This is a genomic window from Treponema primitia ZAS-2, from assembly GCF_000214375.1.
Classification (GTDB): domain Bacteria; phylum Spirochaetota; class Spirochaetia; order Treponematales; family Breznakiellaceae; genus Termitinema; species Termitinema primitia.
On sequence record NC_015578.1, the window covers coordinates 2,075,532 to 2,133,202 of the forward strand.

General features: G+C 53.7%; 58 protein-coding genes (2 of these 58 cut by a window edge). 46 read left to right on the top strand and 12 right to left on the bottom strand.

Going from position 1 to position 57,671, the window contains the following annotated elements; genetic code table 11:
- The 22 genes from TREPR_RS09195 to TREPR_RS09300 form a co-directional block, all read left to right on the top strand.
- Positions 1–172, top strand: partial view of a phenylacetate--CoA ligase family protein gene (locus tag TREPR_RS09195; protein ID WP_015708030.1) — the final stretch only. The gene continues 1,175 nt to the left of window position 1, outside the view; the window shows 172 of its 1,347 coding nt (coding positions 1,176–1,347); the start codon falls outside the window, past its left edge; the stop codon is at positions 170–172.
- 333 nt (positions 173–505) lie between these two features.
- Positions 506–1,513, top strand: a complete 1,008-nt coding sequence (locus TREPR_RS09200; protein ID WP_015708031.1) for an ABC transporter substrate-binding protein — start codon at positions 506–508, stop codon at positions 1,511–1,513.
- A 51-nt stretch (positions 1,514–1,564) separates the two neighbouring features.
- On the top strand, positions 1,565–2,776 hold the full coding sequence (locus TREPR_RS09205) for a radical SAM protein (protein WP_015708032.1): 1,212 nt from the start codon (positions 1,565–1,567) through the stop codon (positions 2,774–2,776).
- Positions 2,733–3,827 (top strand): ABC transporter substrate-binding protein, encoded by a 1,095-nt coding sequence (locus TREPR_RS09210; RefSeq protein ID WP_245534829.1) that lies wholly within the window; start codon positions 2,733–2,735, stop codon positions 3,825–3,827. Before TREPR_RS09205 ends, TREPR_RS09210 begins: the two co-directional genes overlap by 44 nt.
- Before the next feature lie 30 nt (positions 3,828–3,857).
- The gene (locus tag TREPR_RS09215; RefSeq protein ID WP_015708034.1) at positions 3,858–5,069 is read left to right on the top strand and encodes a radical SAM protein; all 1,212 of its coding nucleotides are present in this window, start codon (positions 3,858–3,860) and stop codon (positions 5,067–5,069) included.
- A gap of 82 nt (positions 5,070–5,151) precedes the next feature.
- Positions 5,152–6,360, top strand: coding sequence for a radical SAM protein (locus TREPR_RS09220; RefSeq protein WP_041611108.1), 1,209 nt, complete (start codon positions 5,152–5,154; stop codon positions 6,358–6,360).
- Positions 6,357–7,193 carry an ABC transporter ATP-binding protein gene (locus tag TREPR_RS09225; RefSeq protein WP_015708036.1) on the top strand — a complete coding sequence of 279 codons (837 nt, stop codon included), beginning with the start codon at positions 6,357–6,359 and terminating at the stop codon, positions 7,191–7,193. The genes TREPR_RS09220 and TREPR_RS09225 overlap by 4 nt, the downstream gene beginning before the upstream one ends.
- A gap of 15 nt (positions 7,194–7,208) precedes the next feature.
- The gene (locus tag TREPR_RS09230; protein ID WP_015708037.1) at positions 7,209–7,976 is read left to right on the top strand and encodes an ABC transporter permease; all 768 of its coding nucleotides are present in this window, start codon (positions 7,209–7,211) and stop codon (positions 7,974–7,976) included.
- Between the two features lie 37 nt (positions 7,977–8,013).
- Positions 8,014–9,045, top strand: coding sequence for an ABC transporter substrate-binding protein (locus tag TREPR_RS09235; RefSeq protein WP_015708038.1), 1,032 nt, complete (start codon positions 8,014–8,016; stop codon positions 9,043–9,045).
- 76 nt (positions 9,046–9,121) lie between these two features.
- Positions 9,122–10,090 carry an ABC transporter substrate-binding protein gene (locus TREPR_RS09240; RefSeq protein WP_041611109.1) on the top strand — a complete coding sequence of 323 codons (969 nt, stop codon included), beginning with the start codon at positions 9,122–9,124 and terminating at the stop codon, positions 10,088–10,090.
- Between the two features lie 13 nt (positions 10,091–10,103).
- Entirely contained in the window at positions 10,104–11,600 is a 1,497-nt protein-coding gene (locus TREPR_RS09245; RefSeq protein ID WP_015708040.1) for an aryl-sulfate sulfotransferase, read from the top strand.
- Between the two features lie 11 nt (positions 11,601–11,611).
- Positions 11,612–13,009: an aryl-sulfate sulfotransferase gene (locus TREPR_RS09250; protein ID WP_015708041.1), complete on the top strand. Its 1,398-nt coding sequence runs from the start codon at positions 11,612–11,614 to the stop codon at positions 13,007–13,009.
- A 102-nt stretch (positions 13,010–13,111) separates the two neighbouring features.
- The gene (locus TREPR_RS09255; RefSeq protein ID WP_015708043.1) at positions 13,112–14,677 is read left to right on the top strand and encodes an ABC transporter substrate-binding protein; all 1,566 of its coding nucleotides are present in this window, start codon (positions 13,112–13,114) and stop codon (positions 14,675–14,677) included.
- Positions 14,678–14,698: 21 nt separating this feature from the next.
- Positions 14,699–15,652 (top strand): ABC transporter permease, encoded by a 954-nt coding sequence (locus TREPR_RS09260; RefSeq protein ID WP_015708044.1) that lies wholly within the window; start codon positions 14,699–14,701, stop codon positions 15,650–15,652.
- Between the two features lie 18 nt (positions 15,653–15,670).
- On the top strand, positions 15,671–16,516 hold the full coding sequence (locus TREPR_RS09265) for an ABC transporter permease (RefSeq protein WP_041611581.1): 846 nt from the start codon (positions 15,671–15,673) through the stop codon (positions 16,514–16,516).
- A complete protein-coding gene (locus TREPR_RS09270; protein WP_015708046.1) occupies positions 16,513–17,493 on the top strand; it encodes an ABC transporter ATP-binding protein in 981 nt (326 codons plus the stop codon). Before TREPR_RS09265 ends, TREPR_RS09270 begins: the two co-directional genes overlap by 4 nt.
- On the top strand, positions 17,490–18,461 hold the full coding sequence (locus tag TREPR_RS09275) for an ABC transporter ATP-binding protein (RefSeq protein ID WP_015708047.1): 972 nt from the start codon (positions 17,490–17,492) through the stop codon (positions 18,459–18,461). Before TREPR_RS09270 ends, TREPR_RS09275 begins: the two co-directional genes overlap by 4 nt.
- 95 nt (positions 18,462–18,556) lie before the next feature.
- Entirely contained in the window at positions 18,557–19,858 is a 1,302-nt protein-coding gene (locus tag TREPR_RS09280) for a phenylacetate--CoA ligase family protein (protein ID WP_015708048.1), read from the top strand.
- Positions 19,859–19,867: 9 nt separating this feature from the next.
- On the top strand, positions 19,868–20,284 hold the full coding sequence (locus tag TREPR_RS09285) for an ACT domain-containing protein (protein ID WP_015708049.1): 417 nt from the start codon (positions 19,868–19,870) through the stop codon (positions 20,282–20,284).
- 76 nt (positions 20,285–20,360) lie between these two features.
- Positions 20,361–21,842, top strand: coding sequence for a glycogen synthase (locus TREPR_RS09290; RefSeq protein WP_015708050.1), 1,482 nt, complete (start codon positions 20,361–20,363; stop codon positions 21,840–21,842).
- Positions 21,843–21,897: 55 nt separating this feature from the next.
- Positions 21,898–22,317: a nucleotidyltransferase substrate binding protein gene (locus TREPR_RS09295; protein ID WP_015708051.1), complete on the top strand. Its 420-nt coding sequence runs from the start codon at positions 21,898–21,900 to the stop codon at positions 22,315–22,317.
- An 11-nt stretch (positions 22,318–22,328) separates the two neighbouring features.
- On the top strand, positions 22,329–22,610 hold the full coding sequence (locus tag TREPR_RS09300) for a nucleotidyltransferase family protein (protein WP_245534712.1): 282 nt from the start codon (positions 22,329–22,331) through the stop codon (positions 22,608–22,610).
- Positions 22,611–22,631: 21 nt separating this feature from the next.
- Here TREPR_RS09300 and TREPR_RS09305 read toward each other — a convergent pair whose 3' ends face one another.
- From TREPR_RS09305 to TREPR_RS17870, 10 genes are all read right to left on the bottom strand, one after another.
- The gene (locus TREPR_RS09305) at positions 22,632–23,609 is read right to left on the bottom strand and encodes a hypothetical protein (protein WP_015708053.1); all 978 of its coding nucleotides are present in this window, start codon (positions 23,607–23,609) and stop codon (positions 22,632–22,634) included.
- A 310-nt stretch (positions 23,610–23,919) separates the two neighbouring features.
- Positions 23,920–24,246, bottom strand: coding sequence for a hypothetical protein (locus tag TREPR_RS09310; protein WP_015708054.1), 327 nt, complete (start codon positions 24,244–24,246; stop codon positions 23,920–23,922).
- 81 nt (positions 24,247–24,327) lie between these two features.
- Positions 24,328–24,543: a hypothetical protein gene (locus TREPR_RS09315; protein WP_015708055.1), complete on the bottom strand. Its 216-nt coding sequence runs from the start codon at positions 24,541–24,543 to the stop codon at positions 24,328–24,330.
- A 57-nt stretch (positions 24,544–24,600) separates the two neighbouring features.
- The gene (locus TREPR_RS18425; protein ID WP_148257275.1) at positions 24,601–24,897 is read right to left on the bottom strand and encodes a hypothetical protein; all 297 of its coding nucleotides are present in this window, start codon (positions 24,895–24,897) and stop codon (positions 24,601–24,603) included.
- Positions 24,898–25,328: 431 nt separating this feature from the next.
- Complete coding sequence (locus tag TREPR_RS09320; protein ID WP_169313414.1) at positions 25,329–26,060, bottom strand: hypothetical protein; 732 nt, start codon at positions 26,058–26,060, stop codon at positions 25,329–25,331.
- A 254-nt stretch (positions 26,061–26,314) separates the two neighbouring features.
- Positions 26,315–27,172 carry a hypothetical protein gene (locus TREPR_RS09325; protein ID WP_041611111.1) on the bottom strand — a complete coding sequence of 286 codons (858 nt, stop codon included), beginning with the start codon at positions 27,170–27,172 and terminating at the stop codon, positions 26,315–26,317.
- 89 nt (positions 27,173–27,261) lie between these two features.
- Positions 27,262–30,216, bottom strand: a complete 2,955-nt coding sequence (locus TREPR_RS09330; RefSeq protein ID WP_015708059.1) for a GLUG motif-containing protein — start codon at positions 30,214–30,216, stop codon at positions 27,262–27,264.
- 178 nt (positions 30,217–30,394) lie between these two features.
- On the bottom strand, positions 30,395–32,968 hold the full coding sequence (locus tag TREPR_RS17865; protein WP_015708060.1) for a GLUG motif-containing protein: 2,574 nt from the start codon (positions 32,966–32,968) through the stop codon (positions 30,395–30,397).
- Positions 32,969–32,977: 9 nt separating this feature from the next.
- Positions 32,978–34,699 (bottom strand): YDG domain-containing protein, encoded by a 1,722-nt coding sequence (locus TREPR_RS09340; RefSeq protein WP_148257276.1) that lies wholly within the window; start codon positions 34,697–34,699, stop codon positions 32,978–32,980.
- 3 nt (positions 34,700–34,702) lie between these two features.
- Positions 34,703–36,082 carry an OmpA family protein gene (locus TREPR_RS17870; protein ID WP_148257277.1) on the bottom strand — a complete coding sequence of 460 codons (1,380 nt, stop codon included), beginning with the start codon at positions 36,080–36,082 and terminating at the stop codon, positions 34,703–34,705.
- A 492-nt stretch (positions 36,083–36,574) separates the two neighbouring features.
- On the opposite strand from TREPR_RS17870, the gene TREPR_RS09350 reads away from it, so the two are divergent.
- The 24 genes from TREPR_RS09350 to TREPR_RS09465 all read left to right on the top strand — a co-directional run bounded on the left by TREPR_RS09350 (position 36,575) and on the right by TREPR_RS09465 (position 55,227).
- Complete coding sequence (locus tag TREPR_RS09350; RefSeq protein ID WP_015708062.1) at positions 36,575–37,090, top strand: REP-associated tyrosine transposase; 516 nt, start codon at positions 36,575–36,577, stop codon at positions 37,088–37,090.
- A 99-nt stretch (positions 37,091–37,189) separates the two neighbouring features.
- Entirely contained in the window at positions 37,190–37,798 is a 609-nt protein-coding gene (locus tag TREPR_RS09355; protein ID WP_015708063.1) for a head-tail connector protein, read from the top strand.
- Positions 37,799–37,829: 31 nt separating this feature from the next.
- Entirely contained in the window at positions 37,830–38,276 is a 447-nt protein-coding gene (locus tag TREPR_RS09360; protein ID WP_015708064.1) for a hypothetical protein, read from the top strand.
- 6 nt (positions 38,277–38,282) lie between these two features.
- Entirely contained in the window at positions 38,283–39,134 is an 852-nt protein-coding gene (locus TREPR_RS09365) for a hypothetical protein (protein ID WP_015708065.1), read from the top strand.
- Between the two features lie 3 nt (positions 39,135–39,137).
- Positions 39,138–40,625 (top strand): hypothetical protein, encoded by a 1,488-nt coding sequence (locus TREPR_RS09370; protein WP_015708066.1) that lies wholly within the window; start codon positions 39,138–39,140, stop codon positions 40,623–40,625.
- A gap of 9 nt (positions 40,626–40,634) precedes the next feature.
- Positions 40,635–40,862, top strand: a complete 228-nt coding sequence (locus tag TREPR_RS09375; RefSeq protein ID WP_015708067.1) for a hypothetical protein — start codon at positions 40,635–40,637, stop codon at positions 40,860–40,862.
- Complete coding sequence (locus tag TREPR_RS09380; RefSeq protein WP_245534713.1) at positions 40,859–41,383, top strand: NlpC/P60 family protein; 525 nt, start codon at positions 40,859–40,861, stop codon at positions 41,381–41,383. The genes TREPR_RS09375 and TREPR_RS09380 overlap by 4 nt, the downstream gene beginning before the upstream one ends.
- Before the next feature lie 273 nt (positions 41,384–41,656).
- A complete protein-coding gene (locus TREPR_RS18965; RefSeq protein ID WP_015708069.1) occupies positions 41,657–41,944 on the top strand; it encodes a hypothetical protein in 288 nt (95 codons plus the stop codon).
- A complete protein-coding gene (locus TREPR_RS09390; RefSeq protein WP_015708070.1) occupies positions 41,901–42,206 on the top strand; it encodes a hypothetical protein in 306 nt (101 codons plus the stop codon). Before TREPR_RS18965 ends, TREPR_RS09390 begins: the two co-directional genes overlap by 44 nt.
- Positions 42,203–42,754: a hypothetical protein gene (locus TREPR_RS09395; protein WP_041611113.1), complete on the top strand. Its 552-nt coding sequence runs from the start codon at positions 42,203–42,205 to the stop codon at positions 42,752–42,754. The genes TREPR_RS09390 and TREPR_RS09395 overlap by 4 nt, the downstream gene beginning before the upstream one ends.
- Positions 42,755–42,861: 107 nt before the next feature.
- The gene (locus tag TREPR_RS09400) at positions 42,862–44,823 is read left to right on the top strand and encodes a hypothetical protein (protein ID WP_015708072.1); all 1,962 of its coding nucleotides are present in this window, start codon (positions 42,862–42,864) and stop codon (positions 44,821–44,823) included.
- Positions 44,824–44,833: 10 nt separating this feature from the next.
- Complete coding sequence (locus TREPR_RS09405; protein WP_015708073.1) at positions 44,834–45,124, top strand: hypothetical protein; 291 nt, start codon at positions 44,834–44,836, stop codon at positions 45,122–45,124.
- Complete coding sequence (locus tag TREPR_RS09410) at positions 45,106–45,480, top strand: hypothetical protein (protein ID WP_245534714.1); 375 nt, start codon at positions 45,106–45,108, stop codon at positions 45,478–45,480. The genes TREPR_RS09405 and TREPR_RS09410 overlap by 19 nt, the downstream gene beginning before the upstream one ends.
- Positions 45,465–46,853: a DNA primase family protein gene (locus TREPR_RS09415; RefSeq protein ID WP_015708075.1), complete on the top strand. Its 1,389-nt coding sequence runs from the start codon at positions 45,465–45,467 to the stop codon at positions 46,851–46,853. Before TREPR_RS09410 ends, TREPR_RS09415 begins: the two co-directional genes overlap by 16 nt.
- A 1,419-nt stretch (positions 46,854–48,272) precedes the next feature.
- The gene (locus TREPR_RS18620; RefSeq protein ID WP_169313415.1) at positions 48,273–48,428 is read left to right on the top strand and encodes a hypothetical protein; all 156 of its coding nucleotides are present in this window, start codon (positions 48,273–48,275) and stop codon (positions 48,426–48,428) included.
- A complete protein-coding gene (locus TREPR_RS09425) occupies positions 48,425–48,835 on the top strand; it encodes a hypothetical protein (protein ID WP_169313416.1) in 411 nt (136 codons plus the stop codon). Before TREPR_RS18620 ends, TREPR_RS09425 begins: the two co-directional genes overlap by 4 nt.
- Before the next feature lie 30 nt (positions 48,836–48,865).
- Positions 48,866–49,126, top strand: a complete 261-nt coding sequence (locus tag TREPR_RS09430) for a hypothetical protein (RefSeq protein ID WP_041611116.1) — start codon at positions 48,866–48,868, stop codon at positions 49,124–49,126.
- A gap of 88 nt (positions 49,127–49,214) precedes the next feature.
- Positions 49,215–49,487, top strand: coding sequence for a helix-turn-helix domain-containing protein (locus TREPR_RS09435; RefSeq protein ID WP_015708080.1), 273 nt, complete (start codon positions 49,215–49,217; stop codon positions 49,485–49,487).
- Positions 49,487–50,029 carry a hypothetical protein gene (locus TREPR_RS09440; protein WP_015708081.1) on the top strand — a complete coding sequence of 181 codons (543 nt, stop codon included), beginning with the start codon at positions 49,487–49,489 and terminating at the stop codon, positions 50,027–50,029. Before TREPR_RS09435 ends, TREPR_RS09440 begins: the two co-directional genes overlap by 1 nt.
- A gap of 14 nt (positions 50,030–50,043) precedes the next feature.
- Complete coding sequence (locus TREPR_RS09445; RefSeq protein ID WP_015708082.1) at positions 50,044–51,264, top strand: phage terminase large subunit; 1,221 nt, start codon at positions 50,044–50,046, stop codon at positions 51,262–51,264.
- 68 nt (positions 51,265–51,332) lie between these two features.
- Positions 51,333–52,490 (top strand): phage portal protein, encoded by a 1,158-nt coding sequence (locus TREPR_RS09450; protein ID WP_245534715.1) that lies wholly within the window; start codon positions 51,333–51,335, stop codon positions 52,488–52,490.
- Positions 52,491–52,493: 3 nt separating this feature from the next.
- On the top strand, positions 52,494–53,195 hold the full coding sequence (locus TREPR_RS17875) for a response regulator transcription factor (RefSeq protein WP_015708084.1): 702 nt from the start codon (positions 52,494–52,496) through the stop codon (positions 53,193–53,195).
- Positions 53,189–53,857, top strand: coding sequence for an HK97 family phage prohead protease (locus TREPR_RS09460; RefSeq protein ID WP_015708085.1), 669 nt, complete (start codon positions 53,189–53,191; stop codon positions 53,855–53,857). Before TREPR_RS17875 ends, TREPR_RS09460 begins: the two co-directional genes overlap by 7 nt.
- Before the next feature lie 68 nt (positions 53,858–53,925).
- Positions 53,926–55,227, top strand: a complete 1,302-nt coding sequence (locus tag TREPR_RS09465; protein WP_015708086.1) for a phage major capsid protein — start codon at positions 53,926–53,928, stop codon at positions 55,225–55,227.
- Between the two features lie 124 nt (positions 55,228–55,351).
- On the opposite strand, the gene TREPR_RS09470 is transcribed toward TREPR_RS09465, so the two are convergent.
- Together TREPR_RS09470 and TREPR_RS09475 are read right to left on the bottom strand one after the other, a co-directional pair.
- Positions 55,352–56,590, bottom strand: a complete 1,239-nt coding sequence (locus tag TREPR_RS09470) for a tyrosine-type recombinase/integrase (protein ID WP_015708087.1) — start codon at positions 56,588–56,590, stop codon at positions 55,352–55,354.
- Positions 56,591–56,844: 254 nt separating this feature from the next.
- On the bottom strand, positions 56,845–57,671 hold the end of the coding sequence (locus TREPR_RS09475; protein WP_015708088.1) for an Ig-like domain repeat protein. It continues 17,041 nt past the right edge of the window; the window shows 827 of its 17,868 coding nt (coding positions 17,042–17,868); its start codon lies off the right edge, out of view; it ends in the stop codon at positions 56,845–56,847.

The following is a 57,671-nucleotide window of genomic DNA, read 5'->3' on the forward strand; positions in this document are numbered from 1 at the left end:
TATCTTCATGGACGATTCTCGGCCCCTGAACTCCCTGCGGGAGCGGATACGCAAGACCCTCCAGGCATCGATCACCATCAACCCCCGGGTGGAACTCCACGAATCAGGCAGCCTCCCAGTGTCCGAAGGCAAGGCCAAGCGGGTCTACGATAAGCGGCCTAAGGATGTTTAAAAGATAAACTACAGGAATGAAGATTTACCACAGGGAGCGCAGAGAAAGAACACTGGTCCAGTCTGATTTTCTGTGCCTTTCTTTCTCTGTGTATCTCTGCGTAATTCCTCTGTGAGCTCTGCGGTAAATATTCCGTATGCTCTCTATGGCAGATCTTCCCATACTTCTCTGTAATTCCAATAGTAACAAGAAACAAACCTTTTACTTTTTTTTATTTTTTTCAGATTTTCTATTGACATATTCTTACTAATCCTATATTTTTAATCAATTCTTATTAAAAATAAGTGTTTTATAGGAATTTACAAATTTTTATATACTATAAAGAAGGACAAAATGAAAAAGAACCAACTGTTTCTGCTCCTGCTGGCCGGTATTTTCGCCGCTACGCTTATCCTGGGAGGATGCGCAAAAAAGGAGGCCCTGGCAGCCGGAGAGCAGACTATTGACAAGATCCGGCTGGGAGTCATGGCTGGGGCCACCCTGGTAGCAGATGTCGGGGTTGCCGATGGAATCTTCAAAAAACACGGCCTGGATGTGGAGATAACCACCTTTGCGGCGGGGATCAACACCATTGACGCCATTACCATAGGTCAGCTTGATATCGGCCTTGCGGCGGATTTCGCCATTCTTAACCGTATCGGAGGTACCCCTAACAGCCCCTTACGGATATTCACCGGGAACGCCAGCATACTCAACAATTCCCAGCTTTTTTCACAGGACCCATCGGTAAAAACCCCGGCGGATCTGGCGGGTAAATCGGTATTGGTTCACCTGGGCACCGTGGGAGAATACTATTGGGCCCAGACTTGGACCGGTGTGGGGGTTCCTGAGTCACGGATCAAATACCTACCCGTGGACAGTCCCCTGGAAGCGGTGGCCGTACTCCAGACAGGAGCCGCCCAGGGCTATTATGCCAACGGAAAAACTGCGGAGGAAGTCAAAAAAATCGAGGGGATCCATGTGGTCGGGGAGTTGCACGACTATGTGCCTTCCACGGTGGGCATTCTTATCGCCAGCGAACAATTCCTGAGGGAACATCAGCGGGCGGTAGAAAAATACCTTAAGGCGCTGGATGAACTCTACGGTATTGTTGCAAAAGATCCCCAGCGGGCGGCGGAAATTTCCTATAAAACCAGTGGAGTCCCTGTGGAAATCGGGCTTCAAACACTTAAAACGCAAACTCTGGCAGTAGATGTCAACCAGGATACTTTTGACGCTTTGAAAGCCATGTACCAATGGCTTGAAGGGAAGGGATTGATCAAGTATCCCTACGATCTTTACAAGACCGTCGATACCACAGCCCTCAAGGCGGCATTCCCCGACAGAGCGGTGTACAAATAGCAAAAATCCGTCCCGGCTATTGTCTGGGGCGGTAAAAAATGGAGGTATTTTATGAGTGACCTGAAAGAAGCGCTGTACGATGAGCTCAAGCTCAAATTGGCCCTGGGGCTTGAGGGGGTTCGCTATGATGAGGGAGCCTTTGACAAGCTGATCCAGCAAAACGCCGCCCTGAAAAAGCGGGAGATTTGTACCTGGGACAAGGACCTGATTACCAAAAGAAGCTATGTCCTTCCTTATGCGGTAGTTCTGCCCCTGGGAATTCAAGCGGCAGTGGTAGCGGACAGACATTCTCCCTATAAAATCTCGGAGAAGGACGGGGTATTCAGTCTCTCCTACTTTGGGGAATGGATAGCAAATCTGGACTTTCCCAAACCTCCGGCTTTCTATTCAAAGCTTACCAGTGATGGCACGCCCATGCGGGAAGTCGCTAACGATTCTTCCGGCGGCAGCCAGGATAAAAGTATTGTAATCGGTTATAGCACCGAGTGTGCCCTCAAGGACAAAGGAAATTTTTGCCTTTTTTGCACCCAGGGGCAATCAAAGGGGCTCGATAAAAACGCGGAGATTCCGCCCTTCCGCAATCCGCTTCAGATCGCCGAAACCGTGGAAGCGGCTTACAGCGAAGGTTTCAGCCACCTGACCATCACCGGAGGTTTTATCCCTGAGCGGCGGGAAGTGGAATACTACCTGGACGTTGCGGAAGCCGTCAAGGACAGATTGGGGGTGGATGACTTTAACGGTACCGCCTGTATTGGCGCCCCCCAGGACATTTACGTTATTGATAAGTACAAAGAAGCAGGGTTCAGTACCATTGCTTTCAATATTGAAGTATGGAATGAACAGTACTTTAATATCGTATGCCCAGGTAAGGTGGAGATGTGCGGTACCTTTGATCATTGGGTCAAAACCATAGAATACGCCATATCCGTATTTGGAAAGGGGAAGGTCCGCAGTAATTTTGTTGTGGGTCTTCAGCCCAAGGATGTTCTCTTTCAGGGATTCGATTATCTTGCCTCCATCGGAGTGGTCACTGTCGCTTCCAGCTGGGTTCCCGTCATCGGTTCCCCCCTGGAAGGGTTCCGTTCTCCCACGGTGGATTGGCACTGGGATGCCCAGCTCCAGCACGTAAGACTTCTGCAAAAGTACGGGCGTACATACGAGGAATTATTTAACGCCTCCCCGTCCAGAACCCTGACCGCAGAGATATACCAAATTGAAAGTGAGGAACTGCCCGCATTCAGGCAGCAGAAAATCGCCATATAGAATTACAGGTACTGTAAAGACTGAACAAAAAAGGAAAGATAAAATGAAACAAAAACGGGTATTATCGTTCTTGGCTGTCAGCTTTTTTGTTATCCCACTTATTCTGGGGGGATGTTCAAAAAAAGAAACTCAGACTGCCGGAGGCCAGACTCTTGATAAAATACGTATCGGGGCTTCAGCCGGAGCTACTCTGGTGACAGATGTCGGGTTAGCCGATGAAATCTTCAAAAAGCACGGTCTGGATGCAGAAATTACCGCCTTTGCTGCAGGGATCAACACCATTGATGCTATTTCCATAGGCCAGCTTGACATCGGTATTGCAGCAGATTTCGCTATCTTTAACCGTATCGGAGGCGCCCAAAACAGCCCCCTACGAATATTTACCGGAAACGGCGACCTATTCAATAATTCTCAGCTTTTTTCGCCGGATCCTTCGGTAAAAACCCCGGCTGATTTAGCAGGTAAATCGGTGATAACCCACTTGGGGACCGTAGTAGAATACTATTATGCGCAGACCTTTGCCGCAGTAGGAGTCCCCGAATCAGAGGTCAAATACTTACCCGTGGAAAGTCCTCTGGAAGCACTAGCAGTACTCCAGGCAGGAAATGCTCAGGGCTATTATGCCAATGGCAGGACTGCAGAATCAGTCAAGAAGATTGAGGGAATCCATGTGGTTGGAGAGCTGAAGAACTATGTGCCTTCCACAGTACTCGTCTTTGTCTCCAGTGAACAGTTCCTCAAGGAACATCAGCGGGTAGTAGAAAAATTTCTTGGGGCTGTAGAGGAAATTTACGATGTTATTGAAAAAGACCGCCAGAGAGCGGCGGAAATTACCTTTAAAGCCAGTGGCGCCCCCGTAGATCTTACCCTTCTAAATCTTCAGCTTCAAACCAGGAGATTAGACGTTAGCCAAAGTACTTTTGATGCTTTAAAAAGTATGTACCAATGGCTCGAAGGAAAAGGACTCATCAAGTATCCATTTGATATTTATAAATTTGTCGATACTACGGCTCTAAAGACGGTTTTCCCCGACAGGGGTAATTATAAATAGTGGCACTGTAAAAAAATATGGAGGTATATTGTGAGTGATTTGAAAGAAGCTTTGTACGACGAGTTAAAACTGAAATTTGCCCTGAGCCTTGAGGGGGTTCGCTATGATGAGGGGACCTTTGACAAGCTAATCGGGCAAAATGCTTATCTCAAAAAAAGGGAAATTTGTACTTGGGATAAGGACCTTGTTACTAAAAAGAGTTATGTACTTCCTTACGCTGTTACCCTGCCATTGGGATTTCAGGTCGGAGTTGTGACAGATAAACATTCTCCCTATAAAATTTCCGAAAAGGATGGGGTATTCAGCCTTTCCTACTTTGAAGAATGGATAGCAAATCTGAACTTCCCCAAGGCTCCGGCCTACTATTCAAAATTCACCAGCGATGGAACCCCCATGCGGGAAGTCGCGGGGGATACTTCCGGGGGAAGTGAAGATAAGGCTATTGCCATAGCCTACAGCACCGAATGTGCCCTCAAAGAAAAGGGGAAATTTTGCCTTTTTTGTACCTTTGGACAATCAAAGGGTCTTGATAAAAATGAGGAAATTCCGCCCTTCCGTAACCCGCTCCAGATTGCGGAAACTGTGGAAGCTGCTTACAGCGAAGGCTTCCGTCACCTGACCGTTACCGGCGGCTTTATCCCTGAGCGGCGAGAAGTGGAATACTATCTGGATGTCGCAGAGGCCATCAAGGACAGGCTGGGAGTTGATGACTTTAACGGTACTGCTTGTATCGGCGCTCCTCAGGACATTCACGTTATTGACAAGTACAAAGAAGCGGGGTTCAGTACCATCGCATTTAATATCGAAGTATGGACCAAACAGTATTTCGATTTGGTGTGCCCGGGAAAAGTGGAAATGTGCGGCGATTTTGATCACTGGATCAAGACTATTGAGTATGCTATTTCCGTGTTTGGCAAGGGCAAGGTTCGCAGTTGTTTTGTGGTTGGCCTCCAACCAAAGGATGTTCTTTTTCAGGGACTTGAGTATTTAGCCTCCATTGGCGTAGTCACTGCAGCTTCCAGCTGGGTGCCCGCCATTGGCTCCCCCCTGGAAGGGTTCCGTTCCCCCACCGTGGACTGGCACTGGGATATCCAGCTCCAGCACACAAAACTTTTGCAGAAATACGGACGTACCTATGAAGAATTATTCAGCGCCAATGCAGCCAGATCCTTAACCGCCGAGATGTATCAAATAGAAAGTGAAGATCTACCCATATTCAGGCAGCAGAAGATTGCTATTTAGTAGTTTGCATTAATATGGTATTGACAAATAATTATTTTTCCTATATGTTTTATAGGATATAATTTTCAAAATGGAGGATATTATGAGTGAATTAAAACAGGCTTTGTATGATGAATTAAAGCTCAAGCTTGCCCTGGGGCTTGAGGGGGTACGTTACGATTCGGGGGTCTTCGACAAGTTGATCCAGCAAAACGCCGCCCTGAAAAAACGGGAAATTTGCGCCATTGACAAGGAACTTATCACCACAAAGAGTTACGCCCTTCCCTATGCCTTTACCCTTCCCCTGGGAAGCCAGGTGGCGGTGGTGGCGGACCGGAATTCACCTTATAAAATTTCTGAAAAAGATGGCGTTTTCAGTCTTTCCTATTTTGGGGAGTGGATTACCAATATCGGCTTCCCTACCCCGCCCGCTTATTATTCAAAACTTACCAAAGATGGAACCAGTATGCGGGAAGTCGGCCTGGATCTTTCCGGTGGCAGCAGGGACAGAGCTATTGCCATCAATTATAGCACCGAATGTGTGCTTAAAGAAAAAGGGAATGTTTGCCTCTTTTGCGTCCGGGGTAAACAAAACGGCCTTGAACAGCACGAGGAGATTCCACCATTCCGAAACCCCCTGCAGATAGCGGAAACTGTGGAAGCGGCATACCAGGAAGGGTTCAGCCATCTTACAATCACCGGGGGATTTATCCCTGAACGGCGGGAAGTGGAATACTATATTGATGTGGCGGAAACCATTAAGGACCGCTTGGGCGTAGATGACTTTAACGGTACTGCTTGTATAGGCGCACCACAGGACATTCATGTTATTGATAAATACAAAGAAGCGGGATTCCGTACCATTGCCTTCAACATTGAAGTTTGGAATCAGCAATACTTTGATATCGTATGCCCGGGAAAAGTGGAAATGTGCGGTAGTTTTGATCATTGGGTAAAGACCATTGAATATGCTATTTCTGTTTTCGGCAAGGGTAAAGTCCGCTGCAATTTTGTAGTAGGTCTGCAGCCTAAAGATGTGCTTTTTGAAGGGCTGGAATACTTTACTTCCATCGGTGTAGTAACCGTGGCATCTCCCTGGATTCCTGGCTTGGGCTCTCCCCTGGAAGGGTTCCGTTCTCCCACGGTGGATTGGCATTGGGATGTCCAAATTCAACATGCCCAACTTTTGCGGAAACACGGCCGTACTTATGAAGAAATTTTCGATGCCTGCCCTGCCAGAACCTTTGTGCATGATGTTTATCAAATTGAAAGTGAGGAACTGCCCGCATTCGGGCAGAGAAAAGCTGTATGAGTGACGAATCTATTATTAAAATCAAGGGATTATCAAAAAGTTACGATATTGTGGAGTCCGGGAAAAAACCGGCCAGGCCGGAAAAAAAGACAGAAGAAAAGGTTGACAGCAAAAAAGTTGAACCGGTTTTTGTACTGGACGATATCAACCTGGATATTAAAGAAGGAGAATTCCATGTCTTTCTGGGGTGGAGCGGATGCGGTAAATCTACCCTACTTAATATCATTGCGGGGTTCGTGGAAAAAACCTCAGGCCAGGTACTGGTGGACAATGAAGAGGTCACTAAACCGGGTTTTGAACGGGGGGTGGTATTTCAAAATGCCGATTCAGCGATCTTCTCCTGGATTCCGGTCTGGAAAAATGTGGAATACGGCCTAAAGATCCGCGGGGTCCCCTCGGAAGAGCGGAAAGAAACCGTCCGCCGCTGCATTTCCCTGGTCGGCCTGGAGGGTCACGAAAAAAAATTCCCCCATGAGCTTTCCGGTGGAATGAAACAACGGGTACAGATTGCCCGGAGCATGGCGAATAATCCAAAAATTCTTTTGATGGATGAACCCTTCGGCGCCCTGGATGCCCAGACCCGCCGGCTCATGCAAAACGAGTTGATAAAAATTTGGCAAAAAACCCGCAAGACCATTCTTTTTGTTACCCATGATATTCAGGAAGCGGTATACCTGGGACAAAAGATCAGCATCCTGTCCCGTTCCCCAAATGCCCGGATAATGAAAACCCTGGATGTAATCATTCCCTATAACCGAAATCTTTCCAGCCCCGATGCGGGCAGTTTGGTTCAGAGCATACAGGGTTTCTTTGACATTGAGTACGTCATCTAAGTAAGGAGAATGGACATGAAAAAAATAATAGATTTTTTAACGATCAAAGGTTTTGTCACCTGGGCTTTATTACTGGCCATTTGGCAGCTTGGGGCCATCCTGAATCCCCCTGAATTCCTGCCTGGCCCAATCCAAACAATTATCGGGGGAGCAGAAATAGTACGCAACGGTATGCTCGCCCAGTATGTGGGAATAAGCTTCATGAGAATCTTTACCGGGTGGTCCCTGGGCATCCTGGCGGCGGTTCCTATCGGCCTTTTAATCGGCCAGTTTGCCACCATCAGGCGGATATTTGAGCCCTTTATCAATTTTTTCCGATTTGTACCGGCCATCGGATTCCTGACCCTCTTTCTGATGTGGTTCGGTGTTGGAGAAGAATCAAAAGTTGCCATCATCATATATGCCACATCATTTCCCATCATCATCAATACTATTGCCGGAGTTATAGGTATCAATAATACTACCATCCAGGTAGCTCTATCTCAGGGAGCTTCCCCTGCACAGATATTTTTTACTGTTACCATTCCTGCGTCGATTCCCTATATATTTACAGGGGTCAGGCTCGGCTTAAGCGGCGCTATTATTTCCATCGTAGCCGCAGAAATGCTGGCAGCTCAAAAAGGTATAGGCTACATGATATACACTTCCAGACTGTATTTCAGGACTGACTGGATATTTGTAGGCATCCTTACCCTGGGCTTGACTGGTTACATTTCAGACCGGCTGCTGCGTCTTTTTGGCAGAACTGTTCTTAAACGCTTCGGTGTCACAGACAGAAAATAGATATAGGGTATATTAGTTTTATTAAAAGGAGTAAAATATGACAGAAAAAGTAAAGGTAACCCGGAGTAACCTTGTATTGACAGGTTTATTGGTCGCAGTACTGGTATTTACAGGATGCGCAAAAAAGAGACCCCAGGCAGCGGATAGTCCAAACGACAGCGCCAATACTATTGACAAAATCAGGCTAGGGATCATGGCTTCCGGTACCCTGGTACCCGATGTGGGGAATTATTACGGCATATTTGCAAAAAACAATCTTGAAGTGGAAACCGTAACCTTTGCGGCGGGAATTAACAGCATTGATGCCATTTCCATCGGCCAGCTTGACGTGGGTTTTGCGGCAGATTTCGCTATCCTTAACCGGATTGGGGGTACCCAAAACAGCCCCCTCAGAATTTTCACCGGATATTCAGTTAACCTGAACACCTACGAACTCTACTCCAAGGACCCGGCCATCAAAACACCGGCTGATCTGGCAGGAAAATCGGTAGTAACCCTATTGGGCACAGTTTATGAATACTATTACGCCAAAACCTGGGCTGCCCTGGGGATTCCAGAGTCCCAGATTAAGTACCTACCCGTGGATAGCGCCCTGGAAGCAGCTGCAATCATCCAGGCAGGTAGCGGTCAGGCTTTTTATGCCAATGGCCGGGCCGCAGAAGCCCTCTTGGCCATAGACGGGGTCCGATCCATAGGAAAACTCTCTGACTATGTAGAATCTACGGTAGCAATTTTTATTGCCAGCGATCGCTATCTCAATGAACATTCCCGGGCAATAGAAAAATTTCTAAAATCCGTAGACGAAATTTATTCAATTGTTCTTAAGGATCAGGAGACTGCCGCAGATATAGTGTATAAAGCCAGTTCGATACCGAGAGAGTTGACGCTGCTCAACTTTAAAACAATTGATTATAAAATCGAATTTGATCAGCAATTCTACGATGCCATGAACAATGTCCTTCAATGGGCTAATGAGAAGGGGGTCATCAAATATCCCTACGATCTGCATAATTATGTCAATGTAGATTCCCTTAAAAAGGTTTTCCCCGGACGGGGAAATTTTAAATAACAGGAGTAAAAAAATTAAAAACAGGATAAAAAAAACCCAGGGAGACTTGGTATTAGCCAGTTTATTAGTCGCAGCTTTGGTCCTTACAGGGTGCACAAAAAAGGAATCCCGGACCACGGATCAAAACGGCGCTGAAACCATCGATAAAATCCGGCTGGGGGTTCCTACGGATTTCTTAACCGAGTATGTTGCTTACATAGGTCTATCGGAGGGTATATTTGCCCGGAATAATCTGGAAGTTGAAATCACATCCTTTTCCGCAGGCATCAATACTATTGATGCCGTAACCATAGGGCAAATTGATATAGGATCCGGCGCCGACTTTGCGGTTCTTAACCGACTTGGGGGTTCCCAAAACAGTCCCCTTAGAATTTTTTCCGGGGTTTGTGAATTGCTTAATAATTCAGAACTTTATACCCGGGACCCTTCTATTAAATCCCCAGAGGATCTTGCAGGAAAATCAATGATAGTCATGCTGGGCACCGTTGGAGAATATTATAATTCAAAAACTTTTGCCTCCGTCGGAGTACCTCTGTCGAGTGTTAAATTCTTACCTATAGAAGGAAACATAGAAGGGGTGGCTTTGATCCAGAATGGGAATGCTCATGCTATGTATGCTAATGGCCGGGCCGCCGAATCTCTTAAGAAAATTGAGGGTATCCATACCATAGCAAACCTGAGCACCTATGTACCATCTACGGTATGTATTACCATTGCCTCAGAACAATTTCTTAAAGAACACCCACAGGCAATAGAAAAATTCATAAAGTCAACTAACGAGGTTTATGAACTTATACGAAGCAATCCTCAAAAAGCAGCAGAGATCGTCAACAAAGGTAATGGAGCGCCGATCGATCAAATTTTGGTTAATTTTGAAATTTATGTAGCTACTGTCGATTTTGATCAAAAATTCTATGATGCAATGGAAAGCCTTTACCAATGGATGGAATCATCCGGGATTATCAAATATCCCTATGATCTGCACAATTATGTCAATACCAATTCCCTTAAAAAGGTGTTCCCCGGACAGGGAAATTTTAAATAACAGGAGTATTATCATGGGACATCCGACAATTTATCCCACTGGTGTTACGGTTTACAGCAAAGATGCGGCCTGGAACGGTTACACTGTTTTTACCGCCCCCCAGGGAGTACTGCTTATCGATCAAAACGGCCGGGAAGTCCGGTTGTGGAAGGGGCTTTTTGGGGAACCCGCACGGATACTGCCCGGTGGCTTTGCCCTGGGCAGTACCGGAAAGAGAAGCGCCCAGGCATCCGCTTCTGACAACCTGGATTTAGTCCAGGTGGACTGGAACGGCAATATTGTCTGGAGCTTTAACCACAATGAATATGTGGAAGATCCCGGCCAGGTTCCCCGCTGGATTGCCCGACAGCATCACGATTACCAGCGGGAGGGTTCTTCGGTTGGCTATTATGCCCCCGGGTCGGAGCCCAGAACCGATGGGGGAAACACCCTGATCCTGGTAAACCGGAATGTTTATAATCCTGCGGTATCCGGTAAAACCCTGCTGGACAACCGCATTATCGAAGTAAACTGGGAAGGGAAGATACTGTGGGAATGGAATGCCGCCGACCACTTTGAGGAATTCGGTTTTAGCGAAGCGGCAAAAAACGCTATCTATCGTCTTCCTTCAGAAAAAACCATAGAGGGCGGCCAGGGGGACTGGATCCACATTAACGCTATCTCTACCCTGGGGCCCAATAAATGGTACGATGGAGGGGACCAGCGCTTCCACCCGGATAATATTATCTTTGACGGACGGAACGTCAATATTCTGGGCATCATCAGCCGGAAGACGGGAAAAATCGTCTGGAAACTGGGCCCTGATTTTGACCATACCCATCTTGGGCAGATCATAGGGCAGCATCATTTTCATTTGATCCCCAAGGGCCTGCCCGGTGAAGGAAACTTCCTGGTTTTTGATAACGGCGGCTGGGCCGGGTACGGCGTACCCAGCGGGGTGGCCCCCTACGGCGCAGCAACAGAACGGCGAGATTATTCCCGGATTCTGGAATTCAACCCCCAGACCCTTGAGGTGGAATGGCAGTATACCCCCGCCGAGGCTGGGTTTATTATCCCCCTGGATGCCTACAAATTGTACAGTCCCTATATCAGTTCCGCTCAGAGGCTTCCCAACGGCAATACCCTGATTACCGAAGGTTCCAACGGCCGGATTTTTGAAATTACCCGGGACTACAAAACTGCGTGGGAATATATCAACCCCTACTCCAGGCTTCAGGGAAGACTGCAAGGAAACCTGGTCTACCGGGCCTACCGTGTTCCCTACGAGTGGGTACCCCAGCTAGACCATCCGGTAGAAACTGATGTGGCTCCTCTCAACATTTCTACCTTCCGGGTTCCCGGCGCAGCCGCCGGACCTGGGGGCAAAGTTACAAAGATTGATGGGATTGACCCCCAGGCAACAAAGGTCCTGGAAGACCCCTACGGGGCAACCATCAGCGGAAGCAGCGACGAAGCTTCCAATTTCTGTGTAGTTAACTCGGGTTCTAAAAACAGGGAAAGTAATTCTTAAGGAGGCTTATCATGGGATTTCCCCGAATATATCCATCGGGAACGACTGTATACAATGCGGAACGCTCATGGAGCGGCTATACCATATTGCCCACTGCCAAAGGCGCCCTGCTCATCGACATGCGGGGTAATGAGGTACAACTTTGGGCGGGCCTGGCAGGCTTTCCCAATAAAATACTTCCCGGGGGCTTTGTATTAGGTTCCTCCGGATCCCGGCATCCCCGGTACGGCTACCAGGATCAGCTGGACCTACTCCAGGTGGACTGGGACGGAAAGGTAGTCTGGAAATATGACCAGAATGAAACGGTGGAAGACCCGGGCTTGAAGTCAAAACAGGTTGCCCGGCAGCACCACGATTTTCAGCGGGAAGGTTCCACCACGGGTTACTATGCACCGGGCTTTACCCCAAAAACCGATAGCGGCAATACCCTGCTCCTGGTTCATAAAAACGTGGAGAATAAAGATATTTCCGATAAACCCCTGCTGGATGATCGGTTTATCGAAGTAGACTGGTCAGGAAAGCTGCTCTGGGAATGGCTGCCCAATGAACATTTTGACGAATTGGGTTTTGACGAGACCGCTCGGAACCTCCTGTACCGGGACCCGGATATTGTAACCAGCGGCCGGGGTGACTGGCTCCATATCAATTCCCTTTCTACCCTGGGGCCCAACAAGTGGTACGATGCGGGGGATCAACGGTTCCATCCGGACAACCTGATCTGGGACTCCCGGAATGCCAATATCCTGGCCATTACGGATAAAAAAACCGGAAAAATTGTCTGGCGCATAGGGCCGGATTTTGGCCTGACCGAAGAACTGCGGAACCTGGGCTGGATTATTGGCCAGCATCATTTCCACCTTATCCCCCGGGGCCTGCCCGGTGAGGGAAACTTGCTGGTCTTTGACAACGGCGGCTGGGCAGGCTACGGCGCCCCCTCGGGAACATCCACCTATGGGCTTAACGATAAACACCGGGACTACTCCCGGGTTATCGAATTTAACCCCCTGACTCTCAAAATTGAATGGGAATATACCGCTGAAAAAGCAGGCTATACCCACAGCCTGGAAAACTACCGATTCTACAGTCCCTATATCAGTTCCGCCCAGCGGCTTCCCAACGGTAACACCCTGATAACAGAAGGCTCCGACGGCCGGCTCCTGGAGGTGACCCCGGAAAAACAAACCGTCTGGGAATATCTGAACCCATACTATTACCATGCCCTGGGAGGAATTCTCAACATGGTGTACCGGGCTTACCGGGTCCCCTATGACTGGATTCCCCAGCTTAAGGTCCCCAGCGAAGGGTCCATTCAGGCGCCGGATGTAAAAACCTTCCGGGTCCCCGGATCGGTGATCGGAGCGTCCCCGGAAAATATTGTCAATGTTGCAGGCAGATCGCCCCTTGCCTAAAGGCGGGAGCAAAAAATTCTCATTTTATAATAATTGTACCGGGAGGGGGGGTATTACCCTCCCTCCCTTAAATAATGTACACTAAATCAAAAGGAGAACGAAATGAAATCTATGTCCATGTCTCTCAGAGCCGCCCTGCTGATGGTTCTGGCCTTTGGGCTGCTGGCTGCCCCGGCTTTTGCGAAAGGCGCCCAGGCGGCGGCCCCGACAAATGATACTTTTATCTACGGCCTTGAGGGGGATCCCGGTAATGATATTAACACCATTACCACCTCGGGCCGCTACGACCTTACCGAGGAGCGGTTGCTCTATTCGCCCTTGCTGAACTATTTCGGCCCCACTGACATTACCTGGCTTTTGGCGGAGAGCGCCGAGGCTTCGGCAGACAATAAGGTGGTTACCTTCCACCTCCGCCGGGGCGTAACCTGGTCTGACGGGGTGCCCTTTACAGCGGATGATGTGATCTTTACCTACGGACATATCATCAAGGCGGAATATTCCAATGGCCGGGAAGGGCTGGTGTATAACGGCGCCCCTGTGGAATTTGTTAAACTGGATGACTATACGGTGGAATTCCATTTCCCCGTTTTTGTGAGCAATATTTTGGAGCTGGCCGGGAACGAACACTTCGTTATGCCCAAGCATATTTATGACGGGGATGCCACCCTGGACAATAACCCCAAAAACCAACATCCCGTGGGGACAGGCCCCTATAAGCTGACCGAATATGTGGCGGGCCAGCATGCACGGTTTGTTGCCAATGACAGCTACTTCGGGGGGAAGCCCAAGATTCCGAACCTGGTGCTCCAGTTTGTGTCGGACCTTAACGCCGCCAAACTGGCCCTCAGGCGGGGGGAAATTCATGCCCTGGTATTGGCCAATGCGGACGCCGATTCCTTCAAGGGCTCCAATGTGACTATCCATGCCTATCCGGAAGACCGGGTGGGGTACCTGATCTTTAACCTGCTTTCGCCCCGGGTACAGGACATCAACCTCCGGAAGGCGGTTTTCTTTGCCCTGAACCGTGAGGAAATGAATATCGGCGCATACCTTTCGGCGGAATACTTTACCAATGCTGTTTCATTCCTGCCCTACTCAAATCCCTTCTATACGGATAAGCTGGAAAAATACGATCAGAACCTCCAAACCGCCCGGGATTTTCTGGCCAAGGTATCCAATCCCCCTACCCTGCGGCTTGCGTATACCGCAAACAATGTACAGCAGGAAGTGCAGGCCATGGTAGCCCAGCAGAACCTCAAGGCCATCGGCATTACCCTGGAACTGCTGGCCATTGACAGTACCTCTTTGAACAACAAGAACAGGGATGGTACCACCGATTATGACGCATACCTGGGGGGCTACATCATGGGGATCGATCCTTCCAGCTACGCCTCCCTCTTTACATCCACCGGGGCATATAACTACGGACGGGTGGCCGACAAAACCCTGGACGATTTCTTTTCTGCGGGCTCCGTAGAGCCAAATGCCGCTAAGCGCTTGCAGATCTACCAGGATGCCCAGCGCCGGCTGGCGGATTTGGCCTACCAGTACCCCATCGTGACCAACAAGCGGCTTTTGGGGGTAACCAATAATCTTGGGGGTGTGGAAGATGCGAGGCTGATCCCAATCTACACCTTCCAGGATATGTCCAAGCTTTATTTTAAATAATCCGGGACAGGGGGCGCAGTAATGCTGTGGTATATAGGCAAACGTATTTTACAGGCCGTACCTATGCTATTTATTATCTGCGTTCTCTGTTTCACCCTGATCCAGCTTGCCCCCTTTGACGCCATTGATACTATTACCAGGCCCGATATGGCGCCTGAAGTGGTGGCGGCCCTCAAGGTGCGGTACGGGCTGGATCAGAGCGCCCCTGTCCAGTTCATAACCTGGGTAAAGCGGATGTTCACCGGGGACCTGGGGTATTCCATTGTGAACCACCAAAGCGTGGCCTACGGCCTCTTGTCCCGGCTGCCCAATACAGTATTGCTGGTATTGCCCAGTTATACCCTGGCGCTGATCCTCTCCATGGTGCTGGGACTTTTGGCAGGGGCCGGCCATGGGGGTAAGTTTGACCGGGTGGTGGACACCCTCTGTTCCATCGGCATGGCGACCCCGACTTTTTGGGTGGCCATGATGATCCTCTATGTTTTCGCCTACGCCCTGAATCTCTTTCCCATTCTGGGGATGCATACCCTGGGGCATGAATCAAGTTTTCAGGACCTTCTGCGCCACATGGTCCTGCCCTGTACGGTGCTGACCGCAGCGTTTCTGCCCGAAAATATCCGGTATGTACGCTCCTCTACCATCACCCAGTACCAGGAAGATTATGTAACCGTACAGCGGGCCTTTGGCGCACGCCGGGGGCAGCTACTCTTTGGGCATGTGATGAAAAACGTGCTGTTTCCGGTGATTACCCGGGTGGGGATGGCCCTACCCATGCTGGTGACCGGGGCCTTTGTCACTGAATCAATTTTTAGCTGGCCTGGGGTGGGAACCTATTTTCTCACCGCCATCCAGGGCTTTGATTATCCTGTTATAATGGTAGTATTACTGTTTTCTTCGGTAGCAGTTATTCTGGGAAATCTTTTGGCGGATATTTGTTACTGCCTCCTTGATCCGCGTATCAAAAGTTTTAAGTGAGGCAATAGCTTGGCATCCGTGGAAAACCGGCAGCTACAGCAGTTTCGCGGGGAATTTAGGCGAAACCGCAGCCTGGTTCCGGCCGCAGCATTTCTGCTCTTTGTGCTGCTTATTTCGGTCTTTTCATTCCTTTCGCCCTACGATCCCGACACTATCGATGTTACCCGCCGCTTTGAGCAACCCAGCGGTGATCACTGGTTTGGGACTGACGATCTCGGCCGGGATTACCTGACCCGGATCCTCTATGGAGGACGGATATCCCTCCTGGTGGGGGTGGTAGCCATGCTGATTTCCACCGCCATCGGGGTGACCGTGGGTATTATCAGCGGCTATGCCGGGGGGGTGGTGGATAACCTTCTGATGCGCTTTATTGATATACTTTCCTCCATCCCCTGGATGATCCTGGTAACCGTGATCAGCATCTACCTTAAACCGGGTCTGGAGGCTATCATCCTGGTTATAGGGCTCTTTACCTGGATGTCCATAGCGCGGCTCGTGCGGGCAGAAACACTGAGCATCAAGGAACGGGAATACGTGCTCTATGCCCGGGCCATCCACCAGAAGCCCCTGCGGATTATCCTGCGCCACATCCTGCCCGGGGCGCTGCCTACCATCGTTGTGGCGGCAACCACGGGGATCGCCAACGCCATCATGATAGAATCATCCTTAAGCTTCCTGGGCCTGGGGGTGCAGCAGCCCGTGTCCTCCTGGGGAAGTATGCTCAACCGCGCCCAGGCTGTGCTGGGCAGGGCCCCCTATATGGCGATTATCCCGGGACTGATGATTATCCTTACGGTCTATTCTTTTAACACCATCGGCAGTGTTTTCCGTATACTCGCCGAGCCAAGGTCGTACCGGCGATGAATCTTCTGGAAATACGGAACCTGCGCTGCTCCCTGGACATGGAAGGCCGGCGGGTAGAAGTTGTGCGGGGGATCGATCTCTCTATAAAAGCGGGGGAGATCCTGGGCATTGTGGGGGAAAGTGGCAGCGGCAAAACCATGACCATGCGGTCGGTGATACGGATATTGCCCCAAAATGCTCTGGTAGAGGCGGATGAACTGAGTTTCAACGGCCTGGATCTGAGGGTGCAGACAGAAAAATCCCTGGAAGATATACGGGGCAGTGAAATATCAATGATCTTCCAGGACCCCATGACTTCATTAAACCCCCTCAAACGGATTGGGGATCATATAACAGAAGTACTGCTGCGGCACAGGGATATTACCATGAGAGCGGCCCGGGAGGAAGCGGTGGCTCTGCTTGAACGGGTTGGGATTCCCTCGGCGGGGGAGCGGATGCGCCAGTACCCCCACGAACTCTCCGGGGGTATGCGTCAGCGGGTGCTCATCGCCATGGCCTTGGCCTGCCGCCCCAGGCTGCTGATCGCCGATGAGCCTACCACCGCCCTGGATGTAACCATCCAGGCTCAACTCCTGGCCCTGATCCGGACCCTTCAGCAAAAGGACAATATGGCGGTGGCCTTGATCACCCATGACCTGGGGGTAATCGCAGGTGTCTGCCACCGGGTAGCGGTGATGTACGCAGGGCTCCTCATGGAAACAGGGGATGTAGAAACCCTGTTCGAACAGCCCCTGCACCCCTATACCAGGGCGCTGCTCAGGTCCGTCCCGGTGATAAGCCAGGACAGGGACAGCCGGAGCCGGCTCAGGGCTATTAACGGGCAGCCCCCATCGGTACTGCGCCCCCCGCCGGGCTGCCCCTTTGCCCCCCGTTGTTCCGAAACCAGGCCCGAATGTTCCCAATCCCTCCCCTCCATGAAAGAGTACGCCCAGGATCACTGCGCCCGGTGTTTCAATATTCCCGGAGGCGGATTATGAGCAACCCTGAGCCTCTTATCAAAGTGCAAAACCTGGTAAAGGAATTTGCCATCCGCCGTTCCTTGAGCCCCCCTCTGAAGCTGCGGGCGGTAAACGACGTTAGTTTTTCTATCGCCCCGGGGGAGACCTTCGGCCTGGTGGGAGAATCGGGCTGCGGCAAATCCACCCTAGGCCGGACCATCATGCGGCTCTACGACGCTTCCTCCGGCACGGTCAGTTTTTCCGGCGCCAACATCACCGCTCTTTCCGGGAAAGCCCTGGCGCCCTATCAGCGGCGTATGCAGATGATCTTTCAGGACCCCTACTCGTCCCTCAACCCTTCGATGCTGGTGCGGGATATTATCGCAGAACCACTGCTCCTTAAAAGCCGCCTTTCAAAACACGAATGTGACGAACAGATTCAGGATATATTGGTTAAGGTGGGAATGTCCCCAGAGGATCTCCGCAAGTACCCCCATGAATTCTCCGGTGGCCAGCGCCAGCGCATCAGCATCGCCCGGGCGCTGATCGTTCAGCCGGAATTTGTGCTCTGCGACGAGCCCATCAGTGCCCTGGATGTGTCCATTCAAGCCCAGGTAGTAAATCTGCTGGAGGACCTTCAGCAGGAAACTGGCCTGACCTATCTTTTTGTAGCCCACGATCTTTCCATGGTACGCTACATTTCCCACAGGATTGGGGTAATGTACATGGGGGAACTTGTGGAGGTCTCCACCGCCCGGGATATTTATCAAAACCCCCTGCATCCCTACACCCGATCCCTGCTGGCGGCGATCCCCATCCCAAACCCCAGACGCGCCCGGGAATCTCCCTGGAAGGCCCTGGAGGGGGAGATACCAGGGTCAACAGAAAAAATCCAGGGCTGCGCCTTCGCATCCCGCTGTCCCGAGGCAGCTCCCGCTTGCAGGCAGGAACACCCAGTGCTTCGGGATACCGGGGACGGGCACCAGGTGGCCTGTCTGTGGGTTTGAGATTTGCCCATTCTTTCAAAAAAAGTTATTCCCAAAACCCCGCTCCCATGCTAGAATAAAGCGACCAAAACAACAGACTTTCATAGGGAGATATCATGATCTTTAACCCTGAACATGAATGTATGAGTACTGAAGCGCGGAAAAAGCTCCAACTGGCCAACCTCAAAAACCTGGTGGAAAAACTCTACACCGATGTGCCTTTTTATCGGAAAAAAATGGATGCCCTGGGCATTACCAGCCGGGACATCCACACCCTGGAGGACATTGAAAAACTGCCCTTCACCACCAAGGACGACCTCCGGGAGAACTATCCCCGGGGCATGCTGGCCTGTCCCAAGGACCGGATCGTGGAGGTCCACATGAGTTCCGGCACTACCGGGAAACCTGTGGTGGACGAGTACACCCAAAAAGACATCGACATCTGGCGGGAGGCCATGGCCCGGACTTTGGCCGGGGGCGGCTGTACCAAGGACGACATAGTCCAGAACTGTTACGGCTACGGCCTCTTTACCGGCGGCCCAGGGGCCCATTACGGGGCTATGAACATAGGCGCGGAAGTACTCCCCATGTCATCGGGGAACACCGCCCGGCAGCTCATGGTCATGCAGGACTTTGGCACCACCATGCTCACCTGCACCCCCTCCTACGCCCTGTACATGGCCGAAGAAGCCGCAGAGGCGGGGGTAGACCTTAAAACACTACCCCTGAACAAGGGCTGTTTCGGGGCTGAGCCCTGGAGCGAAAATATGCGCAAGGAAATTGAAGCCCGCTACGGGATGAAGGCCTACGACATCTACGGGCTCACGGAAATCATCGGCCCCGGGGTGGCCTTCGAGTGCGAGGCCCAGGAGGGTCTCCATGTCAACGAGGACCTCTTCTACCCGGAGATCATCAATCCCGAAACAGGCAAACACGTGCCCCGGGGCGAAAAAGGGGAACTGGTCTTTACCACCCTCACCAAGGAGGGCACTCCCCTGCTCCGGTACCGCACCAGGGACATCACCTACTTCATGGACGAACCCTGTTCCTGCGGCAGGACCACGGTCAGGATGCACCGCCTCTTTGGCCGCACCGACGATATGCTGATCATCCGGGGGGTCAATGTCTTCCCCAGCCAGATCGAGCACGCCCTTTTCGGCATCGAAGGCACGGAACCCCAGTACCTTATCGTAGTGAACCGGGGGGACACCCACCTGGACGAGGTGGAGCTCCAGGTCGAAGTCAAGCAGGAATTTTTCAGCGATGAAACCAAGAAACTTGAAGCCCTACGGACTAAGATTGAAGGGGTGATGAAGTCCAAACTCCAGATTGGCCTGAAGGTCAAACTGGTGGAGCCCAAAACCATCGAACGGTCCATCGGGAAGGCCAAGCGGGTCATCGACAACCGGAAAATATAAGGAGTCATAATGCAAATAAAACAAATATCCGTATTCCTGGAAAACAATGCCGGCCGGCTGGCAGATGTGACCAAGGTTCTGGCAGAAGCTGCCATCAATATCCGGGCCATAAGCATCGCGGATACCGCTGATTTCGGCATACTCAGGCTCATCGTGGATAAAAGCGACGCAGCCATCAGCGCCCTGAACAAGGCCGCCTTTACCACCCGGCTGACCGATGTGGTGGCCGTGGAAATCGGGGATACCCCAGGATGCCTTGCCAAGGTGATGGAGCTTTTCCAGAAATCCAAGGTTAATATCGAATACCTCTACGCCTCCCTGGAAGGGAAAGTCGGCAAGGCGGTGGTGATCTTTAAATTGGAGAACCTTGAACAGGGTTTGAAGATTATTACGGATAATGGACTCTCAATGGTTGATAAATTCTGAACTAACCTTACAATAGAAAGGGTGCTTTCAAATGAATACATTTTGATGGCGCCTCGAAACAGTCCGGAGGGTGGATATGAAGATTTTAATGGCCTCCAGTGAAGCCGTGCCCTATGCCAAAACCGGCGGCCTTGCGGATGCCGTTTCCGCCTTGTCCATAACCCTGGCAAAACTGGGTCACGAAGTTAAATTGGTTATACCCCGGTACTACGGCATAGACCGGGGGGCGCTTACCTTGATTCCTGAAGCCATGGGCGTGCCCGTGGGGGGCGGCGAGGAATGGTGCGCTGTTTATACCACTGACCTGGAGGGTTCGCCAAAAAAGAACCCTGTGACGGTGTACTTTATCGACCATGAAAAATTCTTTGGCCGGGACGGCATCTACGGAACCCCTTCTGAGCCTGACTTCCTGGACAACCCCCGGCGCTTCACTTTTTTCAGCCGTTCCGTATTCCAGCTTTGCCGCAAAATCGACTGGTATCCGGAGGTGCTCCATGCCCACGATTGGCCGGCTGCCATGGTTCCGGTATTCCTGAAATTTGGGGAGCGCCGGGAGGGTTTTGCCAAAACCGTATCGGTTCTGACCATCCACAACCTGGGCTACCAGGGTATCTACAGCAAGGACAACTACTGGTATACCCGGCTTGGGTGGAACGAATTCTACACCGCCGGCTTTGAGGACTGGAGCATGATGAACCTCCTCAAGGCGGGGATCTATTCGGCGGATAAACTCAATACGGTTTCCCCCAACTATGCGGAAGAAACCAAGACCAGCGCCCAGGGTTTCCGCCTGGACGGGGCGCTCCGTTACCGCGCCGCTGACTATACGGGCATACTCAACGGCATCGACTCCCAGCTCTGGAACCCTAAAACTGACACCCTCCTCCCGGCAAAGTACAACCCCAAGGATATGAGCGGGAAAGCCAAAAACAAAGAGGCCCTTCAGAAAGAATATGGCCTCCACCCTGATCCAAAACTGCCCATCATCGGCATGATTACCCGCCTGACCGGTCAGAAAGGGGTGGGCGCCCTCTTCGGCCCCGCCTACGGTTCCGCCTTTTCCATCTGCCGGGACATGAACCTCCAGTTCGTGCTCCTGGGCTCAGGCGAAGCCTGGTGTGAAAACGAACTCCAAAGCCTTTCCGGCCGGCTCTCCAACTTCAAGGCCCGCATCGGCTACAGCGAAGATATCAGCCACCTCATCGAAGCCGGGGCGGACTTCTTCCTCATGCCCAGCCAGTACGAACCCTGCGGACTTAACCAGATGTACTCCCTGGCCTACGGCACCGTCCCCATCGTGCGAAGCACCGGTGGCCTGGCGGACACGGTAAGCAACTTCCACGAGGAAACCGGAGAAGGCACGGGCTTCATGTTCAACGATCTGACCCCCTCGGCGATCTACAACACCGTGGGCTGGGCGGTCTGGGCCTACTACAACCGCCGTCCCCAAATCGAAGCCATGCGCCTGCGGGGGATGCAGCAGGATTTCTCCTGGGAAAAGTCGGCTAAGAAGTATCTTGATATGTATGAAAGCGCTTTGACGCCCTCTACCAAATAATGGCAGATACAACCGAAGGCTTGACTATTCCGCCAGCCCTTTTACAATAAAGGGAATGATTGATTATGGAAAACTGAAAAAATCCCTGACCCACCTGATTCTGCAATACCGGAATTATACCAGCCTTGCGGAAAGGGCAGGGCTTTTGGAAATAGATCGGGAAGCCGTTGCGGAGTCGGTAATTCAGCGTTTCGAAGTATGCTACGATTGTTTGTGGAAACTGTTGAAACGGTACCTGGGGGAACAACTGGGCATTGCGGAACTTCCCAATAGCCCCAAACCCCTGCTGAGGATTGCCTTTGAAAACCGGCTTTTTCCATCGATAGAACAATGGCTGCGCTATGCCGATGCCAGGACCGGTACTGCCCATGATTATTCCGGGGACAAAGCCGGTGAAACCCTGAAACTGGCTGGTCCTTTTATCAATGACGCTATCGCCCTCTACCAGATAATGGCCGGTGAACCATGGACCTGAAGGATGTGGCCATGCAGCAAAAGGATCGGGACCTTTTGTCGGCCCTGGTCGGTGAATTTCTGCCCCATACGGCCGTGTGGGTTTTTGGTTCCCGGATTAAGGGTACATCCCTCCCCTACTCGGATCTTGATTTAGTTGTTTTTACTAATCCTGAACAGCAGCAGCAAGTTTCCTTGCTAAAAGAAGCCCTGGAGGAATCAAATTTACCCTTCAGGGTGGATGTACTTGAATGGAACGCCATACCTGAGAGTTTCAAAGAAACCATTAAAACTAAGTACGCGGTTATCGCTTAACCGGGCGGTCAGGCCGCCGTTTTACCACTCCCCGCATTCCCAGACATAGGAGCAGGTCAGCCAGGCGTTACGGGCGGACATGACGACCGGGTTGAAGGGCTTGGCGTCCGGGGAGGCTGCGAGCCAGCGGAGGGTATCGGCGATGAGGGTTTGGGCTGGGCCGCTTTTCAGCCAGGTGGCGGCTTTTTCCAGTTTGCCGGGCTTTCCCAGGGGGATGGCCCAGAGTATTTCGGCTTGGAGGCCGAAACGGTTGTCACCGGGGCCGGGGAAGACCGAGGCTTCCAGGATACTGGAACGGTTGGCGGGCAGATCCCGCACCCTGCTCAGGGGCGCATAGACCCAACTGGTTTCTTTGCCCAGGAGAACCTGCCAGATATCCGGCCAGTTAAAGGTTGCGGCACCCCGGGGAAAGGGGGCTCTGCGAAAAAGCGCTTCCCCGGTGCTTTGCCAGATATCCCCATCCCGGGGGAATTCCCCCTCGGGGCGTTCCAGGAAGCGGGCGGTCCAGGCCTGTACCGCAGCGGGGTCGGAGCCGGGGATGAGGAGCGTACCCTCCCCTGCTGACTCTACGCGCTGCCGGGTAAGGCCGGGAAAGTTATTGTTACGGAACACCATCCAGGGGTCAAGGGCCAGGACCAGGGCGCCCTGGTATTCCAGGTCAAAGGAAAGCCGGGGATAGACCATCACCGGTTCGGCAAGCTCCGCCCGTTTCCGGGTGATGAGAAAGCCCTTGGCCTTTGCCGGGGGAGCTTCGCCGGGTTTTAAGCTTTGTATGCCCTTAAAGCCCCGGGGGGGAGTCCCGGCGGCCAGAACCTGGCGCCAGGGGCTTTCCAGTTCTTCCTCCACATACCAGGTCATGGTTGGGCGGGTCAGGGCAAAGAATAGTATCCCTGCCAGGGCCAGGAAGGCAAGAGCCGCGCCAAGCCGGAAGCGCCGGGAAAGGCCCCTGCTCAAGAGGCTTTTCCCGGACCCGGGTTTCTTCTGCGGGAAGTTCCGCATGTTTTTTCTACTAATACTTCAATCCTCCGAAAAAGGTGACTGTCACCTTTTTCGCGCCTTTCCTGTCCTTTCCCATAAGTTCCTACTTTAGATTATTTTACTACAGGATAAGGAATTAGTCAACTATTTCCTTTCCTCCGGATTCCTCATTTCTCCCTGCTTTCCTGGGTTTTCCCAGGATATTGCTAACACAACTGCAAACAAAATCAATAAAACAGTAATACTAACAGCGTGTAAAAAAGCTAAAAAAGCCTCCGGCGGTAATCCGGGGGCTTTTCGTTTCTACTGTGCTGATGGGGGGGGGCTTAGTCTATAAGTAGATTAAATCCTTGGGCGGTGTAGGCGCGGCTGTTTTGAAGGAACACAGGCTGCATTTTTCCTTGTCCTGGCAATGGGAGCAGACTGTTTCCGCTGCGTAGAGGGACGGCAATAGCTCTACCAGGCGAGATACTGCAGCGGGCATACTGCAGCCTAAAGCCCAGGCTAGGCGCCTGACCGTGACAGTGGCTGCGGCTGAAAACTGCGGCGTATAGGGTTTATAAGCGGTGAAGGTTTTTCCCTGTGCCTTGGTGGCGGCGGGAACCGAGCGCCGGGCGTTAACCCCGGCTTGTGTTAAATTCTGGTTATCGTCCAACATAGACAACCCCTTAAAATGATGTAAGCCCGGCAGCTAGGGCCGGGCAGGCAGGGCCGGAAGGCGCCCTGCTGTGGCAATGGTTCAAACGGCTTCTAAAGCTTCTTCTACTTCCTCTTCTTCCAGACCGGTGATAGACATGATCTGATCTATATCCAGGCCGCAACGGTGAAACTGCCGGGCAATTTCCTGGAATTTAAGCTCAAACTCGTCGTATACACTGATTACGCCATCTTCATAGCCTTCTATGCGTCCCTGTTCGAATCCATCAAAAAAGGGATCATCTTCTAACTGCAGCATAATAGCCTCCTAAAAAAAGGTAATAACTCCGGCAGCCAAGGCCGGGGGAATGGAAACCTAGAACATAGAGAGCTGCCCCCCTGGGCCTATGGCGTGGGTGGCAACTACCTGGGAAGCCCACTGCTGGGCTGTGGTTCTGCGGTGGAAATACCGTTTTAACGTGTAGTAGTTTCCATAACTGGACAGGGAGGGGGGCGGCAAGGCCTGAGCCCTGACCGGAGAGACAAAGGGGCAGCAATGGACCCGGCTATGATGGCATGGAAACACCAAAACAGAGGCGCAATAATACTGTTTAGGCGTATGGATGGCGGGGGCGCTGTCCCCGGCGTATAGTAGGTGACGGTAATCTGGCATAGACTACCCCTTTAGCATAATAGAGGCCTGGCAACAACGACCAGGCCGGCAGGGCTGGTTAAGCCCTGCTGTGTAGTGTCATATAGAATATGGTATCATGAAACAGTAAAAGTGTCAACATAAATTTTTTAATGATACTATTATTACTAACAGTAATACTGCGAACATAATGACTAGCCGGGCCTCAGAGATAAAGTAAAATATACGGAGGAATCCCCCGGCGTGACTTCTTAAAAGAATACAAAACAAGCGCACCTGCCAAGGGGCGGTGATTTTCTGATACCGAAACGTTTACTTGCCCTTTACTACTAATGGACAGAATATGTCAATACGCTGAACACTGACGGGAAAGATGGGCCTGGAAGCCTTGTGGTGCAGGGAGCCCCCCCCCTGCATGACGCCTGGCATTATCAGCGCTGGAACCTGTTTAATTATAAAGATTTCATTTCTCCGTCAATTATTGCCAATAAATCGACTTCTATTCCCTGCATATCACTTTTATATTTTCCAGGATGTGTTTTTTCCAATGCCATTGATATAATTGTTAGAATTTCCAGCTTCATAGAATGGGATAGAAAATATTCTAAATTTGGGTCCTGTTTAATGGTTTTGCTTAAATTATCAAATTTATCATACGTCTTAAAAGTAGTATCGTCAAAATGAAATTCCTTGCTATCATTATCAAGACCACTAAAATCTATAGTTTCAGCCTTAGATCCTAATTGTTCATACAATAATTTTTGGTTTTCGTCTATGACTGGATTATAAGATATTTTGCATTGAACAGATGAGAAATATGAGAAACATATCTGTGGGCTAAATGTATATATAAGGCAACCATTCTGTTCATCAACAAAAGGACAAGTAAATACGGTAAATCCAAATGTGGCATATTCTTCAAGAGTATCGTTGCGATTAGTATCTACAGGCAGAGAATCAATATAGGCTCTTGCTTTTATTCTTTTATCAATACACTTTTTGTAAAATGGAAAAAGTTCATTATATGGTATGGCCTCAAAAACTTTTGAGAGAATATAGCTGCTTAATGTATCAACAGTTAAACTAAGAGAATGACAACAAAGATTGCAGCCCTTATGACAAAAAACTTTTCTATCGTGCATATTTGATAAAACATGATTACGATTACTTTCTATTACTTTCATACAGGCAATAAGGCTCTTGTCTGTCGTTTTTTGAGAAAAGCGAAGTTTGTTGTAATATTTTTCAAACATGATTAAACAAAATTTTACATTATATCTACAAAACCAGTCAAGGAGTTAGGCCGTCTAACGCTTTTTCCTGCTATTCAATTCCCTGTATCCGGCTGGGAGGCTGGGGGGATTTTGACTCTTTTTATGAGTATGGTATCCCCCCCAAAAGGTGACTGTCACCATTTCCTGCCCCCGATGATGACCGGTTATATAAAGTCCCCCGCCGTAAACACAAAGCTCGCCGCAGAGGGGGCGGGGCTGGTGGGGGGCACGGTGGTGGTCATGTTCCCGTAGATGTGGACCGTCTCGCTCATCCCCGCCGTCCCATTCGCGCTGTTCTTCAGCTCCGCCCGGAGCAGGTATTCCCCGGCAGCCAGTCCTGTCTTGGTCCCGGTCAGGGTACTGGAGGGGATGGCGGAAGGGGTCAGGTTGACCTCGTCCCCGCCCTCAAAGTTTTGCAGGGTCAGGCTGAGGACCGTGGTCCCCGCCGGGTATTTGATGGTATACTTCAGCGTCCCGTCACTGGTCTCAATCCTCCCGTCCACGGGTTTCAGCGTCACCGTGACGGTGACGGTGGTGTCATTGGTCACGGTGATGGTGGTGCTGCCGCTGACATTCCCGACCCCGGTCCCCACCAGGTTAGCGTCGTCCTCGTAGCCAACATATGCCTTCACGTCCAGGGTGTAGGACCCCGCCGCCAGGATGAAGTTCCCGGAGCTGTCCCGGTCCGCTTTCACCGGCGTGGGACTACCCTCTATAGCCATCCAAGTATAAGTATAGGTAAGCCCCGATGGAAGCGGCGGCGTTGGGTACGCAGTCCGCTGCGGACCCGAAACTTCAAACCCGGAAACCTCCACCCGCACCGTGCCCAGCCTACCGCCCTCCGGGCCGCCCACCGGCGCCGCACACCCCGCCAGCGCCAGCACGAAGCCCAACGCCCAGAGCTGGAGTTTCGGCACAGCCGAAACTCCCAGCAAGTTCCGAAGGAACTTGCCGACCAGGGCGAAGCCTATCCCGCAGAAAAGGTATCTGACACCAATCGCTTTTCGTTTACCATTCATCATACCTATACTCCTTATATACTCTCAGCCCTGGAGCTTGGCTCCGCCAAACTCCAAGCAAGTTCCGCAGGAACTTGCCCATAGCCTTTTTATTACTCCCAATAGAGCTTGGGATACAGCAGGGTGCCGCTGTTGCCCAGGTTCTTCCAGTATTTGCCGCTGCCGCTGCCGTCGCCAGTGCCCCATTCGGTGTTGGTGCCGATGGTGGGCCATCCGGTACCGAACTTCGTGGTGCCGCCGGTCTCAGTGCCGGAGGTGTCGTAGGGGCCGCCGCTGCCGCCAACGCCGTCGCCGGTATAGGTCGCCCAGTAGCAGGCGATGATGAAGGCTCTGCCGTAGTTGTACCCCGCCACGCCGCCGACATACGTGTTGCCGGAAACGCTGCCGGTGCTGTAGCAGGCGGTGATGGTGCCGACGTCGTTGTACCCCACCACGCCGCCGACATAGTCGGTGGTGCCCTTAACGACGCCGGTGCTGTAGCAGGCGGTGATGGTGCCGCTGGCGTTGTACCCCGCCACGCCGCCGACATTCTTGTTGCCGGAAACGCTGCCGGTGCTGTAGCAGGCGGTGAGGGGCTCTCTGTTCCGCCCCACCACGCCGCCGGCATTTTCGCCAGTGCCGGTAACGGAGCCGGTGCTGTAGCAGGCGGTGACGCTGCCGGCTACTTTGGTCCCCATCACGGATCTGTATGTGTTTACCCCCGCCACGCCGCCGACATTATCTCTGCCAGTAACGGGGCCGATGTTGGAGCAAGCGGTGACGCTGCCGCCTTCGATGTACCCCACCACGCCGCCGACATTTTCGCCAGTGCCGGAAACGGGGCCGGTGTTGGAGCAGGCGGTGACGCTGCTGGAGGAGTAGTTGTGCCCCACCACGCCGCCGACATAGTTGCTGCCGGAAACAGAGCCGGTGTTAGTACATGCGGTGATGGTGCCTTGATTATACCCCGCCACGCCGCCAACATTCTCTCTGCCAGTAACGGAACCACTCGCTATACGCACATTCTTCACCGTACCGCTGTAGACGAAGCCAAACAGTCCCTGGTAATCTGAATCGGATTTGTTTATATCCAGGTTGCTGATAGTCTTGCTGTCACCGTCGAAGGTCCCTTCAAATCTATTGCCGTTATCGCCCACCGGCGTCCATTCCTGGCCCATCAGGTCCAGGTCCACTTCCTGCTTGTAGTTGTTGCCAATGCCAACCCGGGTCCTAATCAACTGGAACTCCGCATAGCTGCCGATGGGGATGGGGATGCTGCTGTCCACGCCATCCCGGAACTGGAGATTGCCGCTTGAGTTCAGCTTCAGGGTAACGGTATCTGTCGCCTTGCGGCCGATGAGGATTATGCCGGCATCGGTGGTGATGCTTTTGAGGAGGTCGCCCTCCACAACAGCGGTGATGCCTCCTGTATAGTCGCCCAGAAAAGCCAGGTTCGCATTGGTGACCGATACCTTGACCCGGTTCTCGTACCAGTGATCGTTCTTCTTGGCCCGCACGCCCACGGTGTAGATCCCCAGGCTCCGGCCGGTGCTCTTGAAGGTATAGACGGCCCTGCCGGTGGAGGCGTCTGCCTCCACGGGGCTCCCGTTCACCGTCCACTGGATGTTGTCGCCATAGCCGCTCCCGGTCAGGGTGAGGGTGAGGTTCTTGCTCGGCTTCACTATCAGTGGGGTGGTCGTCGAATCGCTAGTGATGGCGAAGGTGTGGGGCTCCGGGATGTCCCATTTGGGATCAGGCTTCGCCATGCCGCCTGAGGTTGCCGGGAAGATGACGGTGAAGCGCAGGGTGTTCATGGCGGTGTTGCCGCCGCCAATGGTCCCTGCGCTCACGGCCCAGTCGACGGGGAAGGACCCCTCGTTCACCGTGGGGGTGATGTCGCCTGAGAACTTGTAGCCGCTTTCGGCCGTCAGGGTGATGACCGCCCGGTAGGTGGCCCTGGGCTTGAACGCGGCGTCGGAGAAGTCGGCCCAGATACCGGGGCCGGTTTGCACCTGCCAGGTAAAGCCCGCTGTGGCCGCGAAGCCGTAGTGCGCTCCGACGGGGAGACGGGCCTCCCCCGTGGCCTCCCCGGTGGCGGGGGCCACCAGGCCGGTGACTGCGGCGGCTTCCACCAGCAGCGCCGCAAAGTCGTCGTCGGTAAAGGTCCAGTCCGCCGGCGGGATGGTGGTTTTCATATTCGAATACACATGGACCACGTCATTTTTCCCCGCAGTCCGCCCCGTGGCGTCCGCCAGCCGCACCGTTAGGTCGTAGTACCCCGCAGGCACCGTCACGCCGGTTCCCGCATAGGTCACCGTGCCGTCGGTGTCGGTACCGACGCTCAAAGCAGGCGCAGTCTCGCCCCCCAGATTCCGCAGGGTCAGGGTGAGGTCCGTGGTCGTCGCCGGGTAGCTGATGGTATAGTCCAGCGTTCCGGTCCCGGTCTCAGCCCCGGTCCCGTCCACCGGTTTCAGCGCCACTGTGACGGTGAGGTCGTCGCCATCGCCCACCTCGATGGCGGTGGTGTCGTCGTCGATCTTCCCGACCCCGGTCCCCACCAGCTTAGCGTCGTCCTCATCGCCAACATACGCCTTCACGTCCAGGGTGTAGGACCCCACCGCCAGGATGAAGTTCCCGAAGCTGTCCTGGTCCACTTTCACCACCGTGGACCCGCTCCCCGTTATATCCGTCCAAGTATAGGTATAGGTAAGATCCCCCGTATCAGGCGGCGTCGGGTACACAGTCCGCTGCGGACCCTGCGGGTCCGCTTGGAGTTTCGGCGCCGCCGAAACTCCAGGCCCAGGCCCAAGGCCGGAGACTTCCACCCGCACCGTGCCCAGGCCGCCGCCCGCAGGGGCCCCTTGCGGGCCCCCCACCGGGGCAGACACCGGGACCGCACACCCGGCCAGGGCCAGCACGAAGCCCAGCGCCCAGAGCTGGAGTTTCGGCATAGCCGAAACTCCAAGACGAAAAAGGAGCCTGCCGACCAAGGTCGGGGCGCCTTTTTCGTCCCTGTTCCGAAGGAACTTGCCAGCGCCTTTTCCAGCTTTCTTTTTACTATTTATCATACCTATACTCCTCATGTACGTATCCCCGTACATCCTGCTTTGTTCATCAACCCCAAAAAGGCGGCAGGCGCTTTTTCCTGCCCCCCGGCCCTGGAGTTTGCGCTACTTGCAACGCAGTTCCCCGCGCATGACGCAAACTCCCAGCAAGTTCCGAAGGAACTTGCCCGTAGCCTTTTTATTACTTCTCCCACCAGAGCTTGGGATACACCGGCCTGCCGCTGTTCCAGCCACCCAGGCTCTTCCAGTAGTTGCCGCTGGTGCCGTCGTGGTTGCCGATGGCCCATTGGGCACTGGCGTCGTTGCTGGGCCATGCGTCGCCCTCGCCGAACTTCGTGCCGCCGCCGTCGCTGCTAGTACTTCCGGTAACATCGGTTCTTTCTATCCAGTAGCAGGCGGTGGTGCTGCCGCTGTTTTTATTCCCCACCACGGCGCCGACATTGCTGCCGCTTGCAACGACGGCGCCGATGTTGTAGCAGGCGGTGACGTTGGTGTTCCAGTTCCGCCCCACCACGCCGCCGACATTGGGGCTGGGGGTGGTGCAGATAACGTCGCCGGTGTTGTAGCAGGCGGTGACCGTGACACCTTGGTCCAAATACCCCACCACGCCGCCGACACTGATGCTGTAATAGGTGCCGGTGCCGGTAACGTTGCCGGTGTTGGAGCAGGCGGTGATGGTGCTGAATTCTAAGCCAGTTCCCACCACGCCGCCGACACCGTTATTGCTGTTGGTGCCGGTAACGTCGCCGCTGTTGGAGCAGTCGATGATGGCGCCACGGTTTTCCCCCGCCACGCCGCCGACCCTGTTCCTGCCGGTAACGGAACCGCTCGCTATATGCACATTCTGCACCGTGCCGTTTTGGCCCACATACCCGAACAGCCCCTGGTCATCAGCAGAGGTGTTGCTTATAAACAGGTTGCTGATAGCCTTGCCGCCGCCGTCGAAGGTCCCCTTAAATTGGGCGGCGCTGCTGCTGGCGCCTATCGCCGTCCATTGCTGGCCGGACCATGCGCTGCCCTTGCTGGCTGGAGGAATGCCCATCAGGTCCAGGTCCGCTTCCTGCTTGTACTTGCCAGACAGACCGCCGGACGCAGTCCTAATCAACTGGAACTCCCCATAGCTGCCGATGGGGATACTGCCACTCACGGCAGTCCGGAACTGGAGTTTGCCGTCCGCGCCCAGATTCAGGGTAACCGGCTCATCCGCCTTGCGGCCAATGAGGATGGGGTCTTTCCCCGTGGGGGTGATGCTTTTGAGGAGGCCGTCCTCCACAACAGCGGTGATGCCTCCCAGGTAGTCGCCCTCAAGAACCAGCTTTGCCTCGATGACAAAGACCGTGATCGTGACCCAATTCTCGTACCAACGGCCGTCTGTTGTTTTGGCCTGCACACCTACGGTATAGGTCCCCAGGCTCCGGCCTGCGCCCTTGAAGATGTAGGCGGGGTCGTCTGCGGCCACGGGACTCCCGTTCACCGTCCACTGGATGTCGCTGTAGCCGCTCCCGGTCAGGGTGAGGGTGAGGGTCCCGGCGGCGCTTATCCAGTCGGTGTCGCGGCTTTTGTTGATGGCCAGGGTCTGGGGTTTCGGGATGTCCCATTCGGGCTCAACCTTCGCTATGTCGCCTGAGGTTGCCGGGAAGCTGACGGTGAAGGTGAGGGTGTTTTCGGCGGTGTCGCCGCTCAGGGTCACGTCGCCCACGGTCCCGCCGGAGGTGGTGTTCACCGTGGGGGTGGCGGAGAACTTGTAGCCGCTATCGGCCTTCAGGGTGATGGCCGCCCGGTAGGTGGCCAGGACGAAGTTGCCGGAGAAGTCGGTCCAGGTATAGGTGGGGCTGCTCCCGGAGCGCAGCTTCCAGGTGAGGCCCGTCACCGTGTAGTGGGCGCCGCCAGCGACGCTCAGGCTGCTGAGTATCGCCGGAGCCTTCCCCGTGACGGGGGCCACAAGGTTGGTGACTGCGGCGGTTTCCACCAGCAGCGCCGTAAAGTCGGCGTCGGTAAAGGTCCAGTCCGCTGCCGGGATGGTGGTTTTCATATTCTGATACACATGGACCACGTCATTTTTCCCCGCAGTGCGCCCCAGGCTGTCCACAAGCCGCACGGTCAGGTCGTAGTACCCCGCAGGCGCCGGCAGGTTGGGCGCCCCATGGGTCCGCTGGCCGGCGCCGTCATCGGTATAGGGGCTCAAATCAGGCGCAGTCCCGCCCCCCGCCTTTGCCAGGGTGAGTGCAACAAGGGTCGCCGTTGCCGGGTAGCTGATGGCATAGTCGATGGCGCCTTGCCCGCTGTCCGCTATGGGGCGGAGGAGGATGGGTATGTTCTGAACCCCGGCTTCAGCGCTAACCGTAAAGGGTGTGGCGATGCTCTCTCCCACCAGCTGTTCATGATCCGCGTCGAGGTAGGCCTTTGCGGTCACCGCCCAGTCCCCGGTTTCCAGGGTATACACGCCGTCCCCGTCTGCTGCGGGGGTCTTGCTTTCGCCGCCCTTGGTAAAGGTATACGCCGGGAAAAGCCCCGCCGGTGCCGGCGCTGAGGGAAAGACGGTCCGCCCGGGCCCGGCCTGCAGGGCCGGGGAAGAGCGGAGCGCCGGCGAGGCCTGGGCGCTGCTGCCAAAGCCCGGGGCAAAGCGCACCTGCGCCGTCCCCCCCGGGGCCTGCGGCGGCGGCGACGCCGGGTTGGCGCACGAGAGGGCCAAGGCGGCCAGAAGCGCCCCAAAGGCCGGGAAAACCGGCATAAAACCTTTCACTATCTTGCTCATACCTTCCCCCTATTCCTCAACCGTAATGCTAATCGTCGTGGTATAGGGCACGCCGCCCTGCACCACCCGGAGCGTCAGCCGGTATATCCCGGTGTCCCGGCCGGCGCTGTCAAAGGTATAGGACGCCCCGGTCTCCCCCTCCTGCACCACGCCGCCTATGCTCCACTGGTAGCTGTCGCCAGAGCCGCCGCCTGTCACTGTAACGGGGAGGGTCTTCGCCGTGCCGCCCGCCCCGGCCCGCGAAAGGGCCGCCGTATTGCCCGGCAGGTCGGTAACGATGGCATGGTTCGCCACCCACGCGGTGATTCCCGGTTTCCCGGCGGGGTATATAGTTACCGTGGTGTTTGCAATGCTCCCCGGCGCGGTGTAGTTGCCCGCCGCCGCCCCGGTCAGGGCGATATTGCTGATGGCAACGTCCTTGTCATTACCGGGGGCGGTATCCGCCATGGTCCCGGTCGCCGTGATGGTGACATCATCACTGCCCACCTTGTTTGTTGGCGTAATGGTGACAGTCACCGTTTTCGTGTCGTTATAAACCCGGTCCGTGGCCGTTGCCGTGGCGGTCAGGGGGCGCGGGACAACGGTTACCGTCAGGGCTGCGGTGGCCGCAGCCCCGCCGTCATAGCTCACGGTAATGGTCGCGGCATAGGTCCCCGCCGCAAGGCCCGCCGCAGGCTGCACGGTCCGCGTAGCAATACTGCCCCCGGCGCTCACCGCATCCCCGGAACCGCCCAGCACAAAGGCGTCCTTCCCGTCGCCGCTCAGGGCAACCGAGCTGATAGCCGCATCCGCAGTCCCGCTATTGGTAATAGTAATAGTCTTCGCCCCAGGCCGCTCCCCGCCATAGACCGCCCCGTCAAAACTGGGGGCCGCCACCCCAAGGATGGAGGCCGGGGGCGGTATCAGTAGCGGGTTCGGGTCCGAAACCACCGCGCCTGGAGCCAAGCCCCCGTCAGCGAGCTTGTCCAGGCCCACCAGGGTAAGGGTCCCATCATCGCCGATGGCAAACCCCAGTTCCGCATCCCCGCCGCCGCTTCCGCCGCCGGCCACGATGATAGTATCCCCGGTAATGGTATAGGGGTACTCCCGTGGAACCCCGTCAATGACAATAGTGATCCGCCCGTCCTCGCCAAGGGTAATGCCGACCTGGGCGCTCCCGCCGCCGGCCCTGGGCGCCGTAAGGGTGATTTCCCCAGCCGCTATCAAGGCCGCCTCGTTCTGTTCAGAGCGGTCCTTTGCGGGATTAGCCCCCGTATGCCGGGGGCTAACCGGGATATCCAGAATTGCCGAAAGGTTCCCCGCCGCGTCCGCCACCACGATATAAACCGTGTAACCAGCCCCCGCCGCAAGCCCTTCCAAAAGAATAGCGTTTATCCCCACCACCGCCGTGCCGCTCGCCCCGTCAGCTTGTATCGTCTGTGGGGAAGGTGCGCTATCAGCTTCGGGGAGTACTATGTAGTAGAAAGTCCCCCCCTCATCGGCGCTGAATTTGATGGTTGCAGTAGTTCCCGCCGCGCTGGCCTGGTCTATCGCCCGGCCACTGGGCAAACCGGGGGCCGTAGTATCCGTCACCGGATCTACCAGAGGCCCCTGGGCCCCCGGTTTCGGTTCAGTACTCCAGATATCTCGCAGTATAGGATTCCCGCACCCTGCCACGCCGAGCAGTACCAACGCCAGAAAAGGCGCCTGGCGCCATTTTGGGCGCCATTGTGCGATTTGTTTCGTTTTCATAACTCACTCCCCCTGCAAGATAATTATGGTTACCCGGCGGTTTTTCTCCCGTCCGGCATACGTCATATTCGAATCCAAAGGCTGTTCCGCCCCCAGAGCCTGTAGTTCAATCTGGTCCCGGCGTACATATTCCCCGGCGATAAGGAAATCCGCCGCCGCCTCTGCCCGTTCCCGTGAAAGCTGCGCCCTGGCCCCCGGAGTCCCCGCCAAGGCGGTATGCCCCTGGATAACGACCCGGCTGTCCGGGAACCCCTTAAGGGTCTCCCCAATCTCCCGCAGCCGCCCGGCAGCCCCCGGCCCCAAGCTGCTCAGATCCGCCACAAAGGGTACGGTGATACGCAGCGCAAACCCCCGTCTCCCATCCGCCAGCGCCACCGATTCCGCAATATCCTCAGACGGAACACCCGCCACATGCCGGGCCGCTTCCCGCCGCGCCGCTTCTTGCCGTTGTGCTTCCGCTTGTCGCTGTGCTTCCGCTTGTCGCTGTGCTTCCGCTTGTCGCTGTGCTTCCGCTTGTCGCTGTGTTTCCACTTGTCGCTCTGCTTCCGCTTGCTGTCGTTCAGCCTCTTGTCGCGCCGCTTCCTGCCGGGCCGCTATCTGCCGTGCAGCTTCTTGTCGAGCCGCTTCCTGCCGTGTCGTTTCTTGCCGTTGCGCTTCTTGCCGCGCCGCTTCCTGTCGAGCCGTTTCCTGCCGTTGAGCTTCTTGCCGCGCTGCTTCTTGGCGTTGCGCTTCCGTTTGCTGTACTATCTCAGCCTGTCGTTTTGTCTCAGCTTCCTGCCGGGCTGTTTCTTGTCGTTGCGCTTCCGTTTGTCGTTTTGTCTCAGCTTCCTGCCGAGCGGCTTCCTGGCGGGCCGCTTCTTGTCGCGCTGTTTCTTGGCGTGCTGCTTCTTGGCGTTGCGCTTCAGCTTGTCGCTTTGCCTCAGCCTCTTGTTGCGCCGCTTCTTGCGCCGCTTCTTGGCGTTGCACTATCTCAGCTTGTCGTTTTGCCTTAGCCTCTTGTCGAGCCGCTTTTAATTCCTCATTCTTTTTAGGCCGCCATCCCGCCGCAACACCCGCCCCGGCGATAAAAGGGTAACCCCCTCGTATCCGTGGCTCCACATACCAGCCCCCCTTGCCCAGATTTAAGCGCAGCCCCAGTTCCAGGCCGCCCATGAGCATAGTTTTCATATCGTCGCTGCCCCACATAAACGCCGCCCCACCCATACCCTGGGCAAAGAGCCCGGATAGAGGGCCGGCAGTCTTGGCAAGGGGATACCACCGGAGGAAGGCCCCCGGCTCAAAAGTGGAGTAATCGGTAAAGTCATAAAAAAAGCCCAAGGAGACCCCGGCAGCCAGGGCCGGCGAAAAGCGGTATTCTCCCGCCAGACCGGGACCAAACGCCATACCCTCCACGGAGTACCAGTTAGCCTCAAGTCCCAAAGAAAGGCTTAAAGGGGAGCGGTCCCCGGATGGTTCCTGGGAAAAAGCTGGGAAGGAAAGGGCAAGAAGGATGAGGCAAAAAATTCCGCGATAGACCGGACTATTATATCCTAGTAAACCTATCGGGGGGGGGGGGGGGTACTAATTCGTTGCTATATAAATAATTATGTCCATTTATCGGCACAAAATACCTCATTTTACTAGAATCCATAAAGAGTATACACCCATTTCTTATAAAATCCCATAAAAAATATACCTTTTTTTGTAATAAAAGGCAAAAACGGCAAAAAGGTGACTGTCACCACTTTTGCCTAGTGTCGCCGGTGCCCAAAAAAAAGGTGACAAAAAGGAAAAAGGTGACTGTCACCATAAAGCAAAAAACAGGGCTGCCCCATATAGCTATCAAACGGTGTCATCAAAAAGCAAAAAGGTGACTGTCACCGATTTGGAGGTTGTATGCGGAAGAAACGGGTGTTTGAGGAAGGGGCGGTTTATCATGTTACGTCCAGGACGAACAATAAGCGGCTGCTGTTTGGGGATAGGTTAGGGAAGAAGATTATGCTCCTGACCCTGCGGAATGCGAAAGAACGGTACGGGTTTGGGCTGTTTAACTTTTGCATTATGCCGAACCATGTTCATTTGCTTATTCGGCCTGGGGATGGCGATCTTTCCCGGATCATGCAATGGATTAAGACCGGTTCGGCTAAGTGGTATAACCATATCCGGGGTACTTCCAACCATGTCTGGGGCGAGCGGTTTTTTGCGCGGGCGGTTCGGTCCCCGGAGGATTATATCACGGTTATGGGCTATATCGACCGGAACCCGGTAAAAGCGGGACTTGCCCCCGCTGTGGGGGATTGGCAGGAGTCGGGGGCCTACCATATCCAGCGCCGACTTACAGGGCTTGTGGACTATGATGAGTTTACGGAACAGCTCTATACCCCTCAGCGGCTGCTACTCGGTGAAAGGTGACTGTCACCTTTTAGAGATCGGTGACTGTCACCACTTTTGCCGGATAGGGCGGCGGCCCTATGTTTCGGCCTGAAATTTCGGGCGTATTCTTTCTGCACTATGGGTATTACACCAAAACAAGAACGGCTCTTTTCTCTGGTCCCTCTGGGGGACTTTAAGGCTTTGCTCGGCATTGATGACCGGGAGGATGCCTTGGCCCGGTACTGTCTGGTAACGGCTTCCTACACCATCGAGGAATACTGCCGGAGGCGGCTGCTGTGCAGGAAACGGACAGAATTTCTGCACTATTCGGGCGACCCGGTTATCCCTCTGGGGGATTATCCGGTCAGGAAGATTTTGGCGGTATACAAAATAGGCCGCCAAGGGGAAGAGCCGATCCTGCCGGGCCTATACCGTACTGTCCCGGAATGCGGGCCGGAGGATATCCCGTTTTGCCTTTCAGTGGACCCGGCTGCCGGGCTGGAACGGCGGGTTGTAGCGATAAGGGCGCTGTATCTGGCGGGGTATAGGCAGGGTGAAGTCCCCGCTGACTTGGCTTCGGCGTGCCTGGAGCTGGCGGCGTGGAATATGAGCCGCTTCCGGGGAAAGCGCATTGGGATGGCTGGGGCGGCGGTGCGGGGGAAGGCGGGGGTCGGGGAATACCTGGAGGCTTCAATGCCGGAGAACGTGAAGGCGCTGCTGGAACCGTACAGGCGGCGGATGCTGTAAAAAGGTGACTGTCACCTTTTAGGGAGGGGGGATGGATTACACAGAAGATACTATCTTGCGGGGCGTTAAGAGGGTTCTGGCGGGGGCGGTTAATGAGTTGCTGGATGAGGAGCAAGACAATATCCCCCGGATTGAATTTCCCGGCCCTGTGGATGGGTATCTGGCTTTGAGCCGATTGAGCGGGAGTGTATGCCCGGATATTAGTCTGCTGGGCGGGGAGCGGACGGAAAAGGACCGGATTATTGGGCTTGAGGTGTTTGATCTGGCCATTACTTTTTTTGTTCCCGAACTTGATGGCGAGCAGAATTGTTATGCCTATGCTGCTGCGGTGACTGGGGCACTGGAAGATGATCCTACCCTGGGGGGCGTGGCTGACCGGGCGGTGGTGGTTAAGAAAAAGTATACGCCACCCAGAACGGGGATTTTTGTGGATGGGTGGGAAGCGGTTCTGACGGTGCGGGTTTTTGTTGAGAAGTGAGGGAGTATGGTCAACGGAAGGGACTGCGTTATCGCTATCGGAACGGTGCCTGTCCCCTATGCGGAGGAAACGATCCGGGAGGCGGTGGCGGCGCTGATTGAACAGGCTTCTATCGAAGGGGACGGGGTGTGCCGGGGGATACAGAAAAACTGCGGGGTTACGGGGTGTATTGTTACGCCGCTGACTATTGGGACTGCTCCCCTGCTTTTGGGCCTAGCCCTGGGGGAAGCGGGCATTCCGGTGTTTGTGAGCGAGACCCGGAATCTGTATCGGCGGGAACTGCGGCTGGTTCCTTACGAAGACGGCGAGCGTTTTGAACTGTGCCAGGAACGGGGGGAGCGTGGCAAACGCTTTGAGGCTTGCGGGGTATCGGGGTTTGAACTGCGTATCCATCAGGGTGAGGCAGTAAAACTGCGCCTTGATATTGCCGGGGAGCATGGGGGAGCGCCCTACCCGTCTGAGGGGGGCAGGGAATTTGCCACCGGGGAACGGTTCAAGGAAAACGGCGTGAGCTATACGGTGAATGGGCGTGAGCTGCGGGAGATCTACGGGCTGACTATTGCGGCCAAAAAGATAGGGGGGACGAAAACGGAGGTTTGGATTCACCGGGTATTGGAAGAATCGGCTGATATCCCTCAGGCGATAGAAAAGCTGGAAGTTACGGCGCGGCTGTACCGGGATAGGTATGAACAGGGGAACCAAGGTTCTGGGAACCTTGGGCTGTTCCGGCTTAGGCTTTCCCGGCTGGTGATGATGTCTGATGAAACGGCGGTAGACGCCGCTGATGCGGTTATCGGCCCCTTGCGGTATTACTGTGCCGGGGATTTCACGGCTGAAGTTTTTTCAGAAGGGAATTAGAAAATGAGGTTTTATGCCATTGACGATTCTCTGAAAGAGGCGATTGACAAGGGGACAGCGGCAGTAAAGGTGCGGGTTGAAATAGAACGGGGCGGACATTTTGAGGCGGTTTTTGAGCGGGACATTATTGAAGCGTCATTCTATGGGCTGAAAGAAGTTGCGGGTGGGACTTCCGCCCGTGGGGAGGTTTTGCTGGATAATCCTAAGGGGATGTATTCAGCGGAGAACGGGGCGGGGCGGGAAGTGCGGGTTAGTTTTTCTATTGGAGAGGGGCTGCCCTGGTTTCAGCGGTTTACGTTTTTTGTGGATGGCAAGGGGTTTCAGGACATCCGGGGGCCGGGGCGGGTGCGGCGGGTACTGCTGGGGCTGCGTGACCGTTCGGCGTTTTTGCGGCGGACTGATGAGAGCCGGGACTGGACACAGCCTGCGGTTTTTACCTACTCGGTTATCTGCGATAAGACGCAGCCGGAGAAATCCCTGGTTCACCGGATTGCGAAGCGGGCCGGACTGGCGGTGCAGGATATTGACTGCGCCACTATCCCTGTCACGCTGCCCTACGTGAAGCTGACGAAGAATACCTGGGCTGAGCTTTCGGCCCTGGCAACGGCGTACCGCTGCCACCTGGAATGCCCGGTAGAAAAGCCCCTGGTCTTTGCCCATTCGCCTTACCAGGATGAGCCTCTATCTGCCGACGATGAAAATCCTTCCTACACCTTCACCGGGGTCGATATTTTTTACTTGCGGGTTACCGAGCGTGCGGACCAGTACCGGAATACGGTGCGGCTTAAAATCAATATTCCGGTAGCTTTGGAAAAACAGGAAATCTGGCGCTATGAGGATCCGCCTGTTCTGTATGATTCGAGCCTTGCCCCGGTGTACCCCTTCCGGGGTTCCGCTTTGCGGGATATTGAGCAGTACGATTATGAAGCGCTCTACACAGTCAAGGATAGTAAGGGGGCGGAACGGCGGGTTATTTTTGCCGACCAGATAGACACCATAGAAGAAGCGCAAGAGCGCTTGAGCTATGAGGGCGGGCCGTTTGTATACTCCGCTTATGACACTACTACCCACCATGACAAGGCGATTATTACCCTGGGCTCTGACAATGATGGGGATTTGTTTAAGGCGTCCATTTTTGGGCGGCCTATTGTCCTTGATGTTAATAGGTCTGCGTTTTTGCGGGATAGCAATGCGGTGACCCTGCATGGGACTTGTGCGCTGAACGTTACGGGCTCCTATTTTTCGGAGGATGTGTTCAATGGGCGCCCTCAATACGAGGACTGGACAGCGCAGGAATTGGCAGAGAGGTTACAGGAGCGGCGGGAAATTACGGTGAAAACCCACCGGGCTTTGTTCCATGGGCGGGTCGGGGCACGGGTGAAGATCGAGACCAGGGACGGAACTGCCAAGGGCACGGTTAATGCCTTTTCTCTGCGGTATAAACGTGACGCCGCTTTTGTAGCGGCGTTTAAGGTGACTGTCACCACATAGGAGGTTTGTATGGGAGAGGAATTACAACGGCTTTTAGTTGATACCATTGCAGAAATGCGGGAACTGAAAGGGGAACTGCGGGAATTCAAAAAACACGTCATGGGGCGGGTTGAAAAGCTGGAAAAAAAGGAGGGGGAACGGCGGGGGGACTTGAAGGCTACGGTGAGCGTGCTTATTGCGGCGGCGGCGCTAGCGGTAAGTATTATTGTTAATTTTTTTCGGCATGGAGGTAAATGATGGGTATTAAATGGGACAAGGTTTTTGAGAACGAACAGCGTCAGTTTGAAAAGATGACGGAAGCGGAAAAGTTTATCTACTTTCTGCTTTTGCAGTTTAATTCGCCTTATGGGTGGGGGAAGGAAAACCCTGAATTGTCGGACTGTTCGGGGGCGGTGTGCCTGGCTTTGTTTGCGGCAACCGGGCACTTCATCAGGACTACTGCGGATGATTTGTATAAGCGGGTGTTTACGGCACAGCGCCCTTCACCTGACGGTATCAAGGCGGCGTTTTTTGTTGACGGGAAAACTGGGGCGGCTTCCCATGTTGCGGGGCTGGTTGGGGACGGCGTGGTGCTTAATTCACAGGAAGGGGGCGCACGGGTCCGCAGTTTGGACTTCCTTTCTGCGTGGTTCTGGAACCGGGGATCGTCTACCGCAATCCGGGGGCTGGACCGGGCAGCACTGGTCCGTTTGTCCCATGAAGGATCGCGCTACGATGTAGACCCGGAACTCAGGCGCTATATGGAAATAGCTTTATGAGCGATTCTGACGGGATACAGATTAGCGACAAGGCAAGCTGGGAACATTCGGAAAAAGAACTGTTGGTGATTCTGGGAAAGCGGCTTATTGCCCTGCCTTCCAAGATGCTGGGGTTCAAGCCGTTCTGCCTGTATCTGGCAACCTGGCTTTTAGTAAAAGGACTGATTCGGGACTGGATTTGGTTTGCGGTTATGGTAATGGTGCTGTTTGGGATTGTGGGACTTAAGGTTATTGCACGATCTGGAATTAGGAATGAGGAGGGAGGAAGTAGGAATGGGGGATTTTTGGCGGGGGGTGGCTGTCGGGGCGGGGGTGGTTCTGCTGGCGGCGGGGATGGTGTTTGCGGTGATTCGGCTCCGGGAACGGGACCGGGCGATTATCGAACAATGGGAGGCTGAACATGAGGCACAGGAGTTGCGGGAGGATTACGGCAATCGTGATCCTTATGAATTTCTTGAACTTCCCGGTGTCCGGGGAAGCGCCGACAGTAATGTTGAGCGATTCCGGGAGCGGCGGGATGAGATTCTACAGCGATACCGAGATGACGGCACTGGTAGCTGAACTGTCCGAAGTAGCGGAGGAAGCGATTGAAGGGGCGGCGGCAGAAGCGGCGAAGGCTGCATCCCTGGCGGCTCTGGACCGGGAGGGGGCGGCACGGCGGGAAGCTGCGGCGGCATTGGCTGAGGCTCGGAAATGGGAGGGGCAGTACCGGGATGAAAAAGACGGGGGTATGAAAAAGATGGTTATTACGGGGGTGATTTGCTTTCTTTCCGGGCTTGCTTTAGGCGCCGGAAGTATTTTGATATTTGGGGGAAGTCTATGAAAGACAGGATTAGGGTTAAAGGGATGGTTACGGTTCAGGTTCTGGACAGGGATGGGAATATCAAGCGGAGGGCGCCGTCCTGGTTTGGAAGGCTCTTTCGTGTGCCGGGACGGCCTATGCTGTACCATCACCACAATATTGTTACGAGAGAGGGGGATGCGCTGATTGCCGATGCCCTGCTGGTAACACCCACAAAAACGAAGGTGAGCAGTTCCGCCGGGTTTATTCAGGTTGGGACGGGCTGGACCGGGAATAGCGTTAAAACTAATGTCCGGTGCAATACTCCTACCGGGGCAATGAAAGCCCTGGACAGCGGGTATCCGGCGTTGAAGGCGGCCTGGGGGAATACCGGGGATACTACTTTGGTGTACCGGGCCAGTTTTGCTGCGGGTTCTCTGAACGTGAACGGGATAAATGAGGCGTGTTTGCTGAATGGCAACGCTGGGGGTTCTAATTGTCTGGCGTATGCACAGATTACGCCTGTGGTGAATGTTACGGTCAGCGATACTCTGCAAGTACAATGGGAAATTACTATTTTAGGGCAGTGACAGAAAAAACGGCCTCCATGCCGTTTTTTCTGTTCGGAGTTTTTGCTATGCAAAAATTCCACCTAAAGCAAACTAACACCGCCTTCCATGGCGGTAGGAAATAGGCTATGGCGCAATTTTTACAATCGCAAAAAGATTTTCCGCTGATGGTCCATCTGGGGCGGAAGGCCCCTTCCTGGGAGTTGAACCGCTGGGGCAGGGATGCCCTGCGGTTTAGCCCGGCTGTTGGCGGCTCCTACTCCCTGCGGGGGGATAAGAGAACGCTGCACTATTCCGGGGATAGGGAAAGCCACCGCTTTACTATTCTGGATGGTTCGCATTTTGAATATGATATTATTCTTAACCGGGAACCGGAGGGTAACCGGGTCTATCTGGCTATTGAGGGCTGGGAGCAGTTTGATTTTTTCAGGCAGCCTGATACCTACGGGCCGGAGATTCTGCGGGGGAGCTATGCGGTTTATAAAAAGGAGATGGTTATTAACTCCCCGGCCTACCATGTGGGGACCGGGAAGATTTGCCATATCCACCGGCCCAAGATTATTGACGCGCGGGGGCGGGATGTCTGGGGGGATGTGTGGATAGATAAGGGGCTTATGGCTATCACTATCCCTGAGGGGTGGCTGGGGGAAGCGGCGTACCCGGTGGTGGTGGACCCGATGGTGGGGTCAAATACGGTTGGGGCGTATTCCCAATTTGAATATCTGCCTGAATGGCTTTATTGGGATTATTTACAGGACTTGGCAAATGACCCGGCTACGGACATGTATGATTACTATTATGATGAAAAAACCTTTTATGATGACGACATCATTCTAAACCGGTATACAACCCCGGCTGCTATAAGTGGGACCTATAATACCTATGTCTATGTGAATAAAACTGATAACTGGATGAGAAATGGGCAATATGGCATTGAATGTTGTGCTTCCCCTCTTTTGTATAGTGAATATACTAACAAGCCCAAAAATCTGCTTTGCACGAATTTTACGATTGCCGATATACGGGTTGATTCCGGAAAACCGGCTAAATGGAATAAGGCTACTTTTACGGTCAATTCAATACCATCCGGAACTGATGTATGGTTTGGCTTTTCCTGCCGCTCTATCGGGCTTCAATTTGATTATGGGGTTCCGTTATTTAGGGTATTTAATAACAGTATACCAAAAGACTGGAATTATGGCAATAAAACCCTCACCCAATATTTAAGCGAATATCATCTGCTTGATCTGAGTGGAACTATAGATGTATTTGCTGATGATGATGGGAAGAATATGCTCCCCGGCAGCCGGTATGATATGAAATTCAGTATGTATCTGGAATTGCCTCCCCAGGCATATACCCGGACGCTGACCCAGGGGGTAAAGCTGGGCGATTCCCGAAAACTGGCGGCGGCGTATAAAAAGACGCTGGCTATGAATGGGAGGAATACTGCTGCCCTGGGGCATGGGTCATCGTATGTACGAAAACAAAATGAAACCGTGCGTGGGATGGACCTGATAAGCCGTATTGCAGGGATATGCCGGAACCTGGCCCAGCAGATAAATGTCGGGGAACTGATTGGGGCAAGCCGGGGTTTATTACGGAAGGCTACTGATACCATTAAAACGGTAACAGAGGAAAACCGTTTTGTCGGCAATGAACGCAGCATTACTGAAACCGGGAATGCTGCTGATGGGGATATAAATACAAAACGGGGGCTTTTCAGGAATATGCCGATGACTGTTAAGGGGAACGATGACCTGGGCCGGGCGGCTTTGCTATTGAGGGTTTTGTCCGGGAAGGCGGCGGTTTCTGATGCAGCGGGGCACTGGGGGGACTATGTCCGGGGGCTGTATGTGGCGGCGGGGAGCTGTGCGGGGACGGCTCGTCAGGGGGAATATCACCGGGAAGCTTTTGACACTGCGGAGGTTTCGGGTATGCCCCTGCGGAGCCTGGGGGTTTTTATCAGGCTGGTAACGGTAGGGTTTGTGCGGGATTTTCTTTTGCGGCGGTTTCTGAAAAGCAATGAGGAGCTTGTTTTGAAGTCGGCGGTTTGCCGGGAATTAGTATTGGAGAGCAAAATTCATTAAGAGGGATTATATGCAACGGATATACAAAGGACAGTCGGCCCTGCGGATTACGGTCAAGACTTTTACGGATTTGGAGGGGATTGATTCGGCGGTGATTAAGTACCGGAAACCTGACGGGACTACGGGGAGTTTTACGGCGGGGATTGGGGATGTTGCGCGGGGGGTTATTTACCATGAGTGCCTTGCGGGGGAAATAGACAAGGCGGGGTGGTGGTCTCTGTGGGCGTTCATCACCTTTGCCGATGGGCGGACTGCTGCCGGGGAAACGGCGCGGGTCTTTGTGTGGAACGAAGGGAAATAGCTTTGCGCACAAAAGACCCGGAAGCACAGTATCAGTATCTGGTCCGGAAACAGCGGATGGCGCTGGAGGAATATGCTGCCCATGAAATTGAGTGGGCTGATGACCTGCTTACGTGGTACCGGGCGCGAAAACTGGATATGCCCGATGACGAATACCGGGTAGTGGTGTTTTTTAAGAACCATGAGTATTTGCGGAAGCCCGGTTCTTTAACTTTACTGCACTCGATGTATGGGCGGATGATGGATGAGCTGCCTGAATCTACGCCGGAGATTGCTTTTGATTTGCTGGCGTACCGTTTCAGGATGTACGCAGAAATACTGCGGCAGGGAGGGTATGACCTATGGCTGAGCCAATAGGGGATGAATCGGTTTATTTTAGGCTGCAGGGGCTTAAAGAGGGGACTATCCAGTTTACCGATACCAGTAATGCCCTGCGGCTGGTGCGGGAGCATGGGCAGGATATCCGGTATAATGCGGCATGGAAAAAATGGGTAGTATGGACTGGGGACCATTGGCAGATTGACGAGGGGTACTTGATCCACGAAAAGGGGATTGCGGTTATTCACAGTATCTATGACGAAATGCTTAAGACTGCGGACTACCGGGACCGTATGGATATTGAGAAATATGCCTTGCAGAGCGAATCCTTACGGCGGCGCAAAGCGTTTATTGAATCGGCATCCCTGATGAAGGAAATGAACATCACCAGTAATGATGTGGACAAGGACCCCTGGCTGTTTAACTGCGGGAACGGGACTATTGATATCCGCAAGGGTGAGTTCCGGGAACACCGGCGGGACGATATGATTACCAAGCTGGCAAGGGTGGACTATGACGGGGCTGCGGACTGCCCGGTATGGAAGCTGTTTATCCGGGAAATCATGGATTATAAACCGGACTTGATTGAATATGTCCAGCGGGTGGCGGGGTTGGCGCTGACCGGGGATACCTCGGAGCAGACCATGTTCATTCTGTTTGGATCGGGGGCCAACGGGAAATCGACGTTTCTCAATGTGCTGATGAAGGTTCTGGGGGATTATGCGATTGCGGCGCAGATTGATACGTTTATGAAAAAGAAAACGGACCAGATTTCCAACGACATTGCCCGGCTGCGGGGAGCGCGGTTTGTGACGACTTCCGAGGCTGAGCAGGGGCAGCGACTGGCAGAGCCGCTGATTAAGCTGCTTACGGGGAATGACCCAATGACGGCGCGGTTTCTGTACGGGGAGTATTTTGACTTTATCCCAACGTTCAAGATTTTTATGGCGAGTAACCACAAGCCTATGATCCGGGGGACGGACCACGGGATTTGGCGGCGGATTAAGCTGATTCCCTTTACTACGACTATTGCGCCTGAGAAGCAGGACAAGCATTTGGAGCAGCGGCTTTTGGAAGAAAAGGCGGGGATTCTGAACTGGCTGATTGAGGGGGCCAGGGGGTGGCTTTCCCTGGGGCTTGCGGCCCCAGCGATTATTACTTCCGCTACCGAGGAGTACCGGTCTGAGATGGATGTGCTGGGGGCGTTTATCAAGGAGCGGTGCATCCAGGGGCCGGGGGTTTCGGTGCGGGCCAGGGAGCTGTTCAAGGCGTATCAGGAATGGTGCGAGGATAACAACGAGTATGCCTGTGCAGAGCGGTTTCTTGCTATGCGCTTGAAGGAGCTGGGGCTTGAGAAGTGGCGGACGGCGGAGGCCCGGTTCTGGCGGGGCATTATGCTTAAGGCCGAATAGGAATGACTTTATTGTGCCCCACGCCTTGTAGATTTTTATGGGGGGACACGCTCAATGTTTCGCGTGCTTCTTCTGGGCGGGTATTATGTTTAAGGCCGAATAGGGTTCCCCCCGCGCCCCCCTTTTGTTTAATGGCGACAGCAGTGGGTGGGTGATTTCCCCTTAAAAACAAATTCCTCTGGTGGTATAGCGAATTCCGATGGTTCCGCCCCTACTATGGGGCGGTTCTCTTTTTTTGTAGGCGTGTCAGTAGTTGTTGCCGGGTTACATTTAAGTGAGCAAAATTTGGGGACGCACGCGCCCCCCGTGGCTGAAAAAAAAGAATGACGGATGACGGATGGGTGACACATGGCGGGGGTTTGATGTGTCACTGAAATTTGATGGATGGCGGTTCCGGGGAATAGTCCGGGATTCCTTCAGTTACTATAAATTCTTCTTGTGACACTTGTGTCATTACAAAAAGGAGACTGTATACTTTTGGGCTCTATAAAAAAGAATGGGAAACTGGGGTCAATGGTGTCATGCTGTCATTGGGATTTGCGGCGCCCCCGAAGGGGGCGGTTGTTGGGGGTTCGGCCCGGCATCCCCGCAGGGGTTGCCGGGTTATACGGAGGAAGTGGGCGGAGCCTCTTTTTGGGGATGATGGTTTGCTGCGGGTTCAAGCGTCTCCCGTAGGGTGGCGGTCTTTGCCAGTAATGGTAACGGCAAGCGAGTTGGGGGAATCGGCCAGCCGCCCGCAGGGGGGCTGGGCTTACGGAGGAAGTAGGCGGAGCCTCTTGTTGGGGATGATGGTTTTTGGTGTGGGTTCAAGCGTCTCCCGTAGGGTGGCGGACTGGCGAATGATGGTGACGGTAATGGTTCTCTTATGGCTGAACCTACCCGTTTAATGTGCAAAAACTATAACCGATAATGGCGCCGACTGAGAGCCGCCGCATAGCGGCGGGGAGCATTTTTTTAGGGGGCAGGCGTAGCCGGGCGGAGCCCCCCCCCACATACGCTACCATATGCGGGGGGGGGCGTGGGGGGGGGCGGAGCGTACCCTCGAAAAAAATGCGACTTCTGAGTACTGAGTGGGAGGGGCCGAGAGGGCCCTCCCCGAAGTACGAAATCTTAAACGATAGGTAATCTCTCTGCGTTTCTGCTGGCTGCCGCCTGATAGCTCTGCTGTAGGTCCGATTCTGTTTTCTGTCTGATTGTACTGGGCGGGATAAGGTTAGGAAATGGGCTGGGGGAACTACGGTTTTTACTGGGGTTGTGAGGGCGGCGTGTGCGCCGCTGAATGAAGGCTTTATGCGGTACAGGCAGTTCCGGGGGTCCGTGAGGACTAGGACCCCCGGAACTGCCCCCGTAGGCACGGATGCCAGGGGGATACGGAATAAAGGCCTGTTGGGATGAAGGCCGAACTGCGGCGGTTTGGGGGTGGCGGCCCCGGTATGCGGGGGGGCGGGGGCCGGGGTTTTTTCCGCCGACTGCGGGGGGGTCTATGCGGGGAGAGTATGCGGCGGTTGGCGGTGGTGGTTTTTACTGCGGGATGACGGGGCGGAAAAAAGGGCGGCGGTGGCGGGATGGGAGTGAAGGCCCCGGTATGCGAAGGCCAGGCGGAAAAGACGGGGGCCGGTGGTGCCCGGAGAAGCGCAGCGCCGGAGGGTCCGCTGGCTGAGGCAGGCTTTAGGCGGCCCGGAATTGCCCCATGCGGTTTAGTCCCCATGAGGGCTGGGCGGTATGGGGCAATGGAGGGCCGCTGGGAATTATGCCCCGGCTTTGGAGGCTACGGGCGGGGGCTTCATAATGGGGGTTGCGGCTTACAGGGCGAATCTTCGGGCCAAGCTGCAAGTACGGCTGATGCGCCGCTTGCCAAGGGCAGGCGGCGGGTGTTGACGGGGTATTGGCTGGCCGGGGTGGTATGGGGGTTCAAGGGGGAAGGCGGGGCTGCCTGGATTGGCAGCTTTGCTGTTGGGTGCAAAGGCTTACGGTTTGAATGATGGTGTCCCCGCCTTTATCCCCCTTGGTTAATGGGTAAAGCGCCATGGGCCGTGGAGGGAGCGGAGTTTACGGAGCGACCGGAACGGCTTGTGGCGCTTTGTCCTACGGATTCATCGTATACGGTTATAGGCGGCGGACTGCGGGGCCAGGCGTACCAGGCGGCTACGCCGGGGAAGAAAATTACGGTAAGTTTGATTGTGCCTCTCTGGTTTATTGCCGGAGCGGCTTTTTTTGTTTTCAGCTCTGGTGACCTTTCCCTTCCCAATGAACCGGGGCCTTTTCGTTTATAGGGCCGTGGCCCTATGTTTCCGGCTTAAAAATCGGTGGACACTATCGGTGTACGCAGGAGAGCGTTTCTGCGCTGCAAAGGAGCCGGATATGGGAAAGATGCTGAACATCAACGAGGTTGCGGAAAGAACGCTGGTTGCGGTTTCTACGCTCCGCAAATATACGATGCTGAACCGGATTCCGTATAAAAAATTCGGCTCGAAAGTGGTTTTTGATTCTGAGGAAATCGAATTGTGGATAAAAGCGAATTCCTTTGGGCTTGAATCAATTACGCAAAGCGGCGCAAGCGGGACCGTTACTGCCGCTTCCTCGGCGCCTGCCCCTGGCGAGCTGTTCCCGGTGGCGGGGAAACGGGGGAAGTGATGGCCGATTTTGAAAAAATCATCGAGGCAGCTAAGGCAGAATTGCTGCCCTTTGAAAGCTGGGAACGGCTGCCGGGGGAAACTTCTTCTGCGTTTGCGGCGTTTGGGGAGTACCGGGATTCCGGGCCGGGCCGGACTATCAAGAAGGCGGTGGATGGCTATTGCAAAAAGCAGGGGGTGGACCCGGTTCTGGCGGGGAAGCGGTACCGGGCCTGGCGGGCATGGTCCATGCAATTTAAGTGGCGGGAACGGGCGGCGGACTATGACCGCTACCTGGACAGGCTGAAACAGGCGGAGCTTCGCAAGCTTATTGAGGCGCGGGGCGAGGTTCACCGGCAGGTGACGGACAAAATGTTGCAGGTGGTTTCCAAGAAGCTGGACCTGATGGACCCGGCGGACTTGGCGCAAGGTACCGTTACTGCATGGGTTGAAACAGCAATACGGACGGAACGGGAAATGGCGGGGCTAACTAACGGCAAGGAAAGCAGGATGGAACCAAAACAGGATGAGCTTCCCTTTGCCAATGAATTTGAAGGGCTTTAGGGAGCAGAAGGGATATGCGGTATACGCTGACGGGGGCACAGAAAAAAGCGCTTGACCTGCTAAAAAGCGGGGCAAAACATATTCTGCTGTTTGGCGGTTCCCGGAGCGGCAAAACAACGGTACTGGTGCTGGCGATACTGTATCGTGCCTGGCACTATAAAGGCTCCCGGCATTTGATATGCCGCCTCAGGGCGAAGGATGCCCGGTCATCGGTATTGCAGGAAACCTTGCTGCCGATGTTGCGGAAAACGCTTGCGAAAGGGGAATTTCGTTACCTGGCCCATGAAAGCAAGGTTACCCTTTCTAACGGGTCTGAGATTTGGATTGGCGGCCTGGGGGACCGGGAACAGGCTGACAAGATTCTCGGCCATGAGTACAACACGATTTATTTTAACGAGATTTCACAGCTTTCCTATGCGGCGGTTACTACGGCCTATTCACGCCTTGCTATGCGGGTTCCCGGCTGCCGGAACCTGTTCTTGTACGACTGCAATCCTGGTTCGCCTCTACACTGGGCGTATAAGATTTTTATCCGCAAGCAGCAATTTCTGTGTGGGGAACCGCTTGTAAAACCGGAGTTGTACGCTTCAATGCTATTGAACCCGGCGGACAATAAGGAAAACCTGGCTGAGGATTATATCGCCGATATTCTTGACGCGCTGCCGGATAAGCAGCGGGCACGGTTCCGCGATGGCGCCTGGGTGAAGGCCGAAGGGGTTATCTATGAGAAGTTTGACGAAACCATGATTCTTTCCCCGGAAGATTTGCCGGAAAACTTTGACCGGATTTGTGCAGGGCAGGATTTTGGCTTGAATATTACGAATGTAAAGATAGGAATCTGTAACGATATTATTTATGTGCTTTCCGATTACGGCGCCTATAACATGACTACAAAATCATTCAACACGGAATTGCTGGCCCGTGGCTTGTTTCAGTGGAATGGGGATGATGTGGACTTTCCGGTGTACTGCGACCCGGCGGGGGGCGAGCGGATACAGGAAATTACGAATGGAACCAAGGCAAATAACAGTGTTGAGAGCGGCATTGACTTTATCAATGCAAAGATAGAACGGGGGCAGTTTTTTATTGCCAATAGCTGTATTGGCACACTGTCAGAGGTATGGGATTACTGCCGGGATGAGGCGGGGGAAATAGTAAAAGTGAACGATCATTACATGGATGCGCTGCGCTATGCGGTGTTCAGTGATGCCCAGCAGGGGGTTATTGCCCAATGAGCCTTCTAAGAAAATTTATTTCCGGAATAAGGATAGCTACTGTAAGGAAGAAAAGCACGGAAGCGAATTTGTCTATTTATGATGATTTTAGTAATTTATTGGAAACACCCGGCGAACCGGATGGGTACTCCTGCAATGCCTGGGTGCATATTGCGGTACAGATTTTGATTCGCAATATTGCCCGCGCAGATTTTATGGTGCTGCGGGGAGGGGACGAAGTAACGGGCGGGCCATTGTTTGAACTGTTCAGAAGGCCGAATGAAGGCTTGAGCCGGTTTGAGCTCTGGAAAGAAACCGCCGCATGGTGGCTTTTGGAGGGGGAGGCGTTCTGGTGGTTCGGGGCTGAATATGCTGGTGGCGTGCCACAGCATATCTATATCCTGGACCCCCGGCGTATGCGGAATGAAGGCATGGACGGGTATGCCGGGCAGTCTTTTTGTTCAGGGCGGCAGCGCTGGTTTTATCAGGGCGATGCAGAGCTAATCCCCATTTTTCAGGATGAGCTTATTCACTTCCGGGACTGGAATCCGTGGAATCCCCTGCGGGGGGTTAATCCGCTTATCTCCCTGTCCCTGGAATTGGAACAGGATTTCTACGCGAATAAGGCCAATTCGCGTTTGTTAAAGAACAACGCCGTTCCTCTCGGCGTTCTGAAAACTGAACAGACTATCCGCCCTGAGGAGGCGGATGCTTTGGAAAGGAGGTGGGAACAGAAATACGGCGCTGACCGGGGTTACCGGAAGGTTGCCGTGTTGGGAAAAGGGACTGAGTTTAAACCGCTAAGCTTTACTCCGGATACGGTTCGACTCTTTGACCTTAAACGGTGGAATTTGCATGCGATACTGGCGAAATACGGCATTCCTCCCAGGGTGGCGAACATTAACGATAAAACCGCAAGCCTGTCCGGCAAGGATACCATGGAACAACACGCCGCACTTTGGAAGTTCACGATAATTCCGCTGCTGAAAAATTTTGAAGACATTCTGGAAACCCAGTTTTTTTTACGGCTGGGTTTCCGGGAAACGGGTGTTTTTGACCTATCCGATATCCCGGAATTGCAGGAAAGCGAAGATGCGCAAAGCAACAGGGATATTGCGGAGATCAATGCGGGGCTTAAAACGATCAATGATGTGCTGCGTGAGCGTGGCAAGGATACAAAGCCCTGGGGCGATATCTGGTACATGCCAAAAGGCCTGGTTCCCTACAAGGATAGCACAAGGAGTTAAGTTATGAAACAGCCAAGCATTGTTATTGTGTCCGATTCCCGGACCGTTGCGCATATGTTGATGTCCCATATTGGGGGCGTGGACAGGGATGCTATCAGCATTACAGGGAGCAAAACGGAACTGAACTACCTGCTGCGGGTATACCGGCCCCGGTTTATGTTTATCGAAAACTGCTTTGAGGGCCGGGTCACCAATGCCCTGGTGCATCGGCTGATGGAGCGGGACCCGGATTTGCTGATCAGCGTGTTTACTATTCAGGAGTATGCGGCGTATGAGGTTGCGAAATTCATGTACTGGGGAGCGGCTAGTTTCTTGAGTATCCGGGATGATCCTGAGGCTATTGCGGCGGGGATGCGGAAAATACTGAAAGGCGAATCCTGCTACCCTGACGGCGCGGCAGAGGCGGTTGAACACGCAGAGAACCGGGCGCAGCTCAATACCCGGTCACTGACTATGCGTGAAGGGGAGGTGCTGCAGCTTGCGGCGGACAATAAAAGTAACGGGGAGATTGCAAAGGTTCTGGGTATATCGGTCAGAACGGTGCGGAACCACCGGGACAATATCCTGCGGAAGTGCGAGGGGCACAGTCTGATGGATATGGTGAAGTTCGGGCTGCGGGAAGGGATTTTGCAATATGACGAATTGGTTGGCGAAGATCGCCATTCGTTCAAAGAGGGAGGAGTTAGGAGGGCGGGAGTATGTTGATACGGACTAAGGGCGGGGAATTCAGGGCTGATACATCATCAGTGCTGCTGGATTTTCTTGGGGTGAAAAAGGAAGCGGCTGGGGTTCAGAAGCTTGCAGGTGACCTGGAATTGATCGCTGCTGTGCCGTTTTGCCTGGCGCTTGATTCTGAAAACAGCAATGGTATCCCCTGGACATTCAGCACTTTCGACCTTGACCGTTTTGACGAGCGTATTGACCCGGCTGGATGGGACTTTAAGCGGTACGTGCAAAACCCGGTCATTGAATGGGCGCATTGCTACTCGATTCCGGCGATTGGGAAGGCTGACGGGCTGTACGCCGATGACAAGGGCTTGCACGGGTCTATCATCTTTAATGGCAAGGACTATGATCCCTTTGGCTGGGCTATCGGGGAGCGGGTCAAGAATGGGGTTATCCGGGCAGGTTCAGTAGGGTTTCGGGTACTGGAAGTTGAGATTCCTTCAAAGAAGGATGGTGAGGACGGGACGGCGCTGATTTTCCGTAAGCAGGAGCTATTGGAATTTTCGGTGTGCAATGTTCCGGCGAATCCCTTTGCCCTGGCAAATCCTGTGCTTACTAAGGCAGCCCCGGCGGAACCTGGGCCGGTGTCGCTTGACTTGCAGGCATCCCGGCAATTCTGGGCTGGGCTTATTCAGGGGTAACCAGGGGGCGTCCGGCTGTCAGTTGGATTGCTCATTATGGCAGTAATACTATTTTTTGGGAGTGTGGTATGGATGAACTGATTAAGGCGATTAAAAAAAAGCTGGCGGATATGCAGAAAATTGAGGCTGCAGGATTCCGGGACCAGGAGAAGGCGGCGGACTATTTCCGGGAAAAAGAGGAGCTGCTTGAGGATATTGTAAAAGCCCTGGAAGCGGTTGCCGTGGGACAGGCGCAGGAAACAGAAGCGTTGAAAAGCACGGTCAAGTCGCTGCGGGGGGAACTCAAGGGGCAGGCGGCAAATCCCCGTGAATTGTCCCGGAAGGAATTGCAGTACCGATTGGGCAAAGCCCTGGCGGCGGCCTGGACGGGGAACCATGGGGCCTTGGCGGAATTAAGTTTTACGCCGAACTTGAAAACGGATAACTGGACGAATCCCCGTGACGTGTCCTGGGGCGAAAAGGGATGGAAGGTTGACCGGGCGGCGCTGGGGGAACCGATGGGCAATCTGGCTACGAATGACCAATACCTCATCAACCCAATTTATGAAAACGAGATTATGCAGGATGCTGCAAAAAAATCGAAGATGATGAAATTGGTTCATAATCGCTCAATGATGGGACCGTCAATATTTTTGCCTACACGGGACCGGGGCGGGGTGCAGCTTCACTGGCTGACGGCTTACGGGCAACAGATTACCGGGAGCAAGCCCCAGGGGTCGCAGCGCGTTGAGCTTAAAGCCTACACCCTTGCCGGGTTTATCCCGTGGTTTGACGAATTCGAGGAGGATGTGTTTACTGACCTGGGCGCCATGTTCATAGACGAATTCTGCGAAGCGTATGGGCAAGAATTTGACCGTCAATGCCTGCTTGCCGATGATGATCCCTTTACCGGGGCGCTGGCGAAGGATGGGACAGAGGAGATTGAGATTGCCGGGGCGGATATCAATGCCTTGACCTGGAAGGACTTTCGGGATGCGGTGTATAGGGTTCCTGAGGAAGAGCGCAAGGATTGTGCGTGGTTCCTCCATGAGACTGTGTTGAACCATATTGCCAATATCGAGGATGCTAACGGGAACCCGATTTGGCGGCGGCCAACTGAGGCTATGCCGGGGAAACTGGACTTGTACCCGTATCATGAGGTTTCCATCATGCCGCAGATCGGGGCGGTCGAAAACGACACGGCGTTTGCGATATTCATGAACCCGAAACGGATCAAACACGGCAACCGAAAGGGTATTGAGATAAAGAAGTTTGACGGGACCACAGAATCAATGGAGAACGGAGAACTGTTCCTGCGGTTCCGCAAGCGGGATGGATTTTTAGTAACCAGGCCGCAAGGGAATATAGTTGTTCTGAAAACTAAAGCGTAAGAAACTTGGAAAAGCCCCCGGTTTTGTCCGGGGGCTTTTTGTTTCTGCTGTGCGGGAAAATTCGTTTGGAAAAAAGCCGCCCCGGCTATAAACCAGAGCGGCGCAATCAAATTACCTTTTTATACTATGCTTGCTTTCTTGCCGCAGCTTTCCTACTCGGTTTAGCTGTCGGCGCAGCCTTGGGCTTTCCGGTTTTTTTTACTGCTTTCTTTGTTTCCCTTTTCTTCCGGGTTATAAGGATACTCTGCTGGGCGGCTACCACATCTTTGAATTCTTCGCTCTTCAGGTGGGTATACCGTTTATTGACATCAATTGAAACTTGCCCGGTTACTTCCAGTACCTTCCGATCAGAAATATTTTCCATCACCAGCTTGGTATTCAGGAAGTGCCGCCAGCTATGGGGGCTCAAGCCCCGGCGCTGCCGTTCAGTGTCGTCTATCCCAATCTTCTTAAGGGCATTTATATAGCCGGAACGAAGCGTAGACCGGGAAAGCGGTGTTTCCCCGCCATCCTCTGAAAACAGAAAGGCTGTGCCATTTTTCTTGATAAGGTCATAGAGGTCCTCATAAATTAAGCCTGTAATCGGTACATTACGGGACTTTTTGGTTTTTGTTCCCGTCAGCTTTTTTTTAGCGGTATATTGCCATTCTACACGAATATACTCTGGGAATACACAATCGCCCCGCAGTCCTAAAAGCTCCCCGGCACGCATCCCGGTGAAGGCCGCTACTTTATTCAAGAGATATAAGTAATAGGAATCCCATATTAAATTCCATCGTGCCGGAAACAGCTTCCGTACTTCCGGGATAGTCAAAATTTCTATGCTCCGGCAATTCTCTTTTAGTTGCTCAACCTTCATTGCAACATTCTCGTGCAGGATCTTCCGGCGTACTGCTTCGCTCAGCATAACCCGTAGGGTGTAATAATGGTTATTGATATAGGTATGCTTGTATTCCTTGTCAGCTAACTCAAGCATCCAGTTTTCAATATCTATTTCGGTAATGGTATCCAGCCGCATATCTCCGAAGTAGGACAGAATATGTCCTCTCAAGTGCCCTGCAGAAGTATCAATAGTCCCATCAGTAAGGGGATCATGCAATTCCCGCCATTTTGTGTACGCGCAGGTTTCGCGGTTAAACCACCCCTCCGCATACTGCCGAAAAATAGGAATCCGCTTTGAAGGAACCAGATACCCCAGTTTCAAAAGCCGGTTGCATTCCTTCCACGCCTCGGTGCGCAGGGATTTTCCGGTAGAATGGGGAACCGTCCTCCGGCCTTTCTCGTCGTAGGTCTGGTAGTAGTACACTACTTTTCCGGAAGGCATTTTCCGGGGGAATATGGTGTAATCATTCTTGATTCTCATAGTGCCCCCTTGCCCTGTGCCGGGGACAGTGTCCGCCCTGCCTTTTTCATAAAACCGCTATTCTTTCCCATAAAAACCTCTTTCGGGCTCTGCTAACACAAGTGCTAACAAGCCCTTTTGCAGATTTGTAGGCCCTTAGAATTAGCAACGCTAATTCTTTACAGGGTAAGGAATAGCACGGTTTTTCAAGACCGTGGTATAGAGCAAAGGCCCTAGCAAATAGATGACTGTCACCTTTTCTGTCTGATCAACTGTTACTCATTCACCGGGTAAGAGAACTCGATGAAGTCACTCAGGTAGCCCAGCACGGGCTTGTAGCCATTTGTTGAGCTGGTAAAGTCCAGGTTTACCTTTTGGAACTTCGTGCTGCCGCCCTGGGGCTCGGTCATGGCCGGGACGGTCATGTATTCCCAGTCGCCGGTGGTATAGCCGTTAGCGTCCACCCCGCCTTTGACAGAAGCCAGACTTGTAACGGCGTCCTTCGCGTAGGCCATCTTGATACTATCATGGCCGCCGGTTTCAGTGGCGTTGTAATAAGCGATATAGGGTTTCTTCGTCGAGGGGTGGAGTTTAATCTGGGTCCAGTTTCCTACCGACGCATACTGATCCACCGTTACCGCCGTAAAGGAGTTGGCGGTATGGTCGGGGATGTAGATGTATTTCAGATCGCTGTCTATGGCATCGAAGGCGGCAATGTGCAGGCCGTCATTGGCGTCCATTACCATGGAGACATGGGTGCCCACATAGTAGGGCAGGCTGGCATTTACCGGCGAATTGGTCCAGGTTACCGGCGCAGTCGGATTACTTCCGTCCACAGGCCCGGAGGAGTACTTGATTTTTAAGCGCCCATCGGACTTGTCGTAATAGGCAATAACTACAATGTTAGTGCTGGATGTTACTGCCATATCAAAATAATTGGACGCCCCAGAAGCAGCCTCAAGGCGGCCTGTGCTCCAGGTGGTGTTTCCTGTCCCGGTATTCTCTGTAAGATTGGTGCGGGATTGGGCGCCAAATCCAATACCTTTGTTATCCAGCCCGCTGTGGTACAACTGTCTGGTTTCAGTAACATCTGTAGTAACAC

Bases quoted from the DNA above. Each gene is read 5' to 3' on its own strand.
- TREPR_RS09310 (WP_015708054.1), bottom strand. From the start codon at position 24,246: ATGTTGGACGATAACCAGAATTTAACACAAGCCGGGGTTAACGCCCGG.
- TREPR_RS09350 (WP_015708062.1), top strand. From the start codon at position 36,575: ATGCGGAAGAAACGGGTGTTTGAGGAAGGGGCGGTTTATCATGTTACG.
- TREPR_RS09355 (WP_015708063.1), top strand. From the start codon at position 37,190: ATGGGTATTACACCAAAACAAGAACGGCTCTTTTCTCTGGTCCCTCTG.
- TREPR_RS09470 (WP_015708087.1), bottom strand. From the start codon at position 56,590: ATGAGAATCAAGAATGATTACACCATATTCCCCCGGAAAATGCCTTCC.
- TREPR_RS09375 (WP_015708067.1), top strand. From the start codon at position 40,635: ATGGGAGAGGAATTACAACGGCTTTTAGTTGATACCATTGCAGAAATG.
- TREPR_RS09245 (WP_015708040.1), top strand. From the start codon at position 10,104: ATGGGACATCCGACAATTTATCCCACTGGTGTTACGGTTTACAGCAAA.
- TREPR_RS09200 (WP_015708031.1), top strand. From the start codon at position 506: ATGAAAAAGAACCAACTGTTTCTGCTCCTGCTGGCCGGTATTTTCGCC.
- TREPR_RS09415 (WP_015708075.1), top strand. From the start codon at position 45,465: ATGGCTGAGCCAATAGGGGATGAATCGGTTTATTTTAGGCTGCAGGGG.
- TREPR_RS09360 (WP_015708064.1), top strand. From the start codon at position 37,830: ATGGATTACACAGAAGATACTATCTTGCGGGGCGTTAAGAGGGTTCTG.
- TREPR_RS09365 (WP_015708065.1), top strand. From the start codon at position 38,283: ATGGTCAACGGAAGGGACTGCGTTATCGCTATCGGAACGGTGCCTGTC.
- TREPR_RS17865 (WP_015708060.1), bottom strand. From the start codon at position 32,968: ATGAGCAAGATAGTGAAAGGTTTTATGCCGGTTTTCCCGGCCTTTGGG.
- TREPR_RS09305 (WP_015708053.1), bottom strand. From the start codon at position 23,609: ATGCGGAACTTCCCGCAGAAGAAACCCGGGTCCGGGAAAAGCCTCTTG.
- TREPR_RS18425 (WP_148257275.1), bottom strand. From the start codon at position 24,897: ATGCCAGATTACCGTCACCTACTATACGCCGGGGACAGCGCCCCCGCC.
- TREPR_RS09205 (WP_015708032.1), top strand. From the start codon at position 1,565: ATGAGTGACCTGAAAGAAGCGCTGTACGATGAGCTCAAGCTCAAATTG.
- TREPR_RS17870 (WP_148257277.1), bottom strand. From the start codon at position 36,082: ATGGCGTTTGGTCCCGGTCTGGCGGGAGAATACCGCTTTTCGCCGGCC.
- TREPR_RS09235 (WP_015708038.1), top strand. From the start codon at position 8,014: ATGACAGAAAAAGTAAAGGTAACCCGGAGTAACCTTGTATTGACAGGT.
- TREPR_RS09250 (WP_015708041.1), top strand. From the start codon at position 11,612: ATGGGATTTCCCCGAATATATCCATCGGGAACGACTGTATACAATGCG.
- TREPR_RS09325 (WP_041611111.1), bottom strand. From the start codon at position 27,172: ATGATGAATGGTAAACGAAAAGCGATTGGTGTCAGATACCTTTTCTGC.
- TREPR_RS09445 (WP_015708082.1), top strand. From the start codon at position 50,044: ATGCGGTATACGCTGACGGGGGCACAGAAAAAAGCGCTTGACCTGCTA.
- TREPR_RS09400 (WP_015708072.1), top strand. From the start codon at position 42,862: ATGGCGCAATTTTTACAATCGCAAAAAGATTTTCCGCTGATGGTCCAT.
- TREPR_RS09255 (WP_015708043.1), top strand. From the start codon at position 13,112: ATGAAATCTATGTCCATGTCTCTCAGAGCCGCCCTGCTGATGGTTCTG.
- TREPR_RS18965 (WP_015708069.1), top strand. From the start codon at position 41,657: ATGGGGGATTTTTGGCGGGGGGTGGCTGTCGGGGCGGGGGTGGTTCTG.
- TREPR_RS09435 (WP_015708080.1), top strand. From the start codon at position 49,215: ATGGGAAAGATGCTGAACATCAACGAGGTTGCGGAAAGAACGCTGGTT.
- TREPR_RS09230 (WP_015708037.1), top strand. From the start codon at position 7,209: ATGAAAAAAATAATAGATTTTTTAACGATCAAAGGTTTTGTCACCTGG.
- TREPR_RS09390 (WP_015708070.1), top strand. From the start codon at position 41,901: ATGAGATTCTACAGCGATACCGAGATGACGGCACTGGTAGCTGAACTG.
- TREPR_RS09330 (WP_015708059.1), bottom strand. From the start codon at position 30,216: ATGATAAATAGTAAAAAGAAAGCTGGAAAAGGCGCTGGCAAGTTCCTT.
- TREPR_RS09225 (WP_015708036.1), top strand. From the start codon at position 6,357: ATGAGTGACGAATCTATTATTAAAATCAAGGGATTATCAAAAAGTTAC.
- TREPR_RS09405 (WP_015708073.1), top strand. From the start codon at position 44,834: ATGCAACGGATATACAAAGGACAGTCGGCCCTGCGGATTACGGTCAAG.
- TREPR_RS09260 (WP_015708044.1), top strand. From the start codon at position 14,699: ATGCTGTGGTATATAGGCAAACGTATTTTACAGGCCGTACCTATGCTA.
- TREPR_RS09465 (WP_015708086.1), top strand. From the start codon at position 53,926: ATGGATGAACTGATTAAGGCGATTAAAAAAAAGCTGGCGGATATGCAG.
- TREPR_RS09220 (WP_041611108.1), top strand. From the start codon at position 5,152: ATGAGTGAATTAAAACAGGCTTTGTATGATGAATTAAAGCTCAAGCTT.
- TREPR_RS09275 (WP_015708047.1), top strand. From the start codon at position 17,490: ATGAGCAACCCTGAGCCTCTTATCAAAGTGCAAAACCTGGTAAAGGAA.
- TREPR_RS09320 (WP_169313414.1), bottom strand. From the start codon at position 26,060: ATGAAAGTAATAGAAAGTAATCGTAATCATGTTTTATCAAATATGCAC.
- TREPR_RS09295 (WP_015708051.1), top strand. From the start codon at position 21,898: ATGATTGATTATGGAAAACTGAAAAAATCCCTGACCCACCTGATTCTG.
- TREPR_RS09270 (WP_015708046.1), top strand. From the start codon at position 16,513: ATGAATCTTCTGGAAATACGGAACCTGCGCTGCTCCCTGGACATGGAA.
- TREPR_RS09300 (WP_245534712.1), top strand. From the start codon at position 22,329: ATGCAGCAAAAGGATCGGGACCTTTTGTCGGCCCTGGTCGGTGAATTT.
- TREPR_RS17875 (WP_015708084.1), top strand. From the start codon at position 52,494: ATGAAACAGCCAAGCATTGTTATTGTGTCCGATTCCCGGACCGTTGCG.
- TREPR_RS09430 (WP_041611116.1), top strand. From the start codon at position 48,866: ATGGGTAAAGCGCCATGGGCCGTGGAGGGAGCGGAGTTTACGGAGCGA.
- TREPR_RS09380 (WP_245534713.1), top strand. From the start codon at position 40,859: ATGATGGGTATTAAATGGGACAAGGTTTTTGAGAACGAACAGCGTCAG.
- TREPR_RS09370 (WP_015708066.1), top strand. From the start codon at position 39,138: ATGAGGTTTTATGCCATTGACGATTCTCTGAAAGAGGCGATTGACAAG.
- TREPR_RS09285 (WP_015708049.1), top strand. From the start codon at position 19,868: ATGCAAATAAAACAAATATCCGTATTCCTGGAAAACAATGCCGGCCGG.
- TREPR_RS09460 (WP_015708085.1), top strand. From the start codon at position 53,189: ATGTTGATACGGACTAAGGGCGGGGAATTCAGGGCTGATACATCATCA.
- TREPR_RS09280 (WP_015708048.1), top strand. From the start codon at position 18,557: ATGATCTTTAACCCTGAACATGAATGTATGAGTACTGAAGCGCGGAAA.
- TREPR_RS09440 (WP_015708081.1), top strand. From the start codon at position 49,487: ATGGCCGATTTTGAAAAAATCATCGAGGCAGCTAAGGCAGAATTGCTG.
- TREPR_RS09395 (WP_041611113.1), top strand. From the start codon at position 42,203: ATGAAAGACAGGATTAGGGTTAAAGGGATGGTTACGGTTCAGGTTCTG.
- TREPR_RS09340 (WP_148257276.1), bottom strand. From the start codon at position 34,699: ATGAAAACGAAACAAATCGCACAATGGCGCCCAAAATGGCGCCAGGCG.
- TREPR_RS09315 (WP_015708055.1), bottom strand. From the start codon at position 24,543: ATGCTGCAGTTAGAAGATGATCCCTTTTTTGATGGATTCGAACAGGGA.
- TREPR_RS09290 (WP_015708050.1), top strand. From the start codon at position 20,361: ATGAAGATTTTAATGGCCTCCAGTGAAGCCGTGCCCTATGCCAAAACC.